This window comes from Microbulbifer maximicatervae (SeqCode) (genome assembly GCF_052467505.1).
In genome coordinates this window covers 4,214,729-4,260,000 of sequence record NZ_CP174313.1, presented here as the reverse complement: position 1 = coordinate 4,260,000, position 45,272 = coordinate 4,214,729, and the positions used below count along the sequence as shown (strand labels likewise).

The following is a 45,272-nucleotide window of genomic DNA, read 5'->3' as shown; positions in this document are numbered from 1 at the left end:
CAGGGATTATTCAGCTACTTAATGAAGTAGCTCGAATCTCAAACACACACTCATTTACTGATAAGCTTACCAGCGGCAGGGCGTTCTCCCTGCACACCTGCGCACTCACTTACTTCTCCTTTCTTACCACGCATTTTTCCGGTAACAGCCCAAGCCAGTAACGCAAACCATGCCAACCAGGAAAGACCGGCGGGAACATTAGCTACTAAGATCTTTCCGAAGTGCTTCCGATTGAAGAAAAAGGCAATCAATGCGGGAAGAAACCAGACAAGCAAAAAGAAAACAAGAAATAGGAAAGCTTTGAGTAGACTTAACTCGCTAAGAAACGCTGAAAAACCACTTAGTAATTGCTCCACATCTGTAAACATTATTCAATCCTCCGTTTATATGTATTCCCCTTTGTAGTCCCGTCAGGATTTTTTTCTTTACAGTTAATTTATAAATTTTCCTGGAAGCTCGTTAATACTCTCTCTTCTTTTTCTGTGCGCCGATAAATATAAAAACTATATAAAGCGAGAGCCACAACCAACCCAGACAATACTATGAGTGCTTCTTGAGGATTACGGACCAAAGGTTCCGCCGCTCCACGAAGAAACCTGCTAAGTTCCCACATACTGATAATAAATATCTGCAGGATCAGGAATAACCAACTGAAATAAACTTCTCGACGTTTTCGCCTAAGCCTCAGCAGACCTAATTCAACATAAGCTTTTGCCGATTCTTCTAGTGGGGCCCATAGACCTCGCCGATTAACTATCGAAAATACTATTGCCAAAACAAGCGTCGCAATAGCAAAAGCTACTCGGTACATGGTATCTGGGTAGTTCTTCGCAAGAATTACTCCAAGCAAATAGATAGCCCCAGCTATGGCAAGAAGATACTCAAAAGCGACCGCCAATCGCATTCTTCGCTCCTGGCGACGCACCCAATTCAGCACTGTAGTTGGGATTTCTGCGCTAGTCTGCTGCCCCTTCCAGATACTTTCCAGCTCTAGCCATTGTTTTTCTGTGTCTGCTTCATTCATTTTTCACTTCCCAAAAGGCAGATATTGAGACGCTCTTTTGCCCGGTTGAGCCGCACTGCAATATTGGACTCGGTAATACCCAGAACTTCAGAGATTTCCGCATAGCTCAGGCCTTCCAGGCGAAGAGTCAATGTCTGCCGGAGTCCTAAGGGTAATTTCTGCACTGCACGAACCAGCTGTTCGGACTTGCGTTCGGCTACCAGTCGCTCTGCCGGGCCCGGCTGGTGGTCCTCAAGCTCCAGTAATTCATCATCACTCCCATGATAAGGTTTCCTACGGGTCAGCTCGGTCACACAGCGGTTATGTGCGATACGATATACAAAGGTTTTTAAGCTAGCATCACCGCGAAATGTCGGCAGGGCCCGCCAGAGCCCCAGCCAGATTTCCTGTAACAGGTCATCATGCTCGGCTTTTGATCGCACATAGCTATGTACCAGCCGGGAAACCCCTTCGGTATATTCCGTAGTCGCTTGTTGAAATAATTGATCCCGTAATTCCACCGGCCACTCCATCGTCTATGAAAATTACTGTACCGGCTTCAAATAAAACCTTACAAAAAGTTTCGCTGCTCTCGATTGGCAGTATGTGTCGGTTCTGGAACAATGAAGGAGCGTGGTAAGTCCATACTTGCGCTACACTGGCGCAAAACTGCCACCGGTAAGTAGGGTGTGCCTATGGCCAAGTCCATAAACGAAGACCAAAAACTCGATAACCAACTTTGCTTCAGCCTTTATTCTGCCTCCCTGGCAATGAGCAAGATGTACAAGCCTCTATTGGAGACACTGGGAATAACCTACCCCCAGTACTTGATGATGCTGGTGCTCTGGGAAGACGATGGAATCACCGCTACGGAGCTGAGTCTGCGGCTTAGCCAGGATAAAGGTGCCCTAACGCCAGTTATCAAACGACTGGAGAATCAAAAGCTGATCAACCGCCACCGAGACCCGGAGGATGAGCGTCGAGTCATTATCAAGCTGACTGATGCCGGTAGGTCGATGCAAAAAGAAGCTGCTTCAATTCCCACTCAAGTGCTGAATGCCTGTGGCTTGAATCCTCAGTCTGCACGGGCGCTAAAGACGCAAATAGAGGCGCTTCGCCAATATTTAGCGAACCCCTAATCTTCCCCTCTTTTATCGCCCCGCCATTAGCGGGGCCCTCGCTTTGACTCCATTTGTTATAGCTATCGTCCTTATAGCGACATTTAATTATCGCAATAATAGTTATCGCAATAACTTTATCTGGCGTCCAAGCTGACGCGCTGTTTAGAAGCTGACTTAGAAATCCGGACTACTACCCCCAGCTCAATAAATCCAGCGGGAAAAGGACTGGACTCCATTCCAGGCGGCTTCTGACAGACAAACACACATCAATGAGGACAGGTTAATGCAAACAGTTTACACCGCAGTAGCAACCGCAAATGGCGGCCGTGATGGCGAAGCTCAATCATCAGATGGAAAGTTAAGCGTCAAGCTCAGTATTCCCAAAGAGCTTGGCGGCCCCGGTGGCGATGGCACCAACCCAGAGCAACTGTTTGCTGCGGGTTACTCTGCCTGCTTTATTGGCGCTCTTAAGTTTGTCGCCGGTAAAGAGAAAGTAAAAGTCCCGGAAGAAACCACTGTGCGCGCTGAAGTTGGAATCGGTCCCCAGGGTAAGGGGTTTGGTCTGAATATTGACCTCTATATCGATCTTCCTGGCCTGGATCAAGCGACGGCAGAAAAAATTGCCAACACCGCTCACGATGAAGTTTGCCCTTATTCCAATGCAACCCGAGGCAATGTTGATGTGCGCCTGCACATATCTGCTTAAGCAACCGGTAGAGAGTTGAAGGTATCCGTTATGAATGGCTTAAAAGTTTCCAAGCTGGCACTACCCCTTTTCTTTGCTCTAGGTATGACTTCTGCATCTGCTTCTATTTCCCCTGGTGTTGAGCAAAATACCCAGGGGTTCCTTCAAGCTCTGGCACAAGGTGGCGGCAAACCCATTGAGCAACTATCACCAAAAGATGCCCGCGCCGTCCTGGTCGGAGCCCAAGAGGGTGCGCAATTGCCGCCCGCTGAAGTCAGCAAGAAAACCATTACGGTTAATGGAGAAAAGCTGGAACTAACTATCGTTAAACCGAAAAACACCCGGGGCCAGATTCCCGCCTTTATGTATTTCCACGGCGGAGGCTGGGTCTTGGGTGACTACCCAACTCACGAACGCTTGATCCGCGATCTGGTTCAACGCTCCGGCGCCGCTGCGGTGTATGTGGATTACACCCCGTCTCCAGAGGCCAAGTACCCGACTGCAATTAACCAGGCTTATGCGGCTACCCTGTGGGTCGCGGAGAATGGCGAAAAGATCGGTGTCGACGGTTCCCGTCTTGCCGTGGCCGGTAACAGTGTCGGTGGCAATATGGCAGCCGTGGTTGCCTTGATGGCGAAAGAGAAAGGAACACCGGATCTGCAATTCCAACTGCTGCTCTGGCCGGTTACCGATGCCAACTTCAACAACGCTTCTTACAAGCAGTTCGCCCAGGATCACTTCCTGACACGGGATATGATGAAGTGGTTCTGGGATAACTACACTACCGACCCCAAACAGCGCAACGAGATCTATGCTTCACCTCTGCGCGCAAGCAAATCCCAGTTGGTCGGCTTGCCTCCCGCTCTGGTGCAGACTGCTGAGATGGATGTGCTGAGAGATGAAGGGGAAGCTTACGCCCGCAAACTTAACGAAGCTGGTGTGACCGTAACCGCTGTTCGCTATAACGGCATGATTCACGACTACGGCCTACTAAATGCCCTGAGTGACGTGCCCGCTGTGCAGGATGCTCTTGATCAAGCAGGCTCCGAGCTTAGGGAACACCTCAAGTAAAACTTAAAAGCCCTGCAATGCGGGGCTTTTTTATTCAGGTACTTAAAGCAGCGTTTTAGCCACTGCCTCAATTTCTATCAATGTCTCTGGCGACGCCAGGGATCTGACTCCCACTCCCGTGATTGCCGGGCGAGTAGTACCCAAATATTTAGATAGCACGGGGACTATTTCCCCCAGATGCTCACTAACTTCTCCACGCACATAGATACGTAACTGCAAAAGGTTCTCTACCGACGATCCGGCCTCATCCAATACTGTCAATAGGTTTTGCATGGCGCTTTCCGCCTGAGCACCAACCCCTTTGTTTTTAACTTCACAATTACTATCCCAATCCACCTGACCCGATACAAATACCAAGCCTGTTTTGGTATCGACTCGGGCGTGGGATAGGCAGGAAGAACTGCCATCGTAAAGTGAAGAAGGATTAATATTCAGAATACTCATAACAGACCTGTACGCTTTCTAGCTTTTGAAAAAATCATAGTAGAAAGGCAGCTTTGCCAAAGCTATGGAGTAAAGCTTGTTACGGATACAATCAGGAAGCCATTGACTTAGAAAACCGTTGGTGCAGATCATTGAGAATCCAACTTACCAATGGATCATTTTCCACTCGGGGATGAAAGGCGGCTACAACTTCGTAGCCAGGTGGATACTTGTCCAAGGTAATTTCCACCAAGCCCTCACAAGGCATCAACCTAGAGGGAATAAAGGCCAGGGTATTCGTCCTTTTCAAGAACTCCTGGGCTATATAAAAAGAGGGCGCCGAAACAACAATCTCTCTTTTTAGACCTTGCCCCTCTAGCCAACGATCGGCTGAACCGCGCAAGCCTCCAACCCCTGGCGATGTAATCACAAAATCAGATTGCATCAACTGATCAATAGGGACCAACTCATCTAAACTATACATAGGATTAGCCGATACACAAACATAACGCTCATTAAAGAGCACCTGTGTATTAATTCCATCAGGCACATACCCCGCTGATGTGAAAGCTAAGTCAATTTCTCCCTGATGCATTTTCTGGGTGAGCGAGACGCTTTCAATATTAGTGACAATAAATTTCACTTTCGGCGCATTTTGCCTGACCCTTTGGATCAACTCGGCAACAACCACTTTTTGCGCGTAATCTGTAGCAGAGATCACCAGGGTCCGGGAAGTCTGGCTTGAATCAAGAGAACCCGGGGCAGGAATCTCACTGAGTAACGTCAGCACCTGTCGAATCTGTGGCTCTATAAATTTTGCATAACTGGTGGGAGCCATCCCATGCCCAGTGCGCACAAATAGATCATCCCCAACTATTTTTCTAATCTTCTTCAGCTGCAAACTGATAGCTTGCTGCGAAACCTGCAGATGCTCTGCGGCAAGGGAGATACTTTCAACCCTGAATAGTATTTCCAGGGTTTTTAAGTGATTAATTTCAAGATCTTTGATCATATCAACTACAAAAGCGGAGCTTTCTGCCAGTCACTTACGGCTGTAGATAAAGATTAAAATAGTGGTTTCTAATACTGAAGTTAACGCGACCTCCAAAGCCATAGTGGCCGCGCTGTATTATTAAAAATACTCAGGGGATTTTTCTGGCCGCACGATTTGCAATTTGAAATCCCAGGCGGGCCGCGGTACGCGCACCATGATCCTCAATATCGAAATAAGGATTAAATTCAGCGATATCCGCCAAACAAACTTTATTGGATTCCAAAACGGTATCCAGCAAGACTTCCAAAAACTCCATGGAAACCCCCCTGCCAGAGGGGGCACTCACCGCTGGCATTACTGCCGCCGGCAATACATCCAGACATACCGTCAGATAGACAAAATCCACCTTCTCAATAAAGTCGCGGATTCGCGCCTGAACCGTATTCAGATTCCAACTACTGATTTCACGGTCCCGAATAACCTGGGCACCCAGCTCATCAGCTCTCTGGTAGAGAGCAGGCGTGTTGGCGTTATCCGCTGCGCCTACACAGAGATAATTAAATTCGCGGCCATTTATCCTGCACTGCTCTGCAATCTGGAAAAATGGCGTACCCGATGACCCCTTTGGCGCAGGTGTGCGTAAATCCAAATGCGCATCAAAATTGATAATACCCAGACTGCTCTCGCGGTGATGCTCGCGCATCCAGCGGGCAATCCCCTGATAACTGCCAAAAGCAATTTCATGGCCGCCTCCCAATACCAGTGGAAAGTGACCGGCACCGAGCAACTCATTGATACGGGCACCCAATAGCGATTGGGCAGACTCCAAGTCTTCCCGTTCGACTCTGACGTTACCCGCATCGTATAAGGGCGCATCGAAAGTGGCCGGCAGGTTAGCCATAGCCAGACGCAGGATTCTCGGACCTTTCGCTGCACCGATACGCCCTTTATTTCGGCGTACCCCTTCATCTGAAGCAAAACCTAGAATTGTGAGGCCAGGAGCATCATCTAACTGCAAAGGAGAAATCCGCTGGTGCCAACGCTCACCCGCTCGCCCATCCTCAGAATCAGTGCGACCACTCCATAATTGCATATCAGCAAGTTGTAACATCGCGACCTCCCAAGAAAATTTTTGCAGGCTTTAGCGCACCCACTTCATAAGCGAGTTGATCCGGGGTATCCATCGGCCAAAGAACAATATCTGCTCGCAGCCCTTCGCGCAGTACACCGCGAGAACAGCACAAACCCAATGCCCGAGCGGCTGCACGGGTAACACCTGCGAGAGCTTCTGCCGGAGTTAAGCCAAACAGCTGACAACCCATATTCATCATCAAACGCAGGGAAGCGATTGGACAACTCCCGGGATTAAGGTCTGTAGCCAATGCCATACAAACCCCCGCCTCGCGTAATTTTTCAATGGGCGGAACCTGGGTTTCGTGCAGCGTATAAAAAGCACCCGGCAGGAGGACGGCCACGGTGCCGCTTTCCGCCATGGCCCGGACATCCGCATCGCTGATGTATTCAATATGATCTACCGATAATGCCCCGGACTTTGCCGCCATTTCAGTAGCCCCTGTACGCGCCAACTGCTCGGCGTGCACTTTTACTGGCAGGTCCAGTTTTTTCGCTGCATCGATAACTCTCTGGCACTGATCGACAGTAAATCCAATCGTCTCGCAAAACATATCCACGGCATCGGCCAGTTGCTCGCGGGCTACAGCGGGCAATATCTGCTCGCAGATAAGGTCGATATATTCATCGGCACGACCGTCGTATTCCGGTGGCAGAGCGTGAGCTGCCAGACAGGTCGTTACTATTTCCACTGAGTTGTGTTGCGCCAGGCGTCTCGCGGTGCGCAATTGCTTTAGTTCAGTATCCAGGTCCAGGCCATAACCGGATTTAATTTCCACGGTTGTAACGCCTTCGGCCATCAGGGCGTGCAGACGGGGCTCAGCCAACTTATACAGGTTCTCGGCACTGGCACCCCGTGTCGCCCGTACGGTAGAAATAATACCCCCGCCAGAGCGAGCCACTTCTTCGTAACTCTCTCCCCCCAGGCGACGGGCAAACTCCCCTGCGCGATGGCCTCCATATACGAGATGCGTGTGGCAATCGATCAGGCCCGGAGTTGCCCATTGACCTTCTCCATCAACAATGCGGTCTGGGGTGCACTCGGGCAGATCCCGGCGGGGACCAATCCAAACGATCCGACCTTTGGTTACCGCAATTGCAGCATCCTCGATAACACCGTAACCACCGGCAATGGATGGGTCCATTGTGGCGGCATTCAAATTGGTAATCAGCAAATCACAGCGTTCTGACATAAGCTTTTAGCGGCACGCTTTTCCTTTTAAACCATAGATGCTCGGCCCGATGACCGACAAACCAGTAACGGGCAGGATACAGCTCCCCTCTTCGACTTGACAGCCCGCAGCAGGGAAACCATAGTAGCCGTAACTATTCTTGTATATACAACAATATACAAGCCACGGAAGCACTGTACCTGAGTCTATGAATACTGCAAGTGAACCCCGATACGCGGCCATCAAGCGCCATATCCGCCAACAAATTGAGTCCGGCGAGTGGCCAGTTCATTCCCAGGTGCCCTCGGAGAACCAACTGGCACAGCAATTCAGTGTGAGCCGGATGACCGCAAGACGGGCACTCACCGAGCTAACCGATGAGCGCGTTCTGATGCGCTCCCAGGGGCTGGGTACTTTTGTCGCCGAGCCGGTGCCCGCCAGCTCACTGTTGGAAGTGCGCAATATCGCCGACGAGATCTCGGCCCGGGGGCACAGTTACAGCAACCGCATTCTGTTAGCTCAGCCCTGTGTCGCCAGCGCCGATGTAGCCCTGGCATTGGAAGTGCCCGAACAGGCAAAAGTGTTTCACTCCATTATTGTGCACTGTGACAACGGCTTGCCGGTGCAGTGGGAAGAGCGGTTTACCAATCCAGCCTTGGCTCCAGATTACCTGGACCAGGACTTCGCCCACACCACCCCCAACGCCTATCTTTCCAAAGTCGCACCGCTGACCGAGGCCGATACAACCGTCGAGGCCATAGCTGCGGAAGCCGCTATCGCCCACGCTCTGGAAATTGCCCCCGGAGATGCGTGCCTCCAGGTTTGGCGGCGCACTAAATGCAGTGCCGGCACCGTGAGCTTCGCGCGCCTGGTTCACCCAGGCAATCGATACCGCCTCGGTGCACAACTGAGATTCTAGTTATTGATTTATCCCGCGCGCCCTGGGAAAAGAAACAATCAAATCCGGGACGTGTGAATTTTTTTACGAGAAAAATTGACGAGGAAGCTATGTCTACCGACAAACGCCACGATCCCAGCCGCAAAATCCGCGCGCCTCGCGGCAGTGAGCTCAATGCCAAAAGCTGGCTCACCGAAGCTCCCCTGCGCATGTTGATGAACAACCTGGACGCCGAGGTAGCTGAACGCCCGGAGGACCTGGTGGTGTACGGTGGTATCGGCCGCGCCGCGCGGGATTGGGAGTGCTACGACAAGATTGTCGAAGTGCTGAAGCGCCTGGAAGACGACGAAACCCTGCTGGTGCAGTCCGGCAAGCCTGTCGGAGTCTTTAAAACCCACGCCGATGCACCCCGGGTATTAATTGCCAACTCCAACTTGGTACCCCACTGGGCCAACTGGGAACACTTTAACGAGCTGGATAAAAAAGGCCTGGCCATGTACGGCCAGATGACTGCCGGCTCTTGGATTTATATCGGCTCCCAAGGCATCGTCCAGGGCACCTATGAAACCTTTGCCGCCGTCGCACGCAAACACTTTAATGGCGAAGCGAAAGGCAAATGGATTCTTACCGGTGGCCTCGGCGGCATGGGTGGCGCTCAGCCACTGGCGGCGACCATGGCCGGTTTCAGCATGATCGCAGTAGAGTGCGACGAAACCCGTATCGATTTCCGTCTGCGCACTGGCTATGTAGACAAAAAAGCCAACAGCCTCGACGAAGCCCTGCAAATGATTGAAGCCGCAATGGAAAAAGGCGAAGCCATTTCCGTTGGCCTACTGGGCAACGCAGCAGATATTTTCCCGGAAATTGTAAAACGCAATATTCTGCCAGATTCGGTTACCGACCAGACTTCCGCTCACGATCCTTTAAATGGCTACCTGCCCCAGGGCTGGACCATGGAATACGCAGCGGAGATGCGCAAGAAAGATGAAGCCGCAGTAGTAAAGGCAGCCAAACAGTCTATGGCGGTTCAGGTTGAAGCCATGCTGGAGCTGCAAAAGCGCGGAGCCGCAACCCTCGACTACGGCAACAATATTCGTCAGATGGCTCTCGAGGAAGGTGTGGAAAATGCCTTCGATTTCCCCGGTTTTGTACCCGCTTATATTCGCCCTCTGTTCTGCGAAGGTGTCGGTCCTTTCCGCTGGGCGGCCCTGTCCGGCAACCCGGAAGATATCTACAAGACCGATGCCAAGGTTAAGGAACTGATTCCCGACAATCCGCAGCTGCACAACTGGCTCGATATGGCCCGCGAGCGGATTCACTTCCAGGGACTGCCCGCACGTATCTGCTGGGTGGGCCTGAAAGATCGCGCGCGTCTGGCACTGGCATTTAACGAAATGGTAGCCAACGGTGAATTGGAAGCACCGGTAGTGATCGGCCGCGACCACCTCGACAGCGGCTCTGTAGCCAGCCCCAACCGCGAAACTGAAGCCATGATAGATGGTTCCGACGCTGTCTCCGACTGGCCGCTGATGAATGCTCTGCTGAACACTGCCTCCGGCGCTACCTGGGTATCCCTGCATCACGGTGGTGGCGTAGGCATGGGCTTCTCCCAGCACTCTGGTGTGGTCATTGTCTGTGACGGCACCGAAGCTGCGCGCAAACGTATCGAACGGGTTCTCTGGAATGATCCCGCCACCGGCGTAATGCGCCACGCCGATGCCGGTTACGAGATCGCAAAAAAATGTGCAAAAGATCAGGGCTTGGACCTGCCCATGCTGAACGACTGATTTTTTACCGCAATAAAAATACCGCCGGCGGAAATCTTTTACAGCCCGAATAATTTTTATCGGGCTGCGCCGCCGGCGCCTAACAGGGTGTTGAAAAAGCCAACAAGCGACTTTTTCAAGCCATCTTTACGGCACATGTCCACAAAGATGGGCACTCAAATCAAGCAATTGCAGTGCTTGATTTTGCGGCAGGCGCTTTCGCACCGCCCGCGCAGGCTGTTTTTCAACAGCCTGCTAAGCAGTAAATATTTTTTGGTGAATGAATTTATGTATCAATTGGAAATCGATCCCGGTCAATTGAGCCTTGCGCAACTGCGCCGCGTAGCCCGCGAGTCGGTGCAGCTGTCCCTGGCGAAAAGCGCCTACCCCGCTATTGAAGCCTCTGCCCACACTGTTGCCCAGGTTATTACCGAGGGGCGCACAGTTTACGGAATTAATACCGGTTTTGGTTTATTGGCCAACACCCGCATTGAAAAGCACGACCTGGAAAACCTGCAGCGCGCTATTGTACTGAGCCATGCCGCCGGTACCGGCAACTTTATGAGTGAAGCCACCGTGCGTCTGCTGATGGTGTTGAAAATCAACTCGCTCGCGCGCGGCTTCTCCGGCGTGCGCCCGCAGGTTATCGAAGCTTTAATGCAACTGGTCAATGCCGGTGTATATCCCGCTATCCCTGAGAAAGGCTCTGTCGGCGCTTCTGGCGATTTGGCGCCCCTGGCTCATATGAGCGTGGTACTTCTCGGTGAAGGAGAAGTATTTATCAAGGGCGAGCGCAAGAGTGCTCACGAAGGCCTCAAAGCCGCGGGGCTTGAGCCCATTACCCTGGCCCCCAAAGAAGGCCTCGCCCTGCTAAACGGCACCCAGGCTTCTACCGCCTTTGCCCTGCTCGGCCTGTTCGCCAGTGAAGACCTGTTCGCCGGCGCCCTGGTAACCGGTGCTATTACCCTGGAAGCCGCCAAGGGCTCACGCCGCCCCTTCGATGATCGTATTCACAACGCCCGCGGCCAACAGGCTCAGCGCGACGTAGCGGCAATTTATCGGGACCTGCTCGGTGAAACCAGCCAGATCGGTGATTCCCACCAGTTCTGTGAAAAAGTGCAGGACCCTTACTCACTGCGCTGTCAGCCCCAGGTAATGGGTGCCTGTCTGCAGCAGATGCGCTTCGCTGCCGAAGTATTGCTGGCCGAGGCGAATGGTGTTTCCGATAACCCGCTGGTATTTACCGACGAGGAAAATCCGGATAACTCCGACATTATTTCGGGCGGTAACTTCCACGCAGAGCCTGTGGCTATGGTCGCCGACAACCTGGCGCTGGCATTGGCAGAAATCGGCTCCCTATCCGAGCGTCGCATGGCCCTGTTGATAGACAGCAACCTATCCGGCCTGCCTCCCTTCCTGGTGGAAAATGGCGGGGTGAACTCCGGCTTTATGATCGCCCAGGTCACCTCAGCGGCGCTTGCCAGTGAGAACAAATCCATGGCGCACCCAGCCTGCGTGGACTCACTGCCCACCTCCGCCAACCAGGAAGACCATGTATCCATGGCCACCTTTGCCGGCCGTCGCCTGCGGGATATGGCCGACAATACCTGTGGCATCCTGGCGGTGGAGCTACTCGCTGCCTGCCAGGGACTGGACTTCCGCGCGCCGTTAAAATCCACGGAAAAACTGGAGGCCGCCAAGGCAAAACTGCGCGCCCGAGTACCTTTCTATGACAAGGACCGCTACTTTGCCCCGGATATTGAAGAGGCGAAGCAATTGCTGAGCAGCGGCGCCTACTTAGAGTCAATAAACCCCAATCTCCTGCCCAGCAGTCACTAAGTTAAAGAGCCTTCACGGCTTGATTTGCGCATTGCGAGAGAACCATTTTTCTCACAATGCGTGAATTTTTAGTGGTTTCACCCGCCTGCCGACCTTACCTTTTTTGACTCCGAACAAGTGGGTCTATCAAATCGAAACTGAAGAGTTTCCATCAACCAATACAGACCTGCCTCGGTATTCAGCTTTGCTAGAACATTTACTCTGCCTCGTGATGATTCACGCGCCAAAAATGCTAGGCTGAATGTAGAAGTGTTACCCGCCAATAGGTGTGGAGGTCTTGATGAAACCGCTGCCCACTAGATTGCTGCGAGGCTCAGGTTGTGCGCTCGCCATCGCAGCAGGACTGGCTCTATCGGCCTGTAATGGAACATCCGGCTATCCCTGCGGAGGCAACGATTGTTCCGCCAGTTATTACGGATACAGCCCTTATTACAACAAGACGTATTACAACCTGCGTGGCCGCTATGCCCACTGCCACCCGGATGGCACCTGTCACAATATGCAGCACTGCAACTTCTACTGGGACGGCAACTTTTATCGCCTGAGACCGCCTGCGGTTGTAAATACCCAGTATCAAATTGTCGATCCACCGCCGCGCGCAAGACCTTACTAAGTCTGAGATTCTGTGCTCGCCTAGTTGGCGCGCCTAGGGGCTTGGCCCCTGCCGGGCCTCTCCGGGGGGAAATTCCACTTACCGGAGAAAGCACTATGAATAGAGCTGTTAAAACGGTGATTCTCACCGCCACGGTGTGCACAGCCCTAGCCCTGGGTGCCTGTGCCACCGATGGTTACTACACCACCTACACCAGTTACGGTGGCCCTAGTGGAGGGCAAGTCGCTTACACCTCCTCCTACGCTTATCCCTATGCCACGCCCAACTATTACGCTTCGAGTAATGTCTATTTAACTTCCTACAGGACACCGGTTTACCAAACCGTTGGTTTCACCCCGGTGAATACTTACTATTACCGCGGTGGCTACGCCAGTTACCGATCCGCATCATTCCGCGGCCACCCTCGCTACCGGGCTCGCTACTACTATCGCGGAATGCCCTACTACAACCGTTTCTATTACCCTCGGTCGCCCCACGCCCGCTACCGGGCCCATCACCGAGGCTATAGAAGTTATCACCGCGCCGGTTATCGTGGCTACCGGGGCCATAGAGGCCACTATCGCGTTCGCGGTGGACACCATCGCGGTAGACGCTAACTCCAAGCTTTATTAGGTAACTAACCCCGCTGTAGCAAACCATCAAAGGACGCAGCGGGGTTAGTTAATCGCCAACCTCAATACAACCGTCCGTTTAATTAGCCTTCTCCCTCCAATATCACTGTCGCCACTTTTAACAAATTGGCGCGTTATACATCTCAATGACGGCTATTACCTCTACCCTGAATAAACAAGTTATTCGGGAATGCGTCACTCACACCACTCAAAGAGGTAACTGCGGTGCAGAAAATACTACTTATTCTGCTTGCCGTGGCCCTGGCGACAGGAGTTGCCGGTTGTTCGACAACCGCGCCCCAGGGAAGCCCAAAGTCATTAACCCTTGACGGTCAGAAGTTTCGCTGTGTTGAGCAGGAATTGGAGACCAAGGTACTAGTTAGATGTGTTCGTGCGGGGTAAGTTATTTGCACTGTGAAAATTTTTAATTTAATCGTTTGTATCAGGGCACGCGGACAATACGCAGGGTATCGGTGTGACCACCAATATCCTGTTGATAGCCCCGGGATATCAACACGAAGTCCCCTGAAATTAGCAGTTCCTGATCCAATAAATAAGAAATTGCTTTTTGATCTCGCAGCGGGCCGTCCATGTTGGATACATCCATTAATACGGGGTCAACGCCGCTGTAGAGGGCTACACGATTGCAGCACTTTTGGTGCCGACAAAAAGCGTAAATAGGAATTAATGCACATACTCTCGACATCAATAACGCAGTATTTCCAGTTTCGGTCTGGCAAATAATGGCTTTAATTTCTCGGCAATGATTCGCGATGATCATGGCGGCCATGGCGATACACGCATCACCCGCAGGGTAATCGCCGCGAAGGCTTTCCGGCGTGGAATAAATTTTACGGTGTTTTTCTGCCCCAAGAATCACTTCAGCCATATGCTTAACGGTTTCAATAGGATATTCACCTGCCGCTGTCTCAGCAGATAACATTACCGCATCAGTGCCATCCAGTACTGCATTGGCCACATCGCAGACTTCTGCTCGAGTAGGTACCGGGCTCGAAATCATCGACTCCATCATTTGTGTCGCAGTAATAACTACCCGATTGAGATAGCGGGCATAGCTGATTAAATGTTTTTGTACTCCCATTAATTCTGCATCACCAATCTCCACGGCGAGATCACCGCGCGCTACCATAATGGCATCACTGGCCAAGATAAGCTTCTCGAGTCGAGCATCATTGGATACCGCTTCAGCCCTTTCAATTTTGGCAATAATATGTGCTGTGCCACCCGCCTCTCTGAGTAACTTTCTCGCTTTGTGAATATCGCGAGCATCGCGAGGGAAAGAAACGGCTAAATAATCTACCTGTAACTCGGCGGCAACTTTGATATCCCGATGGTCTTTTTCTGTCAGTGCCGGCGCAGTAAGGCCACCTCCCTGCTTATTTATTCCCTTTCTATCAGATAACCAGCCACCATTTTCAACTTCAGTTTTTAACGACAGACCAATAATTTTTTTTATGCGCAAACTCAATCGGCCGTCATCCAGTAACAGGCAGTCTCCCTCATTACAGTCTTCTGCGAGTGCTTCATAATCAACCCAGACACCTTCAGGACTGCCACTTTCTTTATCCCAATCCGGGTCCAAAATAAATTCTTCACCTTTGCGCAGATATATACGCCCATCAGTGAATTTTCCGACACGAATTTTTGGCCCCTGCAAATCTCCCAGCAGGGCAATATGTCTGCACTGACGCTCGGCTTCATCACGGACAAATTTTGCACGGCGCCTGTGATCATCAATTTTTCCATGAGAGAAGTTCAGGCGAACCATATCCACACCGGCCTTGATTAATTGCCGAAGTGTTTCTTCTTTATCGGTAGCTGGACCCAGGGTGGCAACAATTTTGGTGCGCCTGATCATATCGACGACCGTCCTTTAATCGATGGCCAAATACTATTTTTTTACATCAGTGCAAGCATAGCTTGTCACTGCTGTCGTCTCGTCACGGCAGCCAACAACTAAGCTTTTGTGAAAGCCGAAAAGTGGCTGGCTTGGGTGTGGGCTGGAGAAGGGTTTGTGTTTGGGAGTTATTCGTCGATGAGTAGGTTGGTACAAATATGGCTTCTGGGAGCCCTATTAGTTGTCGGCGGATGTCTAACAAACCGAATAGAAGAAGCCCAAGTTGTTCAATCCTCAGGCAGTATGGGAGCAGTCTGTGGTAAGAAGTGGCAGCTGGTACGCCTGCGCGTCAATGGTGGGGTGGTCGACATCCAGAGGCCTGCGGACTTTACCTTTGTGTGCAATCTCCAAGGCAATGTCATGGGGAGGAGTGGCATAAACACCTATCGGGGAGAGGTGCAGGTAACCGACAATGGGCAGTTACTTTGGGATACCTCCAGCTTTGTCTCTACCAAGATGGGCGGCCCCGAACCCTTGCTGCGGCAAGAGCATGCCTACCTCGGTGCCCTTGCCGCCACTCGCCAGGCATTTACCAAATCGCGCGGGAATCGTTTGATACTTCGTGACCCCTCCGGTGATATCTATATAGAATACGTAAAGGCCGGACCTTGAACGCCGCCACAGAAGACCTGTAAATTTTTAGGTTAAATGTCGCAAAATCAATGAGAACGACATCATGCCACGTCGTGCTTTTTACTTACTACTGAGTATTATCGTATGCAACCTGGTGCTTGCAGGCTGCAGCACCCCCAATCCCCCTATTCCCCAACTCCAACGATCGGCTTGGTCTGCCTGCGAGCACGAGTGGGTGCTATCGAGCTTGTATTACTCCGGGCGCACTTATGACTCAACCCTGAGCTGGAGCAGGTTTTGGCGGGATAGACCCTTTTTCAAATGCGATCAATTTGGTTATGTTAGGGGCAACAGTGGCACCAATCCGTACCTGGGGCGATTTTCTCTCACTAGCAGCGGTGCTTTCACCTGGGAGCGGATTCCCGCTATTGCGCGCATGGGGGGAGCACACCCCAGCGATGAACTGGAGATCGATTACCTCAATGCCCTGAGAAAGTCTGATTTGATTGTTATCGTGGGTAACAAGATGATGATCAGCAATACCGATGGCAGTGCCTATATTGAGTTTGAACAAGTAGACCGCAGCTACCGCCAGGCCCAACCCTATAAAAAAGGCGACCCATTGGGTCGCCAGAATGACAATCAAGAAGAATCAAAAAGATGAGCTTTAGGAGTCTAAAAAAGCACTCTTGAGGGGAAAGCCTCAGCGGCGCATCTTAATTTGCATAAGTGACAGAAAAGTTACAAAAGAACCTTAACGGCGTTTTTGATGTATCTCCAGATTCTCCTGCCGCTTGCGTTCACTCTTTCTCAGCAGCAGATAAGTCGCTCCCAAGCCCCCGTGTTGGGGTTGGGCACTGTGAAAAGCCAGTACTTCATGCAGCTGCGGCAACCAGTGATTGATACAGCTTTTCAATAACGCCGGCTGCTTACGCCCCTCACCCTTACCGTGGGTAATCAGGGCACAGCGCACATCCGCTTCAACACAATCACGGATAAATTCCATCACGGCCCTGCGCGCCATCTCCACAGAGTGGCGATGTAAATCCAGGCGCGCATCTATGCTGTATTTGCCCAGGCGCAAATTGCGATAGACCCCGTTTTGCACACCATCGCGCTTGAATTCCAACGGATCCCATGGCTCTACCAGATCAATATATTCACCGGACAGGGGGTTCATTTCCCGCTCTGTCAGGCGCGTGGCAGCGGCGCGGCGCTCCCGCAACATAGACTCAGATTGCTTCGGCTCCTTGCGTAAATTGACGCGGCGCTCCTGCGCCAGCGGTTTAACGTCTCCCATTTCACCGAGAGCGTCTTTAAATAATTTGCTGTCGCTGCTCACAAATACCCCCTGCCAGCGTCAGTCGAGAAATAAATCCTTGGTTAAATTGTCTGCATTGGCTGGATTGTGGGCATAACCGGTGAAATCCTTCACACCGCGCTCTGCCAACAGCTCTTCATCGATTAGCTGGCGACCACTCAAGGCGACATCTTTAGTAGTCAGTATCTCGTAGGCCGCATCGGCCATAATCGAGGGCTTGCGGCTCTGCTCAAACATATCGCGACTACCCACCGCAAATTCAATCGCAGCGGTGGCCACCAGCGTGCGCGGCCACAAGGTGTTCACGCTGATCCCCGCCTCACGCAGCTCTTCCGCCAAACCCAGGCTGAGGATGGTCATACCAAACTTTGACAGGGCGTAAGGAGCAAAGGGCCCCAACCACTTGGGCTGGATATTCAGCGGTGGACACAGGCTGAGGATATGGGCGTTGTCAGCTTTTTTCAGGTAGGGAGTCGCCAAGTGGGCGGTGAGATATACCGCGCGACTGTTGATACTCTGCATCAGGTCGTAGCGCTTGGGTGGTGTCGACTCAACATTGGTCAGGTTGATCGCGCCCGCATTATTAATCACAGCGTCGATGCCGCCAAATTTTTCGGCAGCCTCCGACATAGCCTGCTCTACTCGCTGCTCATCGCGCACATCCACCTGCAGGGCCAGGGCATTGCCACCGGCTTTCTCCACTTCCTCCGCCACCGAGAAGATGGTTCCCGGAAGCTTGGGATGTGGCTCTGCCGACTTAGCGGCAATCACGATATTGGCACCATCCGCCGCGCATTTGAGGGCAATCGCCCGGCCGATGCCGCGACTGGCACCAGTGATAAAGATGGTCTTGTCCTTAAGCGCCCCTGAATTGTTGGTCAGGGATACAAACTCTTCACTCATTTTTTTCAGCCTCCGGGGCAGTCACTGCCGGACTGTAAATTTCCTTGAAGATCGCCGGCATACGTTTTGGCTTGCCAGTGGAAAGCTCAATGCACACCATCCGCCATTCGGCCCGCAATACCAATGCCTTATCGGCGGCGCGAAACACCTGAAAGCGGCGAGTCATATTCAGACGCCCGTCCACCTCAGTGAGCCAGGTGCCAAACAGCAATTCCTCCCCCTCTCTGGCCGCCAGTATATAGTCATACTCGCCATGACGAATTGCCATTCCCCGGTCAAGCTGCTGATAATTCGTGACATCCAGACCCAGGGCTGCGCTGTGCGCCCAGGCGGTAGCCTCACACCAGCGCACATATTCCGCATTGTTGGCATGACTCAGACCATCCACATGTTTGGCGCCAACCGTCACTGTGGTGATAAATGGGTTTGGCAGATCCCACTGCATAAGCGGCTCCAGGTTTGTGCTCCGGTTGCGGAGGGATAGTCAGTAAAATGGACGCTATCCCCGGGGAGATTACAGATATAAAAAAAGGCCCCGCTAAGGGACCTTTTTATCGTGCCAGCTGGGCTAAAGCGAATTAAGCGTTCGCTTGAGCGCCCTCTGCTTCTTTCTGTGCCTTATCGAGGGCAGCAGCGAACAGAGCGTCGAAGTTCACCGGCGGCAACATCAGTGCCGGGAAAGAACCTTTAACTACAGCGTTATCGATCACTTCGCGAGCGTAGGGGAACAGAATTTGCGGGCAGGCAGTATTCAGGGCCTGGGCCAGCTGTTGACCTTCCAGACCTTTGATACCGAACAGGCCAGCTTGTTTTACTTCCACCAGGAAAGCGGTGTCTTCTTCCAGCTTTACGGTGATAGTCAGGGTCAGAGCCACTTCGTACAGATCGTCTTCGATCTTCGCGGTCTTGGTGTTCAGCTCCTGATTAACCTGGGGCTTCCACTGCTTTTTGAAGACCTCGGCACCCATCGGGGTTTCGAAGGAGAGGTCTTTCAGGTAGATGCGTTGCATCGCAAATTGTACTTGTGGAGCCTCTGCGTTTGCCGCTGCGCCATTTAATTCTTCAGCCATGTTACAGCCTGTTCATTATAAAAAGTTTATTGATGCCTTCCGTGAGAAAGACTCCGGTAATAACTCAACAGTTGGGGCCTCGATAAAACGTTTCAAGGCCCAGACCGGATAAATAGCAAAAATTGGGGACCGCATGTTGGCGGCCGCGTCAGTTTTCCGCTTATCCCGCTGCTTTCAGCAATTTGTCGAGTCGGCCACCACGCTCCAACGCCATCAGGTCGTCGCAACCACCTACATGCTTATCGCCAATCCAAATCTGCGGCACCGAGCGGCGCCCCGCCTTGTCAGCCATTTCTGCGCGCAAGCCGGGATTATTGTCCACAGGGATTTCGCGATAAGCGACACCCTTGCTATCCAGTAGCTGCTTGGCGCGAATACAGTAGGGGCAGAAACGGGTGGTATAAATGACAACATTCTGCATGACAAAACTCCGTCAAACTTATACTTCAGGTTAACCTTTGCCTTTAACGACAGGCAGGTTCTGGTTAGCCCACTCGCTCATTCCGCCCTGCAGGCGACGCACTTGGAAACCTTTCTGTTTCAGCATGCGCCCCACCGGACCTGCGTGCTGCCCCATCTTGTCAGCGACAATAATGGTCTTGTCTTTAAACGGTTCCAGCTCGGCAATGCGCTCAGCCACATCCCCGTGGGGAATATGCAGGGAGTCGACAATATGACCGGCAGTAAACTCGCTGCGATCGCGAATATCCAGCACCTTGGCCCCGTCGCTATTGATCAGCTTGGTCACTTCATGAAGTGATGCCGGCTCGCCAGACTTGAATCGCTCAGTCAAAACAAATGCGTAAAGCAATGCCACAAGCAGGCCGACCAACAGCCACTGCTCAGCTAAAAAGTCGAGAAAATCCACTTCGCCCCCAAAATCCTCAAGTGGTAATCAATAGGGCGCTACGGCGCCCAATGCCGGCGGGAGTATACACGATCATGGCGAAATTCTAATCAACCAAATCCCTCCGCCCCAGCCTCTTTGTAATCCGGTTTAAGCTAAATAACATGGTGAAATACCAGCCCCACAGGTTAAAATCCGCGTCCGCAATTTAACCCTTGGAAGAGGAATACTGTCGCTATGGCCGCTACGCAAGCCCCGCAAAAACGCCCCCTGGTCCTGCTGATTCTGGACGGCTTCGGCCACAGCGACAATCCCGAGCACAATGCGATTCACGCAGCCAAGTCTCCGGTCTGGGACAATATCTGGGCGACCCGCCCAAAAACCCTGATCCAGACCTCCGGGATGGCGGTGGGCCTGCCCGATGGACAAATGGGCAACTCGGAAGTCGGCCATATGACACTGGGTGCCGGTCGAGTGGTCTACCAGAACTTTACCCGGATCAACAAAGCCATCCAGGACGGCGACTTCTTCCGCAATACCGCTTACACCACTGCGGTCGATAAGGCTATCGCCAACAACGGCGCCGTCCATATTATGGGACTCCTGTCCGAAGGCGGCGTACACAGCCACGAAGACCATATTGTCGCCATGATAACCCTGGCGGCACAGCGCGGCGCCCGCGCTATTTATGTACACGCATTTCTCGATGGCCGCGACACCCCACCGCGCAGTGCCGAACCCTCCCTGGCGCGCCTGATGCAGGTGTGTGACTCCGTCGGCAATGCCCATATGGCTACCCTGGCCGGGCGCTACTTCGCCATGGATCGCGACCAGCGCTGGGAGCGCACCGAGTCCGTTTACGACATGCTGACCCTGGGTACAGCAGAGCACAGTGCCAGTGATGCCCTGGCAGGGCTGGCCTCGGCCTATGAGCGCGGTGAAAACGATGAATTTGTCGCGCCAACGGTGATTGCCGAGCCCGCTCCGATCCAGGACGGCGATGCCCTTATCTTTATGAATTTCCGCCCGGATCGCGCGCGCCAGTTAACCCGCGCTTTTACCGAGCAGGACTTCAGCGGCTTCGAGCGCAAAGCCAAGCCGCAGCTGGCGGACTTTGTCATGACGACCGAATACGCTGCCGATATCCACGCCAGCTGTGCCTTCCCACCAGAAAACCTGGTCAACTCCCTCGGCGAGTACTTGTCTGCAGAGGGCAAAACCCAGCTGCGCATCGCCGAGACAGAAAAGTACGCCCACGTTACCTTCTTCTTCAGCGGCGGCCGCGAAGAGCCCTACAACGGCGAAACCCGCGAACTGATCAAGTCACCGGATGTGGCCACCTACGACCTGCAACCGGAAATGAATGCACCAATCGTCACTGACAAACTGGTAGCGGCGATTGAGAGCGGCGAGTACGACGCCATTATCTGCAACTACGCCAACGGCGATATGGTCGGCCATACCGGTGTTTTCGAGGCGGCAGTAAAAGCCGTCGAAGCCCTGGACCAGTGTGTAGAGCGCGTCGTAAACGCCGCTCTGGCTGCCGGCGGCGAAGTGCTGATAACTGCCGACCACGGCAATGTGGAAGAGATGTTCGACGCCAACTCCGGCCAAGTTAGCACCCAGCACTCCACTCTGCCGGTGCCTTTTGTTTATATCGGCGAGCGCAATGTGCAAATGTGTGACGGAGGTAGTCTGGCGGATGTAGCACCAACCATGTTAGCGTTGATGGATCTGCCACAACCGGCGGAAATGACCGGCCAAAGTTTGGTAAAAATGGACTGATGAAAACTCTCGTACTCTTCCTGATCGCCCTGATTTCCCTGCCCGCCTGGAGCCAGGCAGAGGGAGATGAGCAGGCGCGCCTGGCGCAAATCAAGCAACGCATTGAGTCCCTGCAACAGGAACTCAACCAGGTGCGGGGCCAGCGCGACCAATTGCTCAAGGATTTGGAAGAGAACGAGAAAGATATTTCTGGGCTGCACCAGCGCATAGACAAGATCAAACAGGATATGCGCAGCCGCTCGGACAAGCTGCGCGAACTCCAGCAGGAACAACAGCAACTGCAAGAGTCGCGACGAAGTATGCAGCGGCGGGTCGAGCAGGAGATCGCCGCCGCATACCGACTAGGCCGACAGGAGCAGATCAAGCTCCTGCTCAACCAGCAAGATCCACAGAACGTCGCCCGCCATCTCCGCTACCACGATTACTTCCTCCAAGAACGCAGCCGCATCATAGACACTTACCTGGAAACCCTCACCTCACTGGAAACCGTATCCGCCTCCATTGAGCGCGAGCGCGAAACCCTGAAAGCGGAGCGAGAGCAGCTGCAGAAACGCCAGAGCAAACTGCGCGTCGCACAGCAGAATCGCAAGGACACGCTGGATAAACTGGCGGCGCGGCTCTCCGATGGCAGCGGTGAACTCAAGCAGCTCCAAGGGGATCGCACACGCCTGCAAAAATTGATCGACGAAGTAGGTCGCGCCATCGCCTCACTGGTAAACCCCAGCGAGCAAAAGCCCTTTGCGCGCCAGCGGGGCAAGATGCAGTGGCCTGTTGATGGCCGCCGCGCCAATGCCTATGGACAGCGCCGCGCCAATGGCATCACTTGGAAAGGTGTCACCTTGCGCGCCAATGAAGGGGAACCGGTGCGGGCGATCCACCGCGGCCGCGTGGTTTTCTCCGATTACCTGCGCGGCCACGGCATGCTGGTTATCCTGGATCATGGAGAGGAGTACATGAGTCTCTACGCCCACAACCAGTCCCTCACCCGCAATATTGGCGAGTGGGTGGAAAGTGGTGACACCATCGCTCGGGTTGGCAATAGCGGTGGACTCAGCCATAGCGGTGTTTACTTCGAAATTCGCCACCGGGGTAAAGCGCAGGACCCTACGATTTGGTGCAGCTCCTGATCGGAGCTGGCACAGAGGGCATAATACGAGGCGTAAAATCCCGGGCATTTTCCACGCACCCGTTATAGAGCCCCCTCGCAAATCACAGCGATCGGGATTACACACCCGCCTAATGCTCCCCACTTCATCTCACGACTCCCGCCGCTGTGCTAATTAAATGAGAAAGCACCACGACGAAAAGCTGCGGAGTAGCGGCTTTTTTATCGCCAAAAGAGAATAAGAGCGGGAGCCAACCCAGGTGTAAGACCCCTGGGCTTATGACGACTAAGATCGTGACACTGTAGAATTTGGCGTCCGCTTAGAATCCCTGCCAATCTCTGCGGTCTACACTTTCGCAAAGCAGCGAAGAAATAAGGCAGAGGTCACAACAACATGTTTATCCCCAAGGCGCTGACAACCTTGATCGGCGCAGCCGCTCTGACAGCCCTGCCTTTAATGGGTTTGACCGACGGCGATAGCCATTCCCAGGTGGCTGCAGACACTGAAGCCCGCCTGCCGCTGGAAGATCTGCGCAGCTTTGCCAAAGTTTTCGAGCAAATTCGCCAGGGCTATATCGAGGAAGTGGACGACCGCACCCTGCTGGAATACGCCATCAAGGGCATGCTGCAAGGCCTAGACCCGCACTCCTCCTATCTTGATCGCCGATCCTTTGACGATTTACAAGCCAACACCACCGGTGAGTTTGCCGGCCTCGGGATCGAGGTGGGCATCGAAAACGACCATATCACCGTCGTCACCCCCATGGACGACACCCCCGCCTCCCGCGCTGGCCTCAAGGCCGGCGATGTCATACTGCGCCTGTCGGGCAAATCCATGAAGGGTGTGAGCCTGGATGAAGCGGTGGAGTGGATGCGCGGGCCCAAAGGAAGCAGTGTCACCCTGACCATCGCTCGCAAAGGTTTTAAAGAACCTTTCGATGTCACTCTCAAGCGGGACACCGTGCGCGTGCGCAGTGTGCGCAGCAAAGTCCTCGATGATGGCTACGGTTATCTGCGCATCAGCCAGTTCCAGCTGGACACCGGCGCCGATGTGGCCGACGAGCTGATCAAGTTGCAGAAGAAAGGCGCACTTAAAGGGCTGGTTATCGACCTGCGCAACAACCCCGGTGGCGTGCTGCAATCCTCGGTGGAAGTAGCGGATGCATTTTTGGAAGAGGGCCTTGTGGTCTACACCGAAGGTCGCAATGAAGCCGCCAACCTGAGCTATTCCGCCGAGCCGGGCGATTTAACCGAAGGCGCTCCGTTGGTTGTATTAATCAACGCGGGCTCCGCCTCTGCAGCGGAAATTGTCGCCGGCGCCCTACAGGATCACCGCCGCGCAGTGGTGATGGGCACCGACAGCTTCGGCAAGGGATCGGTACAAACGGTAATCCCTATCAATAATGAACGCGCTATCAAACTGACAACCGCGCTCTACTTCACTCCCAATGGCCGCTCAATCCAGGCCCAGGGCATCACACCAGATATCGTGGTAGAGCGGGTGAAAGTTACCCGCTTGGACGACTCTCCCAGACCCACTGAAGCGGATTTGGCCGGGCATCTGGACAACGGTAACGGTGGTGCCGACCGGACTTCTGAAGACCGCTCGAGAGAACAGGAAGAACGGGAAGACTGGATGGATCGCGACAATCAAATCTTCGAAGCCCTCAATGTACTCAAGGGCCTCAATCTCTACGCTCACAGGGACAGGGGTTTGCGCGAGCGCCTTGCCCGCGCAGACGAACAGCAGTAAGCAGAGTGCGGCGGGCCCAGGGCCCGCCGTGCAAGACCTACACCTTCCTACAAGCGCATTTCAATCCCCGCGCTATGCATAAATGCTTTCGCTTCGGCAATGGTGTATTCGCCAAAGTGAAAAATACTCGCAGCCAATACCGCATCCGCACCGCCGTGCAATACGCCATCCGCCAGGTGCTGTAGATCTCCCACACCACCAGAAGCAATGACTGGCACTTGAACCGCCTCAGTAACCGCCCGGGTCAGGGCCAGGTCAAAACCGTTCTTGGTGCCGTCGCGATCCATACTGGTCAGCAGAATTTCGCCGGCACCGTATTCGGCCATCTGCCGAGCCCAGGCCACTGCATCAATGCCAGTGGGCTGGCGCCCGCCATGAGTGAAGATCTCCCAGCGGCCCTCTCCCACCTGTTTGGCATCAATGGCCACCACAATACACTGGCTGCCAAAGCGCTCGGCGGCCTCGCGTACAAACTCGGGATTTTTCACCGCCGCTGAATTGATTGCAGTCTTGTCCGCACCGGCATTCAGCAGATTGCGGATATCTTGCAAGGTGCGCACACCGCCGCCGACAGTGAGGGGGATAAACACCTCGTGGGCCATTTTCTCCACGGTGTGCAGGATGGTATCGCGCTGCTCATGGGTGGCGGTGATATCGAGGAAAGTGACTTCATCCGCGCCCGCTTCGTTGTAGCGGCGGGCAATTTCTACCGGGTCGCCGGCATCGCGGATATCGACAAAGTTAACACCCTTCACCACGCGGCCGTTGTCCACATCCAGACAGGGAATAATACGTTTCGCCAGAGCCATTATTTGTTCCGTTGGTCGCAAAGCTGCTGCGCTTCGCGCAGGTTCAACTTGTCTTCGTAGATCGCCCGGCCGGTAATCGCACCGTAGATTTCACCGGCATCCAACAGCTGTTCAATGTCCTCAATGCTGCTGACACCGCCGGAGGCAATAATAGGCACCTGCACTGCGCGGGCCATTTCCAGGGTCGCCTCAATATTGACGCCTTGCATCATCCCGTCGCGGGCAATATCTGTATAAACAATAGAGCTGACGCCACAATCGGCAAAGCGCTTGGCCAGTTCTGTCGCCTTCAGCTCGGAGACCTCAGCCCAGCCCTCAGTAGCCACCAAGCCATCTTTGGCATCGAGCCCGACAATAATATGGCCCTCAAACTCGCGACACGCCTCTTCCACCAGCTTGGGATTTTTTACCGCCGCAGTGCCGATAATCCCCCACTGCACACCGGCATCCAGATAGCGCTCGATAGTGTGCAAATCGCGAATGCCTCCGCCAATTTGCACCGGTAAATCGGGAAACTGTTTGGCGATAGCAGTTACCGCTTCACCGTTCACCGGGTTGCCGGCGAAGGCGCCGTTCAAATCCACCAGGTGCAGTCGCTTGGCTCCCTCGTTCACCCAATGCTGAGCTGTAGCCAGGGGATCATCGGAAAATACAGTGGCGTCATCCATCTCGCCCTGGCGCAGGCGCACGCATTGGCCGTCTTTTAAATCTATCGCGGGAATTACAATCATGTCTTTTCTTACGTCGGCAGTAATTTCTGTGTGATCGGTGAGCTGGGCCTATTGGGCCCGGCCGTTCCAGTGGACAAAGTTCTTTAGCAGCTGCAAGCCAACCTCGGCACTCTTCTCCGGGTGGAACTGGGTGGCGAAGATATTCTCCCTGGCAACTGCGGCAGCCAGGGGAATGCCGTATTCGGCTTGCCCGGCAATATCCGGATTTTCAGCAGCCGGCACATAGTAGCTGTGGACAAAGTAGAAACGGCTGCCATCGGCAATATCGGCCCACAGGGGGTGCGGCTGACGCTGCTGAACACTGTTCCAGCCCATATGGGGCACCTTGAGCCGTTCAGCACTCTGCGCCGAGGGAATGTTGTCACCGAAGAACTTCACCGGCTCCGGAAAAATCCCCAGGCAATCAACGCCATTATTCTCCTCGCTGTGGTTCATCATGATCTGCATACCCACACAGATACCCAGCACCGGGGTACCCACACTGATGGCCTCACGAAGCAGCGGCGAAAAACCCGCCTCGACAAACCCCGCCATACAATCCCGAATGGCACCCACACCGGGCACCACCAGGCGCTCTGCGCCCTCGGCCTGCTCCGGCGTCTGTGCCAGCACCACCTCGGCCTCCGGCGCCACCTTGTTCAGGGCGCTGGCCACCGAGTGCAGGTTGCCCATACCGTAATCGAGTACCGCAATCTTACCCATCACAAGACTCCTTTGGTGGAGGGCATGGTGCCGGCCATACGGGGGTCCGGGGTCAACGCCATACGCAGGGCGCGGCCAAAGGCTTTAAATACAGTTTCCACCTGATGGTGAGCGTTGTGGCCACGCAGGCAGTCAATATGTACGGTTACCAGCGCGTGATTGACGAAGCCCTGGAAGAACTCAAAAAACAGTTCGGTATCAAAATTGCCGATCCGCTTCTGGGTGAAAGGCACATCCATAACCAGGCCGGGCCGCCCGGAGAAGTCGATTACGACCCGGGAAAGCGCCTCATCCAATGGGACATAGCTGTGGCCGTAACGGGTCATCCCCTTTTTATCTCCCAGCGCTTCGGTAATGGCTTTGCCCAGGGTAATGCCGATATCTTCCACCGTATGATGGTCATCGATATGAATATCGCCATCGCAGCTAATGTCCATGTCGATCATGCCGTGGCGGGCAATTTGATCGAGCATATGCTCCAGGAAAGGAACCCCAGTCGCGAACTTGCCATGACCTTGGCCGTCCAGGTTAACACTGACTTGAATCTTGGTTTCCAGGGTGTCACGGGTGACGCTAGCTGTACGCATCGAAAGCGATCCTTATTTGCACGATAAGACAGAGGGCGCAAATTATAGGATGAATGACACTCCCTGTGGTTCTCTAGTGTCAGATGAAACTTGATTCGTAATTGTTTAGCCCTATCATGCACCTCATGGTTACTCTAAAGCGCCGAAAATCCCAATACTGGGCCAGCCTGTTCCTGTTACTCGCCGTAGTAGCAGCTCAGCCGCTGTGGGCGGAGCACTTCCACCTGGGCGATACCCAGGTAGAGATGTGTGACCTGTGTTGCATGCATTCACCTGCAGCACTCGGCAGCGAGCCATTGCTCGTACAGGCTGAGCCCCAAAGTCACTATGAACGGCCCTCTGCGCCAACCGCGCGCGATTGCCAGCCAGAGCGCCAGAGTGCTCGCGCCCCTCCCTTCTTCTTGTCACTCAGCTAACACCCAAAAACCGATTTTTTTTAGTGAATGCCCGCGCTGGAGCGCGTATGGCATTGTCCGCCTGTGACAGGAATAAAAAACAATGACTAAGTTCAATACTTTGGCCCTGGCTATTGCCAGCTTGGCCGTGCCCGCTATTTGCGCCGCAGAAGACAGCAACAAACTGGAAGAAGTTAACGTCACCGTATCTCCCCTGGATAAGCCCGCCGATGCGGTAGCTGCTCCGGTATCGGTGCTCTCCGGCGAGACCCTGCGCAAAGCCGCTTCAGCCACCCTGGGCGAAACCCTGAAGAACCAGCCGGGAGTGGCCAACGCCTCCTTCGGCAGTGGCGTGGGCCTGCCGGTTATTCGCGGCCAGAGCGCCAACCGGGTGAAGATCCTGAACGACAACCTGGATGTCTCTGACGCCTCCAACACCAGCGCCGATCACGCCGCCAGTATCGAACCCCTGCTGGCCGAGCGCATCGAGATACTGCGCGGACCGGCGGCACTGCGCTATGGCAGCGGCGCTATCGGTGGGGTGGTAAATATTATCGACGGTCGCATCCCCACTGAGGTACCCGAGGAAGTTGAAGGTGCGGTTGAGATGCGCCACGACACCGCCAACAGCCAGGATGCCTCAGTATTCCGCTTTACCGGCGGTGCCGGACAGCTGGCCTGGTACTTCGACGGTGTCTACCGCGAAAATGACGACACGGAAATTCCCGGCCTCGCTATTGTCGAGCACGAGGAACACGAAGAACACGACGAGGACGAAGGCGAGCACGAGGAAGAATTCAACACCGACGGCTACGTCGGCAACACCAACGCCCGCGCCCACAGCTACAGCGGTGGAGTTTCCTGGATTACTGAAAGTGGCTATATCGGTCTGTCAGTAAACAAGCTGGAAAACAACTACGGCATTCCCCTCGGCACTCACGAGCACCACCACGATGATAAGGAGCACGACGAGGACGATCACGAGGAACACGAAGAGCATGAGGAGGAGAGCGAAGTCGAAGCTGTGCGTATCGATATGGCGCAGACTCGCTACGACCTCAAAGGCGAGCACCGCTTCAACAGCAACTATTGGGACAAATTGCGTTTGCGTATCGGCTATAACGACTACGAGCACGTAGAGTTGGAAGAGGACGCAGCCGGTACCCGCTATGCCAACGAAGCCTGGGAAGGTCGCTTGGAAATCACCCACGACAGCGGTAACGAGTGGCGTGGCGCCTACGGTCTGCAGTTATCCGATAAAGACTTTACCTCTGACAAAGGGGCATTTATCCAGCCCTCCCGCACCCGCAGCGCCGGCCTCTTCACTATGAAGGAACGCGAATGGGGCAACTGGCACCTAGACCTGGGCGCGCGTATTGAGCGTGTCGATGTCGATCCTGAGTACGAAGAAGACCGTGACTTCAACCTGTTCAGCACCAGCGCTACCCTGCAGTACTTCCTGCAAGAGCACCAGCATATCAGCGTCGGTGCTACCCGCTCCGAACGCGCCCCGGTAGCCGAAGAGCTGTTTGCCGACGGCGAGCACCTGGCCGAGGGCAGATACTTAATTGGCAACAGTGACCTGGACAAAGAGCGATCCATTAACCTGGAGTTGGGCTATCACCACCACAACGAAGCGGCCAGTGGCTGGCATGCAGCGCAGATTGAAGCCAGCGTCTTCTACAACCGCATCGGCGACTACATCTACGCGCAAAACACCAATGAGTTGTTTGAAGAAGAGCTGCCCATCTACGCCTATGGCAACCGCGATGCCACCTTCTACGGTGCTGAAGCCTCGGTGAAACTTCCCCTGCGCAGCAACTTCTACCTGACTCTGTTTGGCGATGTTGTGCGCGCGAGCTTCGACGAGGATATCGCCGGTGAGAGTTCCGATGTGCCGCGCATGCCTCCCCTGCGCCTGGGTCTCGCCCTGGGAGCAGAGTACGACCAGTGGGGTTGGGAATGGCGCACAGTCGAAGCTGCGGACCAGGATCGCGCCGGCGCCTACGAAGAGGAAACCGACGGCTATACCCGCATGGACCTGAGTGCCCACTACAACTTCAACATCGGCAGCAGCGACGCGGTGATCTTCGCCAGCGCCCGCAACCTGCTCGACGAAGAAATTCGCAACTCCACCTCACTACTGCGCGACTACGCTCCTGAAGCTGGTCGCAGCGTCGAAGCCGGTGTGCGGTTTATTTTCTAATAAACACCTGCTTCAATGGCCCCGCAGTGCTTTCCCAGCCTCGCGGGGCTGCATCTCCTACAATTCCGGCATAACCTATTTGTAGAAGTGCGCGGGAACATCGAGCCGCGCTGCGGCGTCATATGCGTGACACCACACGACAAATACACAGGGACAATGCTCTCCATGGCCTGGATAAAGCGCACTTTTATCGCACTTTTAATCGTTTTCCTGCTACTCGCTGGCGCCGTTGCCTGGCTGTTAGCAGGACTCGACATCAACCAATACAAACCCCAGTTAGAAAAACTCGCTGCCAAGCAGGGCATCTCCCTGCAACTGGAAGGTGATATCGGCTGGCAGCTGTGGCCCAAGCTCGGCCTGCAACTTGAAGATGTACAGCTGGCACCATTAAAGCTACCAAAACAAACTCTGGTGAAAGCAGAAAAAATTGCCATTGGCGTGGCCCTAAAGCCACTACTGCAACGCAAAGTAGAGGCCGAAGAGATAGTCCTGGTAGCTCCGCAAATTGAACTCACCGTCGACAAAGAAGGGCGCAGCAACTGGGAGCTGATTAGCGAGGCCCTGGAAGCTCAGAGCAAGCAACCTCCCAAACTCTCTATCCCCAAGGAACAGGAAGAGCCATCACAACAACAGGTCGACCTGAGCCTGCAAAAGCTGCGTATCGAGAAGGGCGTGGTGCTCTACAGCGATGCCCAGACTAACAAAGAGTACAAAGTCCAAGACCTGCAGGTAAGCGTTATTAACCTGGTGCCGGGTGGCGAGCCGGGCAAACTCACTGCCGCAGCAGACCTTACCGGCAGCGACCTCAAACACCCACTGAAGCTAAAAATTGATAGTACCCTCGCCCTGGACGAGGGCCTCAATGGGCTGCGCCTGCAACCGCTACAAGTAGACCTCACCTCTGAGAACAGCGCCAAGGCCAGCCTGCATATGCGCGGCTACCTGCGCAGGGACAGCAACACCCAACCCTGGCGTATACAACTAAACGTCAACGCCAATGCCGACCCTCTGCGCCCCTGGTTTGAACTGACGGGCACCGAAATCGATACCCGCGATAAAGCGGCACTGCAAAAGCTGAGTATCGAAGCGAGCGTGGAAGGTACCGAACAAAAGCTCGACCTGACACCGCTGCAATTGAAACTGGACGACGTCACCTTTAGCGGCAACGCCCAATTGCGCAACGCAGAAATGCCCGGGCTGGACCTGAACCTGCGCGGCGGCGCCTTTAACCTGGACAACTATCTGCCCCCTTCGAACGAAGATGAGGCTGGAGCCGCTTCGGCGGAACAAACCGAGGGAGTGGAAGCACAGAGTGCGCAGGCTCCCGCCGCTGAAGGCAAAAAGCAGGGAGAGCAGGCGACACAGAGTGATCAAACTGAAACTGCAGAAAAACCAAAGAGAACAGTAGCTGCCAAGCCTCCCGCAGCAGAACCCCTGCCACTGAGCGACCTGCGCGGCTTCAACGCCAATATCAACCTGGCACTGGACCAACTGCAAGCCGCTGACCTGCAAATGGACAGCCCAGAAATCCAACTCACTGTGGATAACGGCCTCTACCGACTGCAAAAATTGAGCGCCGATATCTATGGTGGCCAGCTGAACACGAATGGCCAGCTCAACGCTCGCGCCCAGTCCGCCGAGGCGCAGATGCGCGGCGGTCTCACCAATGTGGATATCGGCAAGGTCCAAGCTGCCCTCTTCCCCAGTGAAGAAGTCCAGCTGGCTGGGGAAGCCAGCGTTAACTGGAGTGCCAGCACCAAAGGTAAAACATCCACAGCTTTAGAGAAAAACCTGCGCGCCTCCGTTGAGGTTTCCAGCAAGGAAATGTCGATTTCTCCATTCAATCTGGAGAAAAACATGTGCCAGCTGTTCAGCTACGCGGAAAATACCGAAATGCCCACCCGGGACTGGCCCAACAGCACCGGACTGCAGGACCTTCGCGCCACCATCGCGGTGAAAGGCGACCAGGTGGATGTGAGCGAAATTCTCGCCGGTATCGAAAATATCGCCCTGACCGGTGACGGAGAGGTGGACCTGAAGAAACAGGACTTCGACTTCAAGCTCGGCTTGGCCCTGGTGGGCGAGAGCACCTCTGCCGACGGCTGTACCGTGCGCAACAAGCGCTGGCGCAACCGCCCGCTGCCGCTGCGCTGCAAGGGCGACTTCGACGATGTGAACATCAGCACCTGTAAACCCGACAGCCGCCGCCTCGACGACTTGCTGCGGGAAGAACTGAAGCACAAAGCCGAAAAGAAATATGGCGATAAAGTTGAAGAAAAGGTCGACGAACTGAAAGAAAAATTGAAAAATCTCTTCGGCCGCTAAGGCCCCGCTAAAGTGCACCGGGGCCCGCCCGGTGCACAACTCCAGCGTTCAACCACAGATTCCAGCCCGCAGTATCCCCATGACCCCAAAGCAGTTCCAAAATGCCGTCCTGAAATGGTTCGACAAACACGGGCGCAAAGACCTGCCCTGGCAGCAAGACATCAACCCCTATCGGGTTTGGGTGTCCGAAATCATGCTGCAACAGACCCAGGTCACCACGGTTATTCCCTACTTTGAGCGCTTTATGCAGAGCTTCCCCACTCTGGAAAGTCTCGCCCGCGCTCCCCAGGACAAAGTCCTGGCTCACTGGAGCGGCCTCGGCTACTACGCCCGCGCCCGCAACCTGCACAAATGCGCCCAGACGGTGCTGGAGGAATACGGTGGGGAGTTTCCCCAGGACGTAGAGGAACTGACCGAATTGAGCGGCATAGGCCGCTCCACTGCTGGTGCTATTGCCAGTATCAGTATGGGGCTCAGGGCGCCGATCCTAGATGGCAACGTCAAACGGGTGCTGGCCCGTTTTCACGCCGTGGAGGGCTGGCCCGGACAGACCGCAGTTGCCAATCAACTGTGGCAACTGGCCGAGACCTATACCCCAAACCAACGCGTTAACAACTACACCCAGGTGATGATGGACCTGGGTGCCACCCTGTGCACCCGCTCGAAACCACGCTGCGAGGAGTGCCCGGTGAAAAAATCCTGTGTGGCTCACTCCCAGGGCAACCCACAGGATTACCCCGGCAAGAAACCGCGCAAGGAAAAGCCGGTGCGCAGTGCCACCCTGCTCTTGCTTGAACACAAAGGTGAAATCTATCTGGAACAGCGTCCGCCCAGCGGTATCTGGGGAGGACTCTGGAGCCCACCTGAAGCCGACAATACCAGCGACTGGCTCAAGGCAAAGCGCTGGCGTGCCAGTGACGTCCAAACCCTGCCGACCCTGCGACACACCTTCACTCACTTTCACCTGGATATTTCCCCGGTGTGGGTACAACTGAGCAAAGTCCCAGCACAGGTGGCGGAGAGCGGCGCTGGCTGGTATAAACTGCGGCGTTTAAACCGCCCTCGTGCGGCCCAGGAACTGGGGCTACCCGCCCCTATCGTCAAGCTGGCAAAACAACTACTGGCGCTGCAGGCTCCCCTGCTCACGCCGACCACTGCCGACTAAAACCAGGAGGAGTCCATGTCCAGAACCGTATTCTGCCGCAAGTACCAAGAGGAATTGGAAGGTCTGGATGCACCGCCCTTCCCAGGCCCCAAAGGCATGGATATCTTCGAGAACGTTTCCAAGAAGGCCTGGCTGGAGTGGATGTCCCACCAGACCATGTTGATTAACGAAAAGCACCTGAACATGATGGAACCCTCAAGCCGCGCCTACTTGAGCGAGCAGATGATGAAGTTCTTGAGCGGCGAGGAATACGACGCAGCCGACGGTTATGTTCCGCCGGAACAGCAGTAACACAAGGCCCCGAAGCTTTCCCGGCAAAGAAAAAAAACTTTTTTATAATCAAGGGGTTGACTCTGACCCGGGGAAGGGCTTTAATACGCGCCTCGCGACGCAGGGGAAGCCCAGCAAGATCGCAAAGCCCGGATAGCTCAGTCGGTAGAGCAGGGGATTGAAAATCCCCGTGTCGGTGGTTCGATTCCGCCTCCGGGCACCATATTAAAACCCGCGCAAGCACCCGCTTTCGCGGGTTTTTTATTATCCCTGTCATGTGTCAATAAACGCCAAAAACCACTAAAGTGTCCACATCGTGTCCACATAGAAATTTTTTGGTCCAGCGCCGTTCCCCCCCAGTGGCCACAATTGCCCCTCTTCAGCTTTAGTGAACTACGGCTTCAAAAGTATTCATTCTGTGAAATCCTGGTTAGCCCTTAACCCCGCACCAGCTCAGGCCAGGGCCGCTAGTCTCATTTCATCAACTAAAAGAGTGCCAAAAATCGGCAGGCGTGGGGAGGAGTGACCGGCACTAATTTTTCTATACAAATAACAACCAGCAAGGATTAGCTGGGGGCGCCAACAACTATTTTTAATAGGGTTCTCCATTAAGAATACTGAGTTAGCACCCCCGTACATAAAAAAATAACTGATTAAAAAAAAGAAAAGTTAGTCCGCTCCATAGCAATAGATTCAGACAGATTGGTATCGACTGGCGCTATACATTTACGGATTAGTTAAACTTTGATGTAAAGGAAGAAAGTAGGAAATAATTAAATATAATTTATTAAGATATGCACCACTTCAAAGTAATTTACAAGCGGGATTAAAAGGCTGTATAAACTGAAGAAATTAAAACTTCCTTTTAAGCAGGCGTTCAAATTACACGGAGCAAGTATGAGCAACAAATTTATATCCAGCTGGTTTATTTCTTCTTTAGCGCATGACAATGTAGTAAAGGGGATGATTAGAAAGAAAGTCGAAAAACAGTACAATCAAAGAATTGTAGATATAGATGAGTTCTCAAACACCTTAAGAAAAATGTATGAAGACTTTGATGCTGATGGTTACGACGTAATTAATGTTGTTCCAATTCAGCAGGGGCAATCTGAGCAATCAATAGGGCATACTAAAGAAGTTTTTTCAGAGTCAACCTATCTCGGTGATGTTGGCTTCTCTATCACAAGAGGCGCGGTTGTTATAGGTAAGAAGCGAGATTAAGAGCTTTATCACTATAAACAATGCTTACAGTTAGGCAATAGGTCTTTGAAATTTTAATGACAGTCAAAGCATGAGGGAAAAATGCCAGAGATATGTAGATTTATGGGAATCGTAATTTATATGTACAGGGAAATAGGGGGAAAGCATCATTTCCCACATGTACATGTAGATTACTCAGGGAGAAAAGCAGTTTTTAATATAGCTACAGCTGAATTAATGGAAGGCAACTTCCCTCGCAGGGAAAAGAAATTAGTCGAAGCCTGGATTGAGCTTAGAAAAACCGAACTGCATACAAACTGGAATAAACTTAATGTGCCTACTGGCACTCCAAGCTTCTTTAAGATAGAACCACTGAAGTAAAGGTAAAATATGTCTGATTTAGAAAAATGGGTTATTAAGAGCTTTAATATTATAGGCGACTATACAATTGAATTACATTTTGCCGATGGAAAAAAGCAAACAATTAATTTTGAGCCAGTTATAGGTAAGGGATGGATGACCAGCCTTAAAGATCAGGCGTATTTCAAGAAAGTTAAACTTAATGACGGTGGCAACCTTGAATGGCCTGAAGGTCAAGATTTTAATCCAGAAGCACTTTATGACTGGCCTAGATTCGAGCAAGCATATATTGATGATTTAAACTCAATGTAGAGCTACTAAGCTTTTTTATCCAATGCAAAAGTGCCAGCACAAACTGGCACTTTAACTGAAACTAAGGGCAAGACTGTCACTAGCAAAGCGATTTTGATCCTTCATCAACTTCAATCCAAGCTCTACCTTCTTAGCTTTATCCTTCAGCACAGATTTTCTACTTTTTAATTGTGACTGAATATCTCTAATCTCATCTATCTTCATTTCGCTTTAAAATCCTTTTTACATGTATCTCAATAGGGTTTGTAAGCTTGCCTCTCGGCTCATTATCGACATCTTTTTTTGCAAGCTCTTTCAGCTCTTCTATCTCTGGACGTAGTTTTTTAAGAGATCTTTTTATCTCTTCTCGCCCTTCTTTTGTTGTTGGATCATGTTTCATAACAACCTTCTCTTTTTCATCTGTCCGGGCATCTTTTGATGGTAGTAGGTGCGAGGACCAAAACCTACTGACTTATACTAAAAAGGGAGAAGGAAAGAATACACCGCGCTTGGGACCCTATGAGGCATGGATGCCGATTAGGAGCTTACAGGGATGTATTCACAGCGTGTCTCGAGTGCGGTGTATTCTTTCCTTCCACCCGAGTAGTGAGCCTCTTCTAAATGGGCAAAAGGCTCAATTACCCATATTTCATCTGCACCGACAATATCAGCGAACAGGGTCGCGGCAGCAGAGATTACCGGAAGAGATCTCATCCCCAAAGGACTAGGCCTTACCGGTGTTGATTCAATAAAGTCCAAGCGTACTTTTGAGCCGGCTCTAGAAGTTTGACCATATGCCAGCGCACCCAATGTCCCAGCTGAAGTAAGAGCAATTTCGAACCGATTTGGCTTATTTTGATAAGATTTAAATAGCTCAACCCAATCCCAACCACCCCTATCTCTTCTATATCCTTTGCCTTGAAGGTTCTCCCAGTTATTTGCAAGCTGGCAATCTCGCAATGTCACTCCTTTTGCATTAACACCAAAATCATTTCGAATTTCTTCAAATACAATTTCCCGGATAGCATTATATTTCTGCTCCTTTACATTGTGATCATGGCGACGTGGATACACGCATACTCTCCTTTATATAATTAACCCATGGTGCTTCTTGCAGGGATAAGACTTACAAGTTTATCCAGGAGTATGAGGAGCTAGAATCATAAGGAAATTTAAAAAATAGTTTTATGACCACCTTGAGAACCAGGTCTCATCCAAGTATACATACAATAATTAATAGGCTAATTACTTATACGCAACGTACGTACCATCTAAGTGTGTTTATCACTTTTATTTTCAGTGCAAGAATACAATTCTCCGCAATCAGGGAAAGCTATGGACTCACCCCCGCACGGAAGGCAAATGGAAAAAAACGTACAATTTATAATTCAATACGTGGTTAATAGGTTTATTTATGGGTATTTAAAAATACATTCCAGAAAAATTTAAAGACTTAACTGATTATAAGTGCCTGAAAAAATTATTGAAAATGGATAGGGAGGGTCACCAAAACAGCCCCTGAAGCACTCACACCATCTAAAGAAGATTTAAAAATATGAAGAAAAATGAAAGTCTTGGTCTATTTAGCACAGTGCAAAAATAACAGCATGAACTGATGTCTTTGCTAATATGAAGAGACAATACCGTTCTTTCAATACTCCACCCCACTATATTGAATAGCGCTCAATTTTCTCCGCTCAAACGTCCAAAATATTTGACCAAGAGAAAAACACTCTCGGCTTAGACCTGGCAATTTATTCTGCAAGCACCATTATTTCTTACTCTGTAGGCGCCGTAACTTGAAAGCCGTTTGCACTCTCATTCATCAAGCGGGCTCCACCAGCAACGTAAAGCTTACGCAGGCCCTCACTCTAGCTAAGTGGGCTTTGCTGTAATGGCTCCACCCTAACCCATCGCTCAGGAGCAACAAGCCACTGCCGCAGCACGCAGTAATCCACGTCTCCAAATACCCCAGCCTTCCCCAAAAATTTATGGTATTTTCTATCGCTTAAAACGGCGTCACAAAATCAAAATGCCTATTCCAAGTTATCAACAACTCTTCCGCCCGCTCTTAGCAGCCATAGAAGATGGCCGTGCTCACCAAATGGCCGACCTGCACGAGCGCCTAAGTACATTCTTTGAGCTAACCCAGGAAGAAATCCAGAGGCGTCTCCCCAGCGGCCGCCAAACCTATTTCCGCAACCGTCTCGGCTGGGCCCGCACTTATCTAGGCAAAGCAGGACTTATCGAAATCCCCGCGCGCGGTAGCTGCAAAATTACCGACCGCGGTCGGCAAGTATTGGTCGACTGCCCCAATGCCATTAGCAACGCCTACCTGCGCCAATACCCGGAGTTTGTAGAATTCACCCGCGGCTCCCGTGAAACCGCTGATAGACCCCAGGCAACCACCACCGACAACGACCTAACCCCAGAAGAACGGCTACGCAGCGCCCATGCCGAGCTCAAAGACACCCTGGCAGACCAATTGCTTACCCATATCAAGCAGTGCAGCCCGCAGTTCTTTGAGCGCTTAGTCGTCGACCTGATGCTCGCTATGGGCTACGGCGGTACCGCCGAAGACGCGGGCCTTGCCACCCAATACAGCGCCGATGGCGGTATTGATGGCATTATTAAGCAAGATCCGCTGGGACTAGACAGTATCTACCTGCAAGCCAAGCGCTACACCGAAAACACCATTGGCCGCCCAGAGATACAAAAATTCTGCGGCGCATTGGATATGTGCCGCGCAAAGAAAGGGGTATTTATAACCACCAGCCGCTTTAGCCAGGAAGCCCAAGCATTTGTCGGCATGATTGAAAAGAAAATTATCCTGATCGACGGCGACAAACTCGCCGACCTAATGATCACCTATGGACTAGGTACTAGCGTCAAAGAAACCCTGACCCTACAAGCCATAGACTCCGATTACTTTAGTGAAGACGATTAATACCGGCTCAAGCAAGCCCCAACAATCGATGCAAGTACTGACGAACACACCGAACAACCACAAGATTTAACCAATAGTCGTAACTCAATGACCAACAGCGAAGAACAACAGTTTCTCAACGACCTCGAGAAAAAACTCTGGAATGCCGCCGACAAGCTGCGCTCCACCCTGGATGCCGCCCAATACAAACACACCGTACTGGGCCTGATCTTCCTCAAATATGTCTCCGATGCCTTCGATATCCGTCGCGCTGAACTCAAGCAGCAGCTCACCAATGCCGACCACGACTACTTCCTCGACCCAGAGGACTTTGGCGGTGCCGACAGTGAAGAATACGCAGCAGAAATCGATATCGAACTGGAAGTGCGCGACTACTACCTGGAAACCAATACCTTCTGGGTGCCGCATCAGGCCCGCTGGCAGTTTCTGCAAGACAACAACAAGGCCGTAATCGGCGGTGCCGAACTCAGCTTTCAGGACGAGAAAGGCCAGGACAAAACCCTCAAAATCAGCTCCGTCGGCCACCTGATTGATAACGCTCTGGAGGCCATCGAAGCCGACAACCCCAAGCTCAAAGGGGTACTCGACAAGCGCTACACCCAGCTGCAAATCGACCAGTCCAAACTGGGCGAGCTGATCGACCTGATCGCCACGGTGCCGTTTAACCACGCGAGCCTGAACAGCAAAGATATTCTCGGCCACGTCTACGAATATATGCTCGGCCAGTTTGCCCTGGCCGAGGGCAAGAAGGGTGGCCAGTTCTATACGCCCAAGTCTATCGTCAGCCTGATTGTGCAAATGCTCGAACCCTTCAAGGGCCGGGTGTACGACCCGGCCATGGGCTCCGGCGGTTTCTTTGTGCAGTCCGAGCACTTTATTACCGAGCATCGGGGCAAGATTGGCGAAGTCTCCATCTACGGCCAGGAATACAACCACACCACCTGGCAGTTGGCCGCGATGAATATGGCCATTCGCGGTATCGACTTTAACTTTGGTAAAGAGCCAGCCAACACCTACACCAACGACCAGCACCCGGACCTGCGCGCCGATTTCGTCATGGCCAACCCGCCGTTCAATATGAAGGAGTGGGATACCGGCATCGCCGAGGATGACAAGCGCTGGCAATACGGCAGGCCGCCATCGGCCAATGCCAACTTCGCCTGGCTGCAACATATGCTCTACCACCTGGCCCCCAACGGCAGTATGGGCCTGCTGCTGGCCAACGGCTCCATGAGTTCCAACACCAATAACGAAGGGGAAATCCGCAAGCGCCTGATTGAGGCCGACCTGGTGGAGTGCATGGTGGCCCTGCCCGGCCAGCTGTTTACCAATACCCAGATCCCCGCCTGTATCTGGTTCCTGAGCAAAAACAAAGGGGCGCGCACCTCCGCCGCTGGCCGAAAGCTGCGCGATCGCCAAGGTGAAGTGCTGTTTATCGACGCCCGCAACCTGGGTTATATGAAAGACCGGGTACTGCGGGATTTCACCCAGGAAGATTTAAACCAGGTTACCGAGACCTACCACAACTGGCAGGTAGGCGAGAATTACGAAGATGTACCAGGCTTTGTCAAAGCTGCCAAATTAGAAGAGCTGCAAAAGCACGATTTTGTGCTGACTCCGGGGCGCTATGTGGGTGCGGCTGCGGAAGAAGATGATGGCGAACCCTTTGCCGAGAAGATGGCCCGTTTAACCGGCCAGCTAAAAACGCAATTTGCAGAATCGGATCGTTTAGAAGCGGAGATTAAAAAGAACTTGGCGGGGTTGGGTTATGATGTCTGATCATTGGACAACGATTGGCGAGGTTGCCCAAGTCTTCGACGGACCACACGCTACACCCAAAAAAATAGAAAAAGGCCCTTATTTTCTAAGCATTTCTAGTTTAGAAAATGGTTCACTCGACTTGTCTAAGTCAGCGCACCTTAGTGAACACGACTTTGCGAAGTGGACAAAAAGAGTTACCCCGGAAGAGGGCGACGTGCTTTTTTCTTATGAGACTAGACTGGGAAATGCTGCTCTCATGCCCGGTGGGATTGTAGCCTGCTTAGGAAGGCGAATGGGACTCCTTCGACCAAACCGTAGTAAAGTAATTCCTGAGTACTTACTTTACGCATATCTATCGCCTGCCTTCCAGGAAACAATTAGAGCAAATACTATCCACGGAGCAACGGTTGATCGCATCGCTCTTAAAGAAATGCCCAGATTCCCTATTCGGATTCCACCAATAGGAGAGCAAGCTAAGGTCGTTTCTATATTGAAGTCATTAGATGAAAAAATTGAAATCAACCGCCAAACCAACCAAGCCCTGGAACAGATCGCCCAGACTCTATTTAAAAGCTGGTTTATCGATTTCGAACCCACCCGCGCCAAAATCGCCGCGAATCAGGCCGCCCAGCTGCGTCAGCAGGGCCAAAGCGACAGCGAAATTCTAAGCAAAATCCAGCAAGAACCACGCTGGACCAGCGCCCAGGCCGCCATCATCTCCCAAGGCAACCCCGAGCAAGCCGCCATCGCCGCCCTTAACGGTGGCCAAGCCTACGATACCCTAAGCGAAGCGCAACAAGCCCAACTTAAAACCACCGCTGCTTTGTTTCCGGATACGCTGGTGGACTCGGAGTTGGGTCAGATTCCAGAGGGGTGGGAAGTAAAAACCCTAGACAAAGTCACATCTACAATTATTGATCACCGAGGTAAAACTCCAAAAAAACTAGGAGGCGACTGGGTAGAAGAAGGCTATCCAGCTGTATCAGCAAAAAACATTAAAGGTGGAAGGATTACTAGACATGAAACCATCCGCTTTATTAATAACGAGCTATACGCTAAGTGGATGAAGGTCGAAATAGAAAAAGGCGACATTTTATTGACCTCTGAAGCGCCCATGGGAGAGATGTATTTTATTGCCGACGACACAAAATATTGCCTAAGCCAGAGGTTATATGCATTAAGAGCAAACAAAATAAATATGACTCCAAGTTTTTTATACTTATGGCTTCAGACCTCTATAGCTCAAGCTGATCTGGAAGGTCGAGCCACTGGCACCACGGTTGTCGGCATTAGGCAAACTGAACTGAGGAAGGTTAACACTCTAGTACCACCATTTGAACTCTTAAGCACATTCGAGAGCAATATGATATCAGTTTTTGAAAGGCGAAATATCAATGAGCTGGAATCTCAAAACTTAACTTCTTTGCTAGATAGCCTATTACCCAAGTTGCTAAATGGACTCTTTTAAAAAGCAGGATAAGTAAAGGATTATGGCAGGGATGTTTCATAGGACCAAAGATATTATCGATCGCACAGCAGATCGATATCGTTTAGAGCGAACTTTTTTGGCTGCAGAACTCGCTTATGACGAAAAAGAAACAGGGTTACTTATCGGCCATTCGAAGGCGCTCGTTGAAGCTGTTTGCAAATCTATCCTTGATGAATATAAAACTGAATATGCATCGGATATTAAAGTCGGAAAGCTAGCGAAAAAGACGATGGATGTCTTTGAGGTGGGCAAGGGGCTGGACAACAAAAAGAAGACTACTGAAGCGTTTAAAAAAATAATTAATAGTTCGGCCTCACATTTTGAAACAGCTGTACAAGGAATTGGAGAATTAAGAAATGACTTCTGCCCACTTGCACACGGAAAATCAGCCAACCACGTCCCCTTAGACATACATTATGCAGAGTTTATTGCCAAACAAGCAGATTCAATAGTGGGATTTATTTATGATCTCCGGGAATCATATATTACGGCAGAACCCAAGTCCGAGCCTGTCAGAGATTCTGATTTTGATGCATTCCTAGATGATGAATTCGACTCAGTTGTTATCTATGAGAATACTTATTTACCATCAGAGATACTATTTAACGTAGCACCAAACGAATATCAGAAAGTTTTTGAGGAACGCAATGAGAGTTTGGAGGATGCCATATAATGATCTCAGAGGATTTGTTAGAGAATACTTGTATTGCTTGGTTTGAACAGACAGGGTACGACTACATTAGCGGCTACGATATCGCCCCCGATAGCAATACCCCGGAGCGCAACGACTACCGCCAGATTATCCTGCACGAGCGCCTGCTGAGCCGATTGGAAGTTATCAACCCCCAGGTGCCAATATCCACCCTTGAGCTAGTCACCCAGCAGATCGCCACACCAGAAACGCCTACCCTGATCAAAAACAACAAAAAGTTCCACCAGTGGTTGCAGGAAGGGGTCAAGGTCGAGTTTAAGGATGCCAACGGCGAGGTAGTGACCGACTATGTAAAGCTGGTGGACTTCGCCAATACCAAACACAACGAATTTTTGGTGGTCAACCAGTACACCATTATGGGTACCAAGGGGAGCCGCCGCCCGGACATTATTGTATTTATCAATGGCTTGCCGCTGGCCGTGATTGAGCTGAAAAACCCCGCCGACAACAGCGCCGATATTTGGTCCGCCTACCAGCAGCTGCAAACTTACAAAGAAGAAATCCCCGACCTCTTTATCTTTAACCAGGCGCTGGTCATCAGCGATGGCCTCGATGCCCGCGTCGGCTCCCTCACCGCCAGCAAAGAGCGGTTTTTGCCCTGGCGGGTGGTCAATAACGAGCACGACAAACCGCACTTTGAATATTTCTTAGAAACCCTGGTAAAAGGCTTCTTTAAGCCCGAACTGTTGTTGGACTATATCCGCCACTTTGTGCTGTTTGAGCAGGACGGCGATCAAATCGTTAAAAAGATCGCCGGTTATCACCAGTTCCACGCGGTGCGCCAGGCAGTGAAAGCGACCGTGATTGCCGCCGAGCGATCCAGCACGGTGACTGAACCCCGAGCGAACTATGCCGATAAAGTAATACCCGGTTCCGGCAAGGCCGGGGTGGTTTGGCACACCCAGGGCTCCGGCAAGTCCATCTCCATGGTGTGTTACGCCGGCAAATTACTGGCACAGCCCGCCATGAATAATCCCACCATCGTGGTGGTCACCGACCGCAACGATCTGGATGGCCAGCTGTACAACACCTTCTGTATGGCCGCCGATGCCCTCAAGCAGACCCCGGTACAGGCCGGCGACAGAGACGAGCTGCGCCAGATACTCGCCGCGCGCCAGTCCGGCGGTATCGTGTTTACCACGGTGCAAAAATTTGCCCTACTCGGCGAGGAAACCAGCCACCCGGTGTTAAGCCGCCGCCACAATATCGTGGTGGTCAGCGACGAGGCCCACCGCAGCCAGTATGGCGACAAGGCCAAGTTCAACGCCAAAAAGGGCACTTACACCTTCGGCTATTCCAAGCATATGCGCGATGCCTTGCCGGCGGCCTCGTTTATCGGCTTTACCGGTACCCCAGTCGACTCGGCCGATAAAGATACCCGCGCGGTATTTGGTGAGTATGTCTCCATCTACGATATTCAGGATGCGGTAGACGATGGCGCCACGGTGCCCATCTACTATGAATCGCGCCAGGCCAAGCTGGATATCCACGCGGCCGATATCGAGGCGCTGAATGAGAATGTCGAAGAAGTTATTGAGGACGAAGAAGATGTGGCCGAGCGGGAGAAAACCAAATCCCGCTGGGCCACGCTGGAAAAACTCGTTGGCAGCCAGCCCCGGGTGGAGCAGGTGGCCAAAGACTTAATCCGGCATTTCGACAGCCGCACTGCCTCCATGCCCGGCAAGGCCATGATCGTGGCTATGAGCCGCGAGATCTGTGTCGACCTCTACGATGCTATCGTCGCCATCAAGCCCGACTGGCACCACCCAGACACCGACAAGGGCGCGATCAAAATTGTGATGACCGGTTCGGCGTCAGACAAAGCCAAGTTGCAGCCGCATATCTACAACAAGGAAACCAAGAAAGCATTTGAAAAGCGATTTAAGGATGTGAACGACCCGTTAAAGCTGGTGATCGTGCGGGATATGTGGCTCACCGGCTTCGATGCCCCCATCTGCCACACCATGTATATTGACAAGCCCATGAAGGGCCACAACCTGATGCAGGCCATTGCGCGGGTTAACCGGGTGTTTAAAGACAAGCCCGGCGGCTTGGTGGTGGACTACATCGGCATTGCCAGCGAGCTGAAGCAGGCACTCAAGACCTATACCGGCGCTAACGGCAAGGGTAAGCCCACCCACGACGCCCATGAAGCCTACGCCATTCTGCTGGAAAAGCTCGGCGTACTGCACGATATGATGCACGGCTTTGATTACAGCCAATACGAGACCCAGGCCCTGCAACTGTTGCCCGGCGCCATGAACCATATTCTCAGCCTGAAAAACCCCGGCAGCGGCGAACTGGATGGCAAACGGCGCTTTCTCGATGTGATGGCCGCACTCAGCAAGGCCTACACCCTGTGCAGCACCCTGGAGGACGCCGCACCCTACAAGAAAGAGATCGCCTTCTGGGGTGCGGTGAAAAACGCCATCAGCAAATTCACCACCATCGACAAACGCCGCACCGATGAGGAAAAGAACTCCGCACTCAAGCAGATTATCGACAATGCTATCGTCGCCGACGGTGTGGATGATATCTTCAGCATGGTGGGCCTGGACCGCCCGAATATCGGCTTGCTGTCCCCTGAATTTATGGAAGACGTCGCCAATCTTAAGGAAAAAAACCTGGCCGTTGAGCTGCTCGAACGGCTACTGCGCGACGAAGTAAAAGCGCGTATGAAAACTGATGTGGTGTCGGAGAAAAAATACTCCGACCGCATT

Annotated in this window: 48 protein-coding genes and 1 tRNA gene (1 of these 49 cut by a window edge); 28 read left to right on the top strand and 21 right to left on the bottom strand. The window is 52.7% G+C overall.

The annotated features are described in order from the left end of the window. Positions 1 to 50: 50 nt before the first annotated feature. From ACJJIN_RS18795 to ACJJIN_RS18785, 3 genes are all read right to left on the bottom strand, one after another. Positions 51 to 368 carry a superinfection immunity protein gene (locus tag ACJJIN_RS18795; protein ID WP_444895752.1) on the bottom strand — a complete coding sequence of 106 codons (318 nt, stop codon included), beginning with the start codon at positions 366 to 368 and terminating at the stop codon, positions 51 to 53. Between the two features lie 68 nt (positions 369 to 436). Next, positions 437 to 1,024 (bottom strand): hypothetical protein, encoded by a 588-nt coding sequence (locus ACJJIN_RS18790; protein ID WP_444895751.1) that lies wholly within the window; start codon positions 1,022 to 1,024, stop codon positions 437 to 439. Further along, positions 1,021 to 1,524 carry an RNA polymerase sigma factor gene (locus ACJJIN_RS18785; RefSeq protein ID WP_413663736.1) on the bottom strand — a complete coding sequence of 168 codons (504 nt, stop codon included), beginning with the start codon at positions 1,522 to 1,524 and terminating at the stop codon, positions 1,021 to 1,023. The genes ACJJIN_RS18790 and ACJJIN_RS18785 overlap by 4 nt, the downstream gene beginning before the upstream one ends. 174 nt (positions 1,525 to 1,698) lie before the next feature. On the opposite strand from ACJJIN_RS18785, the gene ACJJIN_RS18780 reads away from it, so the two are divergent. From ACJJIN_RS18780 to ACJJIN_RS18770, 3 genes are all read left to right on the top strand, one after another. Continuing rightward, positions 1,699 to 2,142, top strand: a complete 444-nt coding sequence (locus tag ACJJIN_RS18780; RefSeq protein ID WP_444895750.1) for a MarR family winged helix-turn-helix transcriptional regulator — start codon at positions 1,699 to 1,701, stop codon at positions 2,140 to 2,142. Between the two features lie 265 nt (positions 2,143 to 2,407). After that, positions 2,408 to 2,830, top strand: coding sequence for an organic hydroperoxide resistance protein (locus tag ACJJIN_RS18775; RefSeq protein WP_444895749.1), 423 nt, complete (start codon positions 2,408 to 2,410; stop codon positions 2,828 to 2,830). A gap of 30 nt (positions 2,831 to 2,860) precedes the next feature. Further along, a complete protein-coding gene (locus ACJJIN_RS18770) occupies positions 2,861 to 3,880 on the top strand; it encodes an alpha/beta hydrolase (RefSeq protein ID WP_444895748.1) in 1,020 nt (339 codons plus the stop codon). 42 nt (positions 3,881 to 3,922) lie between these two features. Here ACJJIN_RS18770 and ACJJIN_RS18765 read toward each other — a convergent pair whose 3' ends face one another. The 4 genes from ACJJIN_RS18765 to hutI all read right to left on the bottom strand — a co-directional run bounded on the left by ACJJIN_RS18765 (position 3,923) and on the right by hutI (position 7,621). Then, positions 3,923 to 4,324, bottom strand: a complete 402-nt coding sequence (locus ACJJIN_RS18765) for a RidA family protein (RefSeq protein WP_444895747.1) — start codon at positions 4,322 to 4,324, stop codon at positions 3,923 to 3,925. Between the two features lie 91 nt (positions 4,325 to 4,415). Further along, positions 4,416 to 5,315: a LysR family transcriptional regulator gene (locus tag ACJJIN_RS18760; RefSeq protein ID WP_444895746.1), complete on the bottom strand. Its 900-nt coding sequence runs from the start codon at positions 5,313 to 5,315 to the stop codon at positions 4,416 to 4,418. 130 nt (positions 5,316 to 5,445) lie between these two features. Next, complete coding sequence (hutG, locus tag ACJJIN_RS18755; RefSeq protein ID WP_444895745.1) at positions 5,446 to 6,408, bottom strand: formimidoylglutamase; 963 nt, start codon at positions 6,406 to 6,408, stop codon at positions 5,446 to 5,448. Then, positions 6,392 to 7,621, bottom strand: a complete 1,230-nt coding sequence (hutI, locus tag ACJJIN_RS18750) for an imidazolonepropionase (RefSeq protein ID WP_444895744.1) — start codon at positions 7,619 to 7,621, stop codon at positions 6,392 to 6,394. Before hutI ends, hutG begins: the two co-directional genes overlap by 17 nt. Before the next feature lie 187 nt (positions 7,622 to 7,808). Between hutI and hutC the strand changes: the two genes are divergently transcribed. From hutC to ACJJIN_RS18720, 6 genes are all read left to right on the top strand, one after another. Then, positions 7,809 to 8,519 carry a histidine utilization transcriptional repressor HutC gene (hutC, locus tag ACJJIN_RS18745; protein WP_108734924.1) on the top strand — a complete coding sequence of 237 codons (711 nt, stop codon included), beginning with the start codon at positions 7,809 to 7,811 and terminating at the stop codon, positions 8,517 to 8,519. 89 nt (positions 8,520 to 8,608) lie between these two features. Next, on the top strand, positions 8,609 to 10,285 hold the full coding sequence (gene hutU / locus ACJJIN_RS18740; protein ID WP_444895743.1) for a urocanate hydratase: 1,677 nt from the start codon (positions 8,609 to 8,611) through the stop codon (positions 10,283 to 10,285). Between the two features lie 135 nt (positions 10,286 to 10,420). After that, on the top strand, positions 10,421 to 12,103 hold the full coding sequence (gene hutH, locus ACJJIN_RS18735) for a histidine ammonia-lyase (protein WP_444895742.1): 1,683 nt from the start codon (positions 10,421 to 10,423) through the stop codon (positions 12,101 to 12,103). 280 nt (positions 12,104 to 12,383) lie between these two features. After that, on the top strand, positions 12,384 to 12,716 hold the full coding sequence (locus ACJJIN_RS18730) for a hypothetical protein (protein ID WP_282930781.1): 333 nt from the start codon (positions 12,384 to 12,386) through the stop codon (positions 12,714 to 12,716). A 95-nt stretch (positions 12,717 to 12,811) separates the two neighbouring features. Then, on the top strand, positions 12,812 to 13,312 hold the full coding sequence (locus ACJJIN_RS18725) for a hypothetical protein (protein ID WP_444895741.1): 501 nt from the start codon (positions 12,812 to 12,814) through the stop codon (positions 13,310 to 13,312). 240 nt (positions 13,313 to 13,552) lie between these two features. Further along, positions 13,553 to 13,729: a hypothetical protein gene (locus ACJJIN_RS18720; protein ID WP_413663747.1), complete on the top strand. Its 177-nt coding sequence runs from the start codon at positions 13,553 to 13,555 to the stop codon at positions 13,727 to 13,729. A 40-nt stretch (positions 13,730 to 13,769) separates the two neighbouring features. Here ACJJIN_RS18720 and pyk read toward each other — a convergent pair whose 3' ends face one another. After that, a complete protein-coding gene (pyk, locus tag ACJJIN_RS18715; protein WP_444895740.1) occupies positions 13,770 to 15,206 on the bottom strand; it encodes a pyruvate kinase in 1,437 nt (478 codons plus the stop codon). Between the two features lie 177 nt (positions 15,207 to 15,383). On the opposite strand from pyk, the gene ACJJIN_RS18710 reads away from it, so the two are divergent. Both ACJJIN_RS18710 and ACJJIN_RS18705 read left to right on the top strand, forming a co-directional pair. After that, positions 15,384 to 15,857: an META domain-containing protein gene (locus ACJJIN_RS18710; protein ID WP_413663749.1), complete on the top strand. Its 474-nt coding sequence runs from the start codon at positions 15,384 to 15,386 to the stop codon at positions 15,855 to 15,857. Between the two features lie 64 nt (positions 15,858 to 15,921). Next, positions 15,922 to 16,482 (top strand): META domain-containing protein, encoded by a 561-nt coding sequence (locus ACJJIN_RS18705; RefSeq protein ID WP_282930776.1) that lies wholly within the window; start codon positions 15,922 to 15,924, stop codon positions 16,480 to 16,482. Between the two features lie 90 nt (positions 16,483 to 16,572). Here ACJJIN_RS18705 and smrA read toward each other — a convergent pair whose 3' ends face one another. The 6 genes from smrA to ACJJIN_RS18675 all read right to left on the bottom strand — a co-directional run bounded on the left by smrA (position 16,573) and on the right by ACJJIN_RS18675 (position 19,980). After that, complete coding sequence (gene smrA / locus ACJJIN_RS18700) at positions 16,573 to 17,160, bottom strand: DNA endonuclease SmrA (protein ID WP_444892318.1); 588 nt, start codon at positions 17,158 to 17,160, stop codon at positions 16,573 to 16,575. A gap of 18 nt (positions 17,161 to 17,178) precedes the next feature. Continuing rightward, positions 17,179 to 18,042, bottom strand: coding sequence for an SDR family oxidoreductase (locus tag ACJJIN_RS18695; RefSeq protein ID WP_282930774.1), 864 nt, complete (start codon positions 18,040 to 18,042; stop codon positions 17,179 to 17,181). Next, positions 18,035 to 18,487 carry an acyl-CoA thioesterase gene (locus tag ACJJIN_RS18690; protein ID WP_444895739.1) on the bottom strand — a complete coding sequence of 151 codons (453 nt, stop codon included), beginning with the start codon at positions 18,485 to 18,487 and terminating at the stop codon, positions 18,035 to 18,037. Before ACJJIN_RS18690 ends, ACJJIN_RS18695 begins: the two co-directional genes overlap by 8 nt. A 133-nt stretch (positions 18,488 to 18,620) precedes the next feature. Further along, complete coding sequence (gene secB / locus ACJJIN_RS18685; protein WP_282930772.1) at positions 18,621 to 19,112, bottom strand: protein-export chaperone SecB; 492 nt, start codon at positions 19,110 to 19,112, stop codon at positions 18,621 to 18,623. A gap of 160 nt (positions 19,113 to 19,272) precedes the next feature. After that, on the bottom strand, positions 19,273 to 19,533 hold the full coding sequence (gene grxC, locus ACJJIN_RS18680; RefSeq protein ID WP_282930771.1) for a glutaredoxin 3: 261 nt from the start codon (positions 19,531 to 19,533) through the stop codon (positions 19,273 to 19,275). A 30-nt stretch (positions 19,534 to 19,563) separates the two neighbouring features. Then, on the bottom strand, positions 19,564 to 19,980 hold the full coding sequence (locus ACJJIN_RS18675) for a rhodanese-like domain-containing protein (protein WP_282930770.1): 417 nt from the start codon (positions 19,978 to 19,980) through the stop codon (positions 19,564 to 19,566). 216 nt (positions 19,981 to 20,196) lie between these two features. On the opposite strand from ACJJIN_RS18675, the gene gpmI reads away from it, so the two are divergent. The 3 genes from gpmI (at position 20,197) to ACJJIN_RS18660 (ending at position 24,602) form a co-directional block, all read left to right on the top strand. Then, complete coding sequence (gpmI, locus tag ACJJIN_RS18670; RefSeq protein ID WP_444895738.1) at positions 20,197 to 21,744, top strand: 2,3-bisphosphoglycerate-independent phosphoglycerate mutase; 1,548 nt, start codon at positions 20,197 to 20,199, stop codon at positions 21,742 to 21,744. Then, positions 21,744 to 22,871: a murein hydrolase activator EnvC family protein gene (locus ACJJIN_RS18665; RefSeq protein WP_444895737.1), complete on the top strand. Its 1,128-nt coding sequence runs from the start codon at positions 21,744 to 21,746 to the stop codon at positions 22,869 to 22,871. Before gpmI ends, ACJJIN_RS18665 begins: the two co-directional genes overlap by 1 nt. Before the next feature lie 372 nt (positions 22,872 to 23,243). Continuing rightward, positions 23,244 to 24,602, top strand: a complete 1,359-nt coding sequence (locus tag ACJJIN_RS18660) for a S41 family peptidase (protein ID WP_413663753.1) — start codon at positions 23,244 to 23,246, stop codon at positions 24,600 to 24,602. A gap of 47 nt (positions 24,603 to 24,649) precedes the next feature. Here ACJJIN_RS18660 and hisF read toward each other — a convergent pair whose 3' ends face one another. The 4 genes from hisF to hisB are packed head-to-tail and all read right to left on the bottom strand — an operon-like array spanning position 24,650 to position 27,431. Continuing rightward, entirely contained in the window at positions 24,650 to 25,411 is a 762-nt protein-coding gene (hisF, locus tag ACJJIN_RS18655; RefSeq protein WP_282930766.1) for an imidazole glycerol phosphate synthase subunit HisF, read from the bottom strand. Continuing rightward, a complete protein-coding gene (gene hisA / locus ACJJIN_RS18650) occupies positions 25,411 to 26,142 on the bottom strand; it encodes a 1-(5-phosphoribosyl)-5-[(5-phosphoribosylamino)methylideneamino]imidazole-4-carboxamide isomerase (RefSeq protein WP_413663754.1) in 732 nt (243 codons plus the stop codon). The genes hisF and hisA overlap by 1 nt, the downstream gene beginning before the upstream one ends. A 48-nt stretch (positions 26,143 to 26,190) precedes the next feature. Further along, the gene (hisH, locus tag ACJJIN_RS18645) at positions 26,191 to 26,844 is read right to left on the bottom strand and encodes an imidazole glycerol phosphate synthase subunit HisH (RefSeq protein ID WP_444895736.1); all 654 of its coding nucleotides are present in this window, start codon (positions 26,842 to 26,844) and stop codon (positions 26,191 to 26,193) included. Beyond that, a complete protein-coding gene (gene hisB, locus ACJJIN_RS18640) occupies positions 26,844 to 27,431 on the bottom strand; it encodes an imidazoleglycerol-phosphate dehydratase HisB (protein ID WP_282930763.1) in 588 nt (195 codons plus the stop codon). The genes hisH and hisB overlap by 1 nt, the downstream gene beginning before the upstream one ends. A gap of 116 nt (positions 27,432 to 27,547) precedes the next feature. Between hisB and ACJJIN_RS18635 the strand changes: the two genes are divergently transcribed. From ACJJIN_RS18635 to ACJJIN_RS18595, 9 genes are all read left to right on the top strand, one after another. After that, positions 27,548 to 27,847 carry a hypothetical protein gene (locus ACJJIN_RS18635; RefSeq protein ID WP_444895735.1) on the top strand — a complete coding sequence of 100 codons (300 nt, stop codon included), beginning with the start codon at positions 27,548 to 27,550 and terminating at the stop codon, positions 27,845 to 27,847. 82 nt (positions 27,848 to 27,929) lie between these two features. Then, the gene (locus ACJJIN_RS18630) at positions 27,930 to 30,032 is read left to right on the top strand and encodes a TonB-dependent receptor (protein ID WP_444895734.1); all 2,103 of its coding nucleotides are present in this window, start codon (positions 27,930 to 27,932) and stop codon (positions 30,030 to 30,032) included. Positions 30,033 to 30,197: 165 nt separating this feature from the next. Next, positions 30,198 to 32,357, top strand: a complete 2,160-nt coding sequence (locus ACJJIN_RS18625; RefSeq protein ID WP_444895733.1) for an AsmA family protein — start codon at positions 30,198 to 30,200, stop codon at positions 32,355 to 32,357. Positions 32,358 to 32,436: 79 nt separating this feature from the next. Beyond that, positions 32,437 to 33,522, top strand: coding sequence for an A/G-specific adenine glycosylase (mutY, locus tag ACJJIN_RS18620; RefSeq protein ID WP_444898274.1), 1,086 nt, complete (start codon positions 32,437 to 32,439; stop codon positions 33,520 to 33,522). A gap of 15 nt (positions 33,523 to 33,537) precedes the next feature. Beyond that, positions 33,538 to 33,813, top strand: coding sequence for an oxidative damage protection protein (locus ACJJIN_RS18615; RefSeq protein WP_282930759.1), 276 nt, complete (start codon positions 33,538 to 33,540; stop codon positions 33,811 to 33,813). A gap of 126 nt (positions 33,814 to 33,939) precedes the next feature. Continuing rightward, positions 33,940 to 34,015: transfer RNA gene (locus tag ACJJIN_RS18610), tRNA-Phe, on the top strand. Between the two features lie 674 nt (positions 34,016 to 34,689). After that, positions 34,690 to 35,013 carry a hypothetical protein gene (locus tag ACJJIN_RS18605; RefSeq protein WP_444895732.1) on the top strand — a complete coding sequence of 108 codons (324 nt, stop codon included), beginning with the start codon at positions 34,690 to 34,692 and terminating at the stop codon, positions 35,011 to 35,013. Positions 35,014 to 35,094: 81 nt separating this feature from the next. Further along, entirely contained in the window at positions 35,095 to 35,373 is a 279-nt protein-coding gene (locus ACJJIN_RS18600; RefSeq protein WP_444895731.1) for a DUF4160 domain-containing protein, read from the top strand. A 9-nt stretch (positions 35,374 to 35,382) separates the two neighbouring features. Next, a complete protein-coding gene (locus ACJJIN_RS18595) occupies positions 35,383 to 35,664 on the top strand; it encodes a DUF2442 domain-containing protein (protein WP_444895730.1) in 282 nt (93 codons plus the stop codon). Positions 35,665 to 35,715: 51 nt separating this feature from the next. On the opposite strand, the gene ACJJIN_RS18590 is transcribed toward ACJJIN_RS18595, so the two are convergent. The 3 genes from ACJJIN_RS18590 to ACJJIN_RS18580 all read right to left on the bottom strand — a co-directional run bounded on the left by ACJJIN_RS18590 (position 35,716) and on the right by ACJJIN_RS18580 (position 36,717). Continuing rightward, positions 35,716 to 35,868 (bottom strand): hypothetical protein, encoded by a 153-nt coding sequence (locus ACJJIN_RS18590; protein ID WP_444895729.1) that lies wholly within the window; start codon positions 35,866 to 35,868, stop codon positions 35,716 to 35,718. Then, on the bottom strand, positions 35,855 to 36,043 hold the full coding sequence (locus ACJJIN_RS18585; protein WP_444895728.1) for a hypothetical protein: 189 nt from the start codon (positions 36,041 to 36,043) through the stop codon (positions 35,855 to 35,857). The genes ACJJIN_RS18590 and ACJJIN_RS18585 overlap by 14 nt, the downstream gene beginning before the upstream one ends. 137 nt (positions 36,044 to 36,180) lie before the next feature. Then, positions 36,181 to 36,717 carry a hypothetical protein gene (locus ACJJIN_RS18580; protein WP_444895727.1) on the bottom strand — a complete coding sequence of 179 codons (537 nt, stop codon included), beginning with the start codon at positions 36,715 to 36,717 and terminating at the stop codon, positions 36,181 to 36,183. 958 nt (positions 36,718 to 37,675) lie between these two features. Here ACJJIN_RS18580 and ACJJIN_RS18575 point away from each other — a divergent pair. From ACJJIN_RS18575 to ACJJIN_RS18555, 5 genes are all read left to right on the top strand, one after another. Then, complete coding sequence (locus tag ACJJIN_RS18575; RefSeq protein WP_444895726.1) at positions 37,676 to 38,590, top strand: restriction endonuclease; 915 nt, start codon at positions 37,676 to 37,678, stop codon at positions 38,588 to 38,590. An 87-nt stretch (positions 38,591 to 38,677) separates the two neighbouring features. Then, positions 38,678 to 40,369 carry a class I SAM-dependent DNA methyltransferase gene (locus ACJJIN_RS18570; RefSeq protein WP_444895725.1) on the top strand — a complete coding sequence of 564 codons (1,692 nt, stop codon included), beginning with the start codon at positions 38,678 to 38,680 and terminating at the stop codon, positions 40,367 to 40,369. Further along, positions 40,359 to 41,819 carry a restriction endonuclease subunit S gene (locus tag ACJJIN_RS18565; protein WP_444895724.1) on the top strand — a complete coding sequence of 487 codons (1,461 nt, stop codon included), beginning with the start codon at positions 40,359 to 40,361 and terminating at the stop codon, positions 41,817 to 41,819. Before ACJJIN_RS18570 ends, ACJJIN_RS18565 begins: the two co-directional genes overlap by 11 nt. Positions 41,820 to 41,841: 22 nt before the next feature. After that, positions 41,842 to 42,513: an abortive infection family protein gene (locus ACJJIN_RS18560; RefSeq protein WP_444895723.1), complete on the top strand. Its 672-nt coding sequence runs from the start codon at positions 41,842 to 41,844 to the stop codon at positions 42,511 to 42,513. Then, positions 42,513 to 45,272: the 5' portion of a type I restriction endonuclease subunit R gene (locus ACJJIN_RS18555; protein WP_444895722.1), read on the top strand. Its footprint extends 402 nt past the window's final position; only the first 2,760 of its 3,162 coding nucleotides appear in the window; its start codon is at positions 42,513 to 42,515; its stop codon lies off the right edge, out of view. Before ACJJIN_RS18560 ends, ACJJIN_RS18555 begins: the two co-directional genes overlap by 1 nt.

Coding starts and splice junctions, on each gene's coding strand:
- ACJJIN_RS18795 (WP_444895752.1), bottom strand. CDS start 368: ATGTTTACAGATGTGGAGCAATTACTAAGTGGTTTTTCAGCGTTTCTT.
- ACJJIN_RS18790 (WP_444895751.1), bottom strand. CDS start 1,024: ATGAATGAAGCAGACACAGAAAAACAATGGCTAGAGCTGGAAAGTATC.
- ACJJIN_RS18780 (WP_444895750.1), top strand. CDS start 1,699: ATGGCCAAGTCCATAAACGAAGACCAAAAACTCGATAACCAACTTTGC.
- ACJJIN_RS18775 (WP_444895749.1), top strand. CDS start 2,408: ATGCAAACAGTTTACACCGCAGTAGCAACCGCAAATGGCGGCCGTGAT.
- ACJJIN_RS18770 (WP_444895748.1), top strand. CDS start 2,861: ATGAATGGCTTAAAAGTTTCCAAGCTGGCACTACCCCTTTTCTTTGCT.
- ACJJIN_RS18765 (WP_444895747.1), bottom strand. CDS start 4,324: ATGAGTATTCTGAATATTAATCCTTCTTCACTTTACGATGGCAGTTCT.
- ACJJIN_RS18760 (WP_444895746.1), bottom strand. CDS start 5,315: ATGATCAAAGATCTTGAAATTAATCACTTAAAAACCCTGGAAATACTA.
- hutG (WP_444895745.1), bottom strand. CDS start 6,408: ATGTTACAACTTGCTGATATGCAATTATGGAGTGGTCGCACTGATTCT.
- hutI (WP_444895744.1), bottom strand. CDS start 7,621: ATGTCAGAACGCTGTGATTTGCTGATTACCAATTTGAATGCCGCCACA.
- hutC (WP_108734924.1), top strand. CDS start 7,809: ATGAATACTGCAAGTGAACCCCGATACGCGGCCATCAAGCGCCATATC.
- hutU (WP_444895743.1), top strand. CDS start 8,609: ATGTCTACCGACAAACGCCACGATCCCAGCCGCAAAATCCGCGCGCCT.
- hutH (WP_444895742.1), top strand. CDS start 10,421: ATGTCCACAAAGATGGGCACTCAAATCAAGCAATTGCAGTGCTTGATT.
- ACJJIN_RS18730 (WP_282930781.1), top strand. CDS start 12,384: ATGAAACCGCTGCCCACTAGATTGCTGCGAGGCTCAGGTTGTGCGCTC.
- ACJJIN_RS18725 (WP_444895741.1), top strand. CDS start 12,812: ATGAATAGAGCTGTTAAAACGGTGATTCTCACCGCCACGGTGTGCACA.
- pyk (WP_444895740.1), bottom strand. CDS start 15,206: ATGATCAGGCGCACCAAAATTGTTGCCACCCTGGGTCCAGCTACCGAT.
- ACJJIN_RS18710 (WP_413663749.1), top strand. CDS start 15,384: ATGAGTAGGTTGGTACAAATATGGCTTCTGGGAGCCCTATTAGTTGTC.
- ACJJIN_RS18705 (WP_282930776.1), top strand. CDS start 15,922: ATGCCACGTCGTGCTTTTTACTTACTACTGAGTATTATCGTATGCAAC.
- ACJJIN_RS18695 (WP_282930774.1), bottom strand. CDS start 18,042: ATGAGTGAAGAGTTTGTATCCCTGACCAACAATTCAGGGGCGCTTAAG.
- ACJJIN_RS18690 (WP_444895739.1), bottom strand. CDS start 18,487: ATGCAGTGGGATCTGCCAAACCCATTTATCACCACAGTGACGGTTGGC.
- secB (WP_282930772.1), bottom strand. CDS start 19,112: ATGGCTGAAGAATTAAATGGCGCAGCGGCAAACGCAGAGGCTCCACAA.
- grxC (WP_282930771.1), bottom strand. CDS start 19,533: ATGCAGAATGTTGTCATTTATACCACCCGTTTCTGCCCCTACTGTATT.
- gpmI (WP_444895738.1), top strand. CDS start 20,197: ATGGCCGCTACGCAAGCCCCGCAAAAACGCCCCCTGGTCCTGCTGATT.
- ACJJIN_RS18665 (WP_444895737.1), top strand. CDS start 21,744: ATGAAAACTCTCGTACTCTTCCTGATCGCCCTGATTTCCCTGCCCGCC.
- ACJJIN_RS18660 (WP_413663753.1), top strand. CDS start 23,244: ATGTTTATCCCCAAGGCGCTGACAACCTTGATCGGCGCAGCCGCTCTG.
- hisF (WP_282930766.1), bottom strand. CDS start 25,411: ATGGCTCTGGCGAAACGTATTATTCCCTGTCTGGATGTGGACAACGGC.
- hisA (WP_413663754.1), bottom strand. CDS start 26,142: ATGATTGTAATTCCCGCGATAGATTTAAAAGACGGCCAATGCGTGCGC.
- hisH (WP_444895736.1), bottom strand. CDS start 26,844: ATGGGTAAGATTGCGGTACTCGATTACGGTATGGGCAACCTGCACTCG.
- hisB (WP_282930763.1), bottom strand. CDS start 27,431: ATGCGTACAGCTAGCGTCACCCGTGACACCCTGGAAACCAAGATTCAA.
- ACJJIN_RS18635 (WP_444895735.1), top strand. CDS start 27,548: ATGCACCTCATGGTTACTCTAAAGCGCCGAAAATCCCAATACTGGGCC.
- ACJJIN_RS18630 (WP_444895734.1), top strand. CDS start 27,930: ATGACTAAGTTCAATACTTTGGCCCTGGCTATTGCCAGCTTGGCCGTG.
- ACJJIN_RS18625 (WP_444895733.1), top strand. CDS start 30,198: ATGGCCTGGATAAAGCGCACTTTTATCGCACTTTTAATCGTTTTCCTG.
- mutY (WP_444898274.1), top strand. CDS start 32,437: ATGACCCCAAAGCAGTTCCAAAATGCCGTCCTGAAATGGTTCGACAAA.
- ACJJIN_RS18615 (WP_282930759.1), top strand. CDS start 33,538: ATGTCCAGAACCGTATTCTGCCGCAAGTACCAAGAGGAATTGGAAGGT.
- ACJJIN_RS18605 (WP_444895732.1), top strand. CDS start 34,690: ATGAGCAACAAATTTATATCCAGCTGGTTTATTTCTTCTTTAGCGCAT.
- ACJJIN_RS18600 (WP_444895731.1), top strand. CDS start 35,095: ATGCCAGAGATATGTAGATTTATGGGAATCGTAATTTATATGTACAGG.
- ACJJIN_RS18595 (WP_444895730.1), top strand. CDS start 35,383: ATGTCTGATTTAGAAAAATGGGTTATTAAGAGCTTTAATATTATAGGC.
- ACJJIN_RS18590 (WP_444895729.1), bottom strand. CDS start 35,868: ATGAAGATAGATGAGATTAGAGATATTCAGTCACAATTAAAAAGTAGA.
- ACJJIN_RS18585 (WP_444895728.1), bottom strand. CDS start 36,043: ATGAAACATGATCCAACAACAAAAGAAGGGCGAGAAGAGATAAAAAGA.
- ACJJIN_RS18575 (WP_444895726.1), top strand. CDS start 37,676: ATGCCTATTCCAAGTTATCAACAACTCTTCCGCCCGCTCTTAGCAGCC.
- ACJJIN_RS18570 (WP_444895725.1), top strand. CDS start 38,678: ATGACCAACAGCGAAGAACAACAGTTTCTCAACGACCTCGAGAAAAAA.
- ACJJIN_RS18565 (WP_444895724.1), top strand. CDS start 40,359: ATGATGTCTGATCATTGGACAACGATTGGCGAGGTTGCCCAAGTCTTC.
- ACJJIN_RS18560 (WP_444895723.1), top strand. CDS start 41,842: ATGGCAGGGATGTTTCATAGGACCAAAGATATTATCGATCGCACAGCA.